The 50,049-nt window shown below is 61.2% G+C and carries 55 protein-coding genes and 1 pseudogene; 37 read left to right on the top strand and 19 right to left on the bottom strand.

Annotated features, from left to right (window positions below):
• Positions 1 to 303 precede the first annotated feature (303 nt).
• On the top strand, positions 304 to 912 hold the full coding sequence (locus I2I05_RS20495; RefSeq protein WP_196284131.1) for a hypothetical protein: 609 nt from the start codon (positions 304 to 306) through the stop codon (positions 910 to 912).
• A gap of 82 nt (positions 913 to 994) precedes the next feature.
• Here the strand turns inward: I2I05_RS20495 and I2I05_RS20490 are convergent, their stop codons facing one another.
• A complete protein-coding gene (locus I2I05_RS20490) occupies positions 995 to 1,501 on the bottom strand; it encodes a hypothetical protein (protein ID WP_196284130.1) in 507 nt (168 codons plus the stop codon).
• Positions 1,502 to 1,836: 335 nt separating this feature from the next.
• Here I2I05_RS20490 and I2I05_RS20485 point away from each other — a divergent pair, with 335 nt between their 5' ends.
• Positions 1,837 to 2,259, top strand: coding sequence for a hypothetical protein (locus tag I2I05_RS20485; protein WP_196284129.1), 423 nt, complete (start codon positions 1,837 to 1,839; stop codon positions 2,257 to 2,259).
• 286 nt (positions 2,260 to 2,545) lie between these two features.
• On the opposite strand, the gene I2I05_RS20480 is transcribed toward I2I05_RS20485, so the two are convergent.
• The 4 genes from I2I05_RS20480 to I2I05_RS20465 all read right to left on the bottom strand — a co-directional run bounded on the left by I2I05_RS20480 (position 2,546) and on the right by I2I05_RS20465 (position 5,350).
• The gene (locus tag I2I05_RS20480; RefSeq protein ID WP_196284128.1) at positions 2,546 to 3,040 is read right to left on the bottom strand and encodes a hypothetical protein; all 495 of its coding nucleotides are present in this window, start codon (positions 3,038 to 3,040) and stop codon (positions 2,546 to 2,548) included.
• Between the two features lie 497 nt (positions 3,041 to 3,537).
• Entirely contained in the window at positions 3,538 to 4,098 is a 561-nt protein-coding gene (locus tag I2I05_RS20475; protein WP_196284127.1) for a hypothetical protein, read from the bottom strand.
• A 75-nt stretch (positions 4,099 to 4,173) separates the two neighbouring features.
• Positions 4,174 to 4,554: a RelA/SpoT domain-containing protein gene (locus tag I2I05_RS20470; protein WP_317192386.1), complete on the bottom strand. Its 381-nt coding sequence runs from the start codon at positions 4,552 to 4,554 to the stop codon at positions 4,174 to 4,176.
• A 340-nt stretch (positions 4,555 to 4,894) separates the two neighbouring features.
• Positions 4,895 to 5,350 (bottom strand): outer membrane beta-barrel protein, encoded by a 456-nt coding sequence (locus I2I05_RS20465; RefSeq protein WP_317192387.1) that lies wholly within the window; start codon positions 5,348 to 5,350, stop codon positions 4,895 to 4,897.
• A 235-nt stretch (positions 5,351 to 5,585) separates the two neighbouring features.
• On the opposite strand from I2I05_RS20465, the gene I2I05_RS20460 reads away from it, so the two are divergent.
• The 3 genes from I2I05_RS20460 to I2I05_RS20450 all read left to right on the top strand — a co-directional run bounded on the left by I2I05_RS20460 (position 5,586) and on the right by I2I05_RS20450 (position 9,803).
• Positions 5,586 to 7,136 (top strand): DUF4394 domain-containing protein, encoded by a 1,551-nt coding sequence (locus I2I05_RS20460; RefSeq protein ID WP_230688449.1) that lies wholly within the window; start codon positions 5,586 to 5,588, stop codon positions 7,134 to 7,136.
• 820 nt (positions 7,137 to 7,956) lie between these two features.
• Positions 7,957 to 9,201, top strand: a complete 1,245-nt coding sequence (locus tag I2I05_RS20455; protein ID WP_196284124.1) for a site-specific integrase — start codon at positions 7,957 to 7,959, stop codon at positions 9,199 to 9,201.
• Between the two features lie 266 nt (positions 9,202 to 9,467).
• Entirely contained in the window at positions 9,468 to 9,803 is a 336-nt protein-coding gene (locus I2I05_RS20450; protein ID WP_196284123.1) for a helix-turn-helix domain-containing protein, read from the top strand.
• 85 nt (positions 9,804 to 9,888) lie between these two features.
• On the opposite strand, the gene I2I05_RS20445 is transcribed toward I2I05_RS20450, so the two are convergent.
• The 3 genes from I2I05_RS20445 to I2I05_RS20435 form a co-directional block, all read right to left on the bottom strand.
• Positions 9,889 to 12,429, bottom strand: coding sequence for a DUF4132 domain-containing protein (locus I2I05_RS20445; RefSeq protein WP_196284122.1), 2,541 nt, complete (start codon positions 12,427 to 12,429; stop codon positions 9,889 to 9,891).
• 51 nt (positions 12,430 to 12,480) lie between these two features.
• Positions 12,481 to 12,873, bottom strand: coding sequence for a hypothetical protein (locus I2I05_RS20440; RefSeq protein ID WP_196284121.1), 393 nt, complete (start codon positions 12,871 to 12,873; stop codon positions 12,481 to 12,483).
• 218 nt (positions 12,874 to 13,091) lie between these two features.
• Complete coding sequence (locus I2I05_RS20435; RefSeq protein ID WP_196284120.1) at positions 13,092 to 13,982, bottom strand: LexA family transcriptional regulator; 891 nt, start codon at positions 13,980 to 13,982, stop codon at positions 13,092 to 13,094.
• On the opposite strand from I2I05_RS20435, the gene I2I05_RS20430 reads away from it, so the two are divergent.
• Positions 13,981 to 14,304, top strand: coding sequence for a hypothetical protein (locus I2I05_RS20430; protein ID WP_196284119.1), 324 nt, complete (start codon positions 13,981 to 13,983; stop codon positions 14,302 to 14,304). The two genes, I2I05_RS20435 and I2I05_RS20430, sit on opposite strands and share 2 nt — an antisense overlap.
• A 19-nt stretch (positions 14,305 to 14,323) precedes the next feature.
• The gene (locus tag I2I05_RS20425; protein WP_196284118.1) at positions 14,324 to 15,325 is read left to right on the top strand and encodes an HNH endonuclease; all 1,002 of its coding nucleotides are present in this window, start codon (positions 14,324 to 14,326) and stop codon (positions 15,323 to 15,325) included.
• Between the two features lie 120 nt (positions 15,326 to 15,445).
• Here I2I05_RS20425 and I2I05_RS20420 read toward each other — a convergent pair whose 3' ends face one another.
• A complete protein-coding gene (locus I2I05_RS20420; protein WP_196284117.1) occupies positions 15,446 to 16,405 on the bottom strand; it encodes an HNH endonuclease in 960 nt (319 codons plus the stop codon).
• Between the two features lie 375 nt (positions 16,406 to 16,780).
• On the opposite strand from I2I05_RS20420, the gene I2I05_RS20415 reads away from it, so the two are divergent.
• Together I2I05_RS20415 and I2I05_RS20410 are read left to right on the top strand one after the other, a co-directional pair.
• A complete protein-coding gene (locus I2I05_RS20415) occupies positions 16,781 to 17,905 on the top strand; it encodes a sensor histidine kinase (RefSeq protein WP_196284116.1) in 1,125 nt (374 codons plus the stop codon).
• A gap of 203 nt (positions 17,906 to 18,108) precedes the next feature.
• Entirely contained in the window at positions 18,109 to 19,038 is a 930-nt protein-coding gene (locus I2I05_RS20410; protein ID WP_196284115.1) for a DUF389 domain-containing protein, read from the top strand.
• Between the two features lie 56 nt (positions 19,039 to 19,094).
• On the opposite strand, the gene I2I05_RS20405 is transcribed toward I2I05_RS20410, so the two are convergent.
• Together I2I05_RS20405 and I2I05_RS20400 are read right to left on the bottom strand one after the other, a co-directional pair.
• Complete coding sequence (locus I2I05_RS20405; protein ID WP_196284114.1) at positions 19,095 to 19,517, bottom strand: hypothetical protein; 423 nt, start codon at positions 19,515 to 19,517, stop codon at positions 19,095 to 19,097.
• Between the two features lie 41 nt (positions 19,518 to 19,558).
• Positions 19,559 to 19,882, bottom strand: a complete 324-nt coding sequence (locus I2I05_RS20400) for a hypothetical protein (RefSeq protein ID WP_196284113.1) — start codon at positions 19,880 to 19,882, stop codon at positions 19,559 to 19,561.
• Positions 19,883 to 20,087: 205 nt separating this feature from the next.
• Between I2I05_RS20400 and I2I05_RS20395 the strand changes: the two genes are divergently transcribed.
• The 3 genes from I2I05_RS20395 (at position 20,088) to I2I05_RS20385 (ending at position 22,558) form a co-directional block, all read left to right on the top strand.
• Entirely contained in the window at positions 20,088 to 20,564 is a 477-nt protein-coding gene (locus I2I05_RS20395) for a LexA family protein (protein ID WP_196284112.1), read from the top strand.
• 250 nt (positions 20,565 to 20,814) lie between these two features.
• Positions 20,815 to 22,137, top strand: coding sequence for a Y-family DNA polymerase (locus I2I05_RS20390; RefSeq protein WP_196284111.1), 1,323 nt, complete (start codon positions 20,815 to 20,817; stop codon positions 22,135 to 22,137).
• A gap of 133 nt (positions 22,138 to 22,270) precedes the next feature.
• Entirely contained in the window at positions 22,271 to 22,558 is a 288-nt protein-coding gene (locus I2I05_RS20385) for a hypothetical protein (RefSeq protein WP_196284110.1), read from the top strand.
• 88 nt (positions 22,559 to 22,646) lie between these two features.
• On the opposite strand, the gene I2I05_RS20380 is transcribed toward I2I05_RS20385, so the two are convergent.
• Complete coding sequence (locus tag I2I05_RS20380; RefSeq protein WP_196284109.1) at positions 22,647 to 23,135, bottom strand: hypothetical protein; 489 nt, start codon at positions 23,133 to 23,135, stop codon at positions 22,647 to 22,649.
• 170 nt (positions 23,136 to 23,305) lie between these two features.
• Between I2I05_RS20380 and I2I05_RS20375 the strand changes: the two genes are divergently transcribed.
• The 3 genes from I2I05_RS20375 to I2I05_RS20365 all read left to right on the top strand — a co-directional run bounded on the left by I2I05_RS20375 (position 23,306) and on the right by I2I05_RS20365 (position 25,931).
• A complete protein-coding gene (locus I2I05_RS20375) occupies positions 23,306 to 24,019 on the top strand; it encodes a GAF domain-containing protein (RefSeq protein ID WP_196284108.1) in 714 nt (237 codons plus the stop codon).
• A gap of 176 nt (positions 24,020 to 24,195) precedes the next feature.
• Positions 24,196 to 25,416, top strand: a complete 1,221-nt coding sequence (locus tag I2I05_RS20370) for a PAS domain-containing sensor histidine kinase (protein WP_196284107.1) — start codon at positions 24,196 to 24,198, stop codon at positions 25,414 to 25,416.
• Between the two features lie 95 nt (positions 25,417 to 25,511).
• Positions 25,512 to 25,931: a response regulator gene (locus I2I05_RS20365; RefSeq protein ID WP_196284106.1), complete on the top strand. Its 420-nt coding sequence runs from the start codon at positions 25,512 to 25,514 to the stop codon at positions 25,929 to 25,931.
• A gap of 225 nt (positions 25,932 to 26,156) precedes the next feature.
• Here I2I05_RS20365 and I2I05_RS20360 read toward each other — a convergent pair whose 3' ends face one another.
• Positions 26,157 to 26,915 (bottom strand): DUF72 domain-containing protein, encoded by a 759-nt coding sequence (locus I2I05_RS20360; protein WP_196284105.1) that lies wholly within the window; start codon positions 26,913 to 26,915, stop codon positions 26,157 to 26,159.
• Positions 26,916 to 27,107: 192 nt separating this feature from the next.
• Here I2I05_RS20360 and I2I05_RS20355 point away from each other — a divergent pair, with 192 nt between their 5' ends.
• The 10 genes and pseudogenes from I2I05_RS20355 to I2I05_RS20310 all read left to right on the top strand — a co-directional run bounded on the left by I2I05_RS20355 (position 27,108) and on the right by I2I05_RS20310 (position 36,889).
• Positions 27,108 to 27,395 (top strand): ArsR/SmtB family transcription factor, encoded by a 288-nt coding sequence (locus I2I05_RS20355; protein WP_196284104.1) that lies wholly within the window; start codon positions 27,108 to 27,110, stop codon positions 27,393 to 27,395.
• A gap of 234 nt (positions 27,396 to 27,629) precedes the next feature.
• On the top strand, positions 27,630 to 28,424 hold the full coding sequence (locus tag I2I05_RS20350) for an NADPH-dependent F420 reductase (protein WP_196284103.1): 795 nt from the start codon (positions 27,630 to 27,632) through the stop codon (positions 28,422 to 28,424).
• Positions 28,425 to 28,482: 58 nt separating this feature from the next.
• Positions 28,483 to 29,241: pseudogene (locus I2I05_RS20345) on the top strand (NADPH-dependent F420 reductase); the annotation flags it as partial.
• 46 nt (positions 29,242 to 29,287) lie between these two features.
• Positions 29,288 to 30,193: an NmrA family NAD(P)-binding protein gene (locus I2I05_RS20340; protein ID WP_196284101.1), complete on the top strand. Its 906-nt coding sequence runs from the start codon at positions 29,288 to 29,290 to the stop codon at positions 30,191 to 30,193.
• 91 nt (positions 30,194 to 30,284) lie between these two features.
• A complete protein-coding gene (locus tag I2I05_RS20335) occupies positions 30,285 to 31,409 on the top strand; it encodes an LLM class flavin-dependent oxidoreductase (RefSeq protein WP_196284100.1) in 1,125 nt (374 codons plus the stop codon).
• A 76-nt stretch (positions 31,410 to 31,485) separates the two neighbouring features.
• Positions 31,486 to 32,562 carry an LLM class flavin-dependent oxidoreductase gene (locus I2I05_RS20330; protein WP_196284099.1) on the top strand — a complete coding sequence of 359 codons (1,077 nt, stop codon included), beginning with the start codon at positions 31,486 to 31,488 and terminating at the stop codon, positions 32,560 to 32,562.
• Positions 32,563 to 32,888: 326 nt separating this feature from the next.
• Positions 32,889 to 33,974 (top strand): alpha/beta hydrolase, encoded by a 1,086-nt coding sequence (locus I2I05_RS20325; RefSeq protein ID WP_196284098.1) that lies wholly within the window; start codon positions 32,889 to 32,891, stop codon positions 33,972 to 33,974.
• 56 nt (positions 33,975 to 34,030) lie between these two features.
• Entirely contained in the window at positions 34,031 to 34,891 is an 861-nt protein-coding gene (locus tag I2I05_RS20320; protein WP_196284097.1) for an SDR family oxidoreductase, read from the top strand.
• A gap of 65 nt (positions 34,892 to 34,956) precedes the next feature.
• On the top strand, positions 34,957 to 35,853 hold the full coding sequence (locus I2I05_RS20315; RefSeq protein ID WP_196284096.1) for a helix-turn-helix domain-containing protein: 897 nt from the start codon (positions 34,957 to 34,959) through the stop codon (positions 35,851 to 35,853).
• A gap of 193 nt (positions 35,854 to 36,046) precedes the next feature.
• Positions 36,047 to 36,889, top strand: a complete 843-nt coding sequence (locus I2I05_RS20310; RefSeq protein ID WP_196284095.1) for an SDR family oxidoreductase — start codon at positions 36,047 to 36,049, stop codon at positions 36,887 to 36,889.
• A gap of 39 nt (positions 36,890 to 36,928) precedes the next feature.
• On the opposite strand, the gene I2I05_RS20305 is transcribed toward I2I05_RS20310, so the two are convergent.
• From I2I05_RS20305 to I2I05_RS20295, 3 genes are all read right to left on the bottom strand, one after another.
• Positions 36,929 to 37,393 carry a hypothetical protein gene (locus I2I05_RS20305; protein WP_196284094.1) on the bottom strand — a complete coding sequence of 155 codons (465 nt, stop codon included), beginning with the start codon at positions 37,391 to 37,393 and terminating at the stop codon, positions 36,929 to 36,931.
• A gap of 537 nt (positions 37,394 to 37,930) precedes the next feature.
• Positions 37,931 to 38,554 carry a putative quinol monooxygenase gene (locus tag I2I05_RS22520; RefSeq protein WP_230688448.1) on the bottom strand — a complete coding sequence of 208 codons (624 nt, stop codon included), beginning with the start codon at positions 38,552 to 38,554 and terminating at the stop codon, positions 37,931 to 37,933.
• Between the two features lie 74 nt (positions 38,555 to 38,628).
• Entirely contained in the window at positions 38,629 to 39,255 is a 627-nt protein-coding gene (locus I2I05_RS20295; RefSeq protein WP_196284093.1) for a TMEM175 family protein, read from the bottom strand.
• Positions 39,256 to 40,206: 951 nt separating this feature from the next.
• Here I2I05_RS20295 and I2I05_RS20290 point away from each other — a divergent pair.
• From I2I05_RS20290 to I2I05_RS20270, 5 genes are all read left to right on the top strand, one after another.
• Entirely contained in the window at positions 40,207 to 40,659 is a 453-nt protein-coding gene (locus tag I2I05_RS20290; RefSeq protein ID WP_196284092.1) for a helix-turn-helix domain-containing protein, read from the top strand.
• Positions 40,660 to 40,770: 111 nt separating this feature from the next.
• Entirely contained in the window at positions 40,771 to 41,646 is an 876-nt protein-coding gene (locus tag I2I05_RS20285; RefSeq protein ID WP_196284091.1) for an AraC family transcriptional regulator, read from the top strand.
• 103 nt (positions 41,647 to 41,749) lie between these two features.
• Positions 41,750 to 42,199: a DUF983 domain-containing protein gene (locus I2I05_RS20280; protein WP_230688447.1), complete on the top strand. Its 450-nt coding sequence runs from the start codon at positions 41,750 to 41,752 to the stop codon at positions 42,197 to 42,199.
• A 281-nt stretch (positions 42,200 to 42,480) separates the two neighbouring features.
• The gene (locus I2I05_RS20275; RefSeq protein WP_196284090.1) at positions 42,481 to 44,481 is read left to right on the top strand and encodes a sensor histidine kinase; all 2,001 of its coding nucleotides are present in this window, start codon (positions 42,481 to 42,483) and stop codon (positions 44,479 to 44,481) included.
• 45 nt (positions 44,482 to 44,526) lie between these two features.
• Positions 44,527 to 44,949, top strand: coding sequence for a response regulator (locus I2I05_RS20270; RefSeq protein ID WP_196284089.1), 423 nt, complete (start codon positions 44,527 to 44,529; stop codon positions 44,947 to 44,949).
• A gap of 265 nt (positions 44,950 to 45,214) precedes the next feature.
• Here I2I05_RS20270 and I2I05_RS22015 read toward each other — a convergent pair whose 3' ends face one another.
• Together I2I05_RS22015 and I2I05_RS20260 are read right to left on the bottom strand one after the other, a co-directional pair.
• Positions 45,215 to 45,715, bottom strand: coding sequence for a M15 family metallopeptidase (locus tag I2I05_RS22015; protein ID WP_317192385.1), 501 nt, complete (start codon positions 45,713 to 45,715; stop codon positions 45,215 to 45,217).
• Positions 45,678 to 45,959, bottom strand: coding sequence for a hypothetical protein (locus I2I05_RS20260; protein ID WP_196284088.1), 282 nt, complete (start codon positions 45,957 to 45,959; stop codon positions 45,678 to 45,680). Before I2I05_RS20260 ends, I2I05_RS22015 begins: the two co-directional genes overlap by 38 nt.
• 96 nt (positions 45,960 to 46,055) lie before the next feature.
• Here I2I05_RS20260 and I2I05_RS20255 point away from each other — a divergent pair, with 96 nt between their 5' ends.
• The 7 genes from I2I05_RS20255 to I2I05_RS20225 all read left to right on the top strand — a co-directional run bounded on the left by I2I05_RS20255 (position 46,056) and on the right by I2I05_RS20225 (position 49,460).
• A complete protein-coding gene (locus I2I05_RS20255) occupies positions 46,056 to 46,310 on the top strand; it encodes a hypothetical protein (protein WP_196284087.1) in 255 nt (84 codons plus the stop codon).
• On the top strand, positions 46,307 to 47,122 hold the full coding sequence (locus tag I2I05_RS20250) for a hypothetical protein (RefSeq protein ID WP_196284086.1): 816 nt from the start codon (positions 46,307 to 46,309) through the stop codon (positions 47,120 to 47,122). Before I2I05_RS20255 ends, I2I05_RS20250 begins: the two co-directional genes overlap by 4 nt.
• Positions 47,119 to 47,586, top strand: coding sequence for a lysozyme (locus tag I2I05_RS20245; protein WP_196284085.1), 468 nt, complete (start codon positions 47,119 to 47,121; stop codon positions 47,584 to 47,586). Before I2I05_RS20250 ends, I2I05_RS20245 begins: the two co-directional genes overlap by 4 nt.
• Positions 47,583 to 48,080 (top strand): hypothetical protein, encoded by a 498-nt coding sequence (locus I2I05_RS20240; protein ID WP_196284084.1) that lies wholly within the window; start codon positions 47,583 to 47,585, stop codon positions 48,078 to 48,080. The genes I2I05_RS20245 and I2I05_RS20240 overlap by 4 nt, the downstream gene beginning before the upstream one ends.
• Positions 48,081 to 48,292: 212 nt before the next feature.
• Positions 48,293 to 48,580, top strand: a complete 288-nt coding sequence (locus tag I2I05_RS20235) for a hypothetical protein (RefSeq protein WP_196284083.1) — start codon at positions 48,293 to 48,295, stop codon at positions 48,578 to 48,580.
• A 114-nt stretch (positions 48,581 to 48,694) separates the two neighbouring features.
• The gene (locus tag I2I05_RS22475; protein ID WP_196284082.1) at positions 48,695 to 48,958 is read left to right on the top strand and encodes an antitoxin VbhA family protein; all 264 of its coding nucleotides are present in this window, start codon (positions 48,695 to 48,697) and stop codon (positions 48,956 to 48,958) included.
• 76 nt (positions 48,959 to 49,034) lie between these two features.
• On the top strand, positions 49,035 to 49,460 hold the full coding sequence (locus I2I05_RS20225; protein WP_196284081.1) for a hypothetical protein: 426 nt from the start codon (positions 49,035 to 49,037) through the stop codon (positions 49,458 to 49,460).
• A gap of 106 nt (positions 49,461 to 49,566) precedes the next feature.
• Here I2I05_RS20225 and I2I05_RS20220 read toward each other — a convergent pair whose 3' ends face one another.
• Positions 49,567 to 49,974: a SpoIIAA family protein gene (locus tag I2I05_RS20220; RefSeq protein WP_196284080.1), complete on the bottom strand. Its 408-nt coding sequence runs from the start codon at positions 49,972 to 49,974 to the stop codon at positions 49,567 to 49,569.
• Positions 49,975 to 50,049 lie beyond the last annotated feature (75 nt).

Below are 50,049 nucleotides of genomic sequence, written 5' to 3'. Positions count from 1 at the left end.
GAGCGGCGCTCGCGAACGTTCGAAAAACCTGCCATAACAAGGCCCCGAGAACGCGCGTTTTCGGGGCCGTTGGTGGGGTAGCAGAGCTATTCGAGAAGGAGTGGTTTTTCGTACGCTCATCCAATAATGGAGCCCTTTTCGGCGTAATTCGGCAGGGCCGTTTTCGGGGCCGGGAAGACGGTTTTTGCGGGACGTTTTTGACACCCCTTATTGCACGTTCCAAGGGGGGGCTTTGTTGGCGTAGAACTGTGCGGGTTTAAGGTAGATTTGTTCAAACCCGCCAGCCCTTATCCACAAACCATCATGGACGCCTCACCAACAGAATACTCGTTGCCAGTGCTCTGCCTGGAATACATGAAAGTTCTAATCTCCCTGCCGGCGGTTGTCTTATATATTTCAGGATACTTTCTTATCCTTTTTAAGTCCGAAATTCGGGACTTGCTGAATCGAGTGAGCGATGGAGAGGCTTTCGGGGTCAAAGTGGCATTTCGTAAGGATGTTATTGAAACCGCGCAGGGGGTAGCGGCACAGGTTGCCGCCAATGTGGCTTTACAACCCGAAAGAGACGCGGCGAATCAATTGCCGGAGGAGGCCAGATTGGCCAAGTTAGCGGATATTAGAGAGCAAGAAGCGGTCTTGATTCAAAAGAGTAAAGATTCGTTGCAAGCCGAGGCATCGGAACGTTATGAGGTAGAAAACCAACTGTCTAACATCTTAAATGACCCTGATTTTCTATCGACTTTAGGAGAAATGTATTGGTATGCAAAAATGATGGTAGGCGATGAAGATGACGCTATGGTCAATTTAAGAAGGAGCTATCCCAGGAAAAGCGAAGAGGAGCTGCAAAGGGTTTATCATCTTGCAAAAAGCGAGATGATAAAAAGGCAGAAGGCCCAAAGCAAAACCGCTTAACTGGATACAATGAAACATCCCAGGCAAGCGATCGAGAGTAAAGCGTTTAAGAATAGGGTCCAAGGCTAGACGAGCGGAATGATTAGCGTTCGTACACTAAGTAAGCTATTCTTGGGTCTGACTTTTTGTACAAAACCCGTACTTGTTTCAGCTCATCAAGCTCTTTACCCGGCTGGAGTTTTTGGCTTCTTTCGAAGTTTTTGCCATCGACTGTATAGGTGAAAGACACGGGCGGATTCGTCCACGAATCCTCTAAGGAAGTCGCCGGTGTTGGCGCAAAGAGCTTACTGTCAAATACCGGTTCCCAGAACAGCACCTCTGCATTTTTGAGGTCATCGTCCAGGTACTTCAAGGCAAAGGTTTCGCCCTCATAGAGCCTCGCATAGGGCCTTCCTATCACGATTTGCTGGGCAGCTCCGTCAACTGCAAACCCGACAATCATATTATTGCCAGACCCAGACACGGTACAAACAGTGGTCTTCCCCTGCTGAAGCACCTGGTCCGTGGTATGGCTACTCCACCGCGCCATCCCGACACAGAACAGACCGCAGCCCAACACCATAGCCGCCTCTTTGATACTGATAGCCATAGAGCAAAGTGAAAGGGCCTTCAATATAGAACGTTCAGCCAAACGGTGCTCTTTGCAAACAGGCCGCGGAACCCGAAATGGAGCGTGTTTGCCACCGTTTTTGACGGCATGTGACTCCTTTTGCCGTTTCAACCGTCCGACTAGCCGGGCCCTGCCCTCCGTCGCGCGGGCGTATTCGCCCCCCGCACGCGGGAGAATACACCCGGCTTTACGGGAGAATACACCCGGCTCTACGGGAGAATACCCCCGGCTGCCCCGGGAGAATACGCCCCGGGGCCGTAGCTTTACCGGGCCCCGGCGGGCGACTCCGATGGTCGGCGTTGCCCCCTATTCCGGTGCGTTTGCCCATGCCCTACAAGAACGACCCGCGGCGCACGCTCACGCTCAACCTGCTGCCCGACGCGTACGACGCCGTGGCCGCCCAGGCCGCCGCCGCCGGCTACGCCACGCCCGGCCCCTACGCCAAGGCCCGGGTGCTGGGCACGGCCGCGGCCCCGGTCGCGGCGGACCCCGCCGAGGCGGAGGCCGCCGCCGTGCGGGCCCGCCAGCAGGCCGCCCAACTGGCGGCGAGCAACGCGCGGGCCACGAAATGGAAAGCCCGCGCCGAGCAGGCCGAGCGGGCCCTGGCCCAGGCGACGCAGGCGCTGACCGCGGCCCGTCAGGCGCAGGCGCAGGCCGAGCAGGAGCTGGCCCAGGCACCGGATGCCTTTTTCGCGAAATACCGCCCCCATTTGGAGGCCATGTTCGCCAGGCGCTAGCCCCCGGGCCGAGCCCCCCGCGGCCCCGTTCGCAAAACCTCTGCGCCACCGGCCCCGAGAACGCGCGTTTTCGGGGCCGGTGGCGGGGGGAGCGGAGCTATTTCGAGAACGAGTAGGTTTTCGGACAATTCAACTGCCCAAAGGCACCAATTGGTCGCTTTTGCAGGGGCGGCTAGCACCCAGAAGCACCTGTTCTAAAGGGTTTCAGTTGTCCTGTACTGGGCCGGGGCCTGCTCGTTGTCTGATTCCCCAGGCCTGCCGTCGTCTGTGCGGTGACGAGTGGCTGCTACCGGGCCGTAAAATGGGCGATCAGGCGAATCAGCGTCCCGTCGGATTGGGTATACTCGGAAATGGTATACGACAAGGAGGTGGCGGTGAGGGCCTGAATCTGGTGTGGAGCGGGATTGGGTTGGTCGGGATTCAGCACCAGTTGCGTGTCGTTGGCCGCCAATTCCCACGTGCCGGTCAACGTGCGCCCGATGATGTTGCAGTTCAGCGGTCCTTCGTCAACCGAAAAGGTATGGTCCGTCTTGTAGCGGGTAAGGTCGTCCAAGGAGCACGGGTCAAAGCCTGCCTCATAATTGGGGGTCGTCGTCACCACGCCTGCCGGGGTCGCTCGTATTTTCGTAATGCTGCTATAGAACCAATTCGGGGCGGTCAAGAATTTTTCCCGCTCCGTGCGCGTGGGTCCCGCCGGGTCCGTGGTTTTGCTGCAATCGGTGAGCACAAGGGTGCTGCTCGTCAGCAGGACCAGCAACAGCAAGCGTAGGGGAGTCGTCATATAAGAAGATGTAGGATTAGGAATCCTCACAACGGCAATAGCGGGTTAATTATGCGTCGATTGTCTGGTGTCGTTGCAAAAAGGGTATTTCCAAGCGGGACTGCCATTAATTAGTTTGCATTGCACCTTAAAGTGCCGATGCCAACATCGGCAGCGGCGCACACCGATGCCGGCGCGAGCCTATTGGCCATGGTGCGGGCAGTTTTGCGGCAGGTGGCTAGCAACTCTTCCTCGACCACAGTAGCGGTTGAAGCTCGACTCGGTGCGGTGGCCTGCAGCACCTGGGCCCGGGGGACGCCCTGGCTAATCTTGAGGGTGACGAAGGTTTTACTCGTGGGCTTGAAGCGGGTGAGCCCTGCTCAAGCCCTGGCCAGTCTTGTGGCTGGTTTTATGCGTCTGCTCGCCCAGATATTGGTTGTAATACTCAAGGAACGTGGACGGGGCAGCTTCGAATATCGAGTTGTAAAGCAAATAATTTCCTAATTCAAGAACTTAGGCTATTCCTTTTCAGGGTTCTGTTTAGGGGGAAGCGGACCTTTTTTTCTAGGAGGTTGCGTCACTTGGTCAAATTCGACAGCACTTTGGGCCAGCTGATCAACCTGCGCAAGGGGTTTTCCGGCTTGGCCGAGCTTGTCAATATGATTAAGTTGGTCAGCAATAGTTGTCAAACCGACAAGTCCACCGACTCCATGAAGAGTTGGGAACGACATGCCAGCGCGAACTTTATTGCCTAATCGGTCAAATTCCTTGTTTCTTATTACGTTTCCGAAGCCACTAAAGGCTCCGAGGCCAGCTATTGCCGCTGCATTAGAGCCTATCCACTGATTGAGGTTGATTGGGGTTTCTGCTTCAATGAGGGATTTTGCGACGCTTTCAAGAACATCTTTGTCTTTGGTGGTCATATCAGAGTTCTTAATAATGTCCTCCAGTTTTTGAATCTGCTCGTTTTTCTCGCGTTCGAGGCGCTCAAAATCTTGCTGAGAGTTCCGCAAGTGCTTATTTAAATCCTGCACGAAACTGCTCATTTCGTCAGCGCTTCCGGCCAAGCGATTGAGCATTAACAGTAAGTTATTTGTGAGCGGGTTGTCTGAAAAGCTAGGGTAGCGCACCTTATGGTCTACCTCACTCCAACCCTACTCGAAAATAGTGCGCACCTGAATCTCAACATAGCGCTTGGTCTTGGTTGGCGATGTCTCAACGATGTAGTGCACGGAACGGTAGCCGGCTGGGTGCTCTTTTACCTCACAGTTTTGTTTGGTAAACATGCTCAAAACCTCACCAGAGTCTCCCTTGCGATAGTAGGCCGTGGGGGCTTCAAGTAATTCCCACGTATTCGTAATGAATTTATGTATGCGCTGCCAGTCCCCTTTAAACAGATGGAGTATCCGAATGCCGGCCAAATCGGTCAGTTCTTCCTCGTAGTTGTTAACAGTAATGATTCGCTCCTTACTCTCTAGGCGCTTTCGGACTACTTTTTCCAGCAAGTGCCTGGAGTCTTTTATCCGATATCGCACGGAATGGACACCGGATGTCTTGAGCAGTATGCCCGTGATGGCTTGAGCAGCCTGTTCGTAGCTACCTATTTTCCCCTCAAAATCCTGCTGAATGGCTTTGAGTTCTTCTCAATTGGTGCCAGCTTCCTCTATTGCTTGGTCGCTTAGGTAATCAATGAGTGCCATGTGGAAAAGCAGTATAGTGTTGACGGTTTCTTGCCGCGCTTCAGCAGCTGAACGGTGTCCTTCCTGTTGGGCTTTAGAAGCGCCGGACTAGGTATGTACTCTCGACCCAGCCCAGCGGCAGCGGTTGCTCGAAGGGCAAAGCGCGATAGGCGAAGTGAGAAATAGCCATTCCAGCTTAGCTCTTCAGGCCAAACAGGTAGGCCAGCGAGAGCTGGAAGGCGTGATTGCGGTAGGTGGGCGGGGTTCGGGTGGTCAGACCGGGTTTGTCGTTGGCCCCCAGGTTGCGTAGGCCCTGGGAGTAGCTGGCCTGCACCTGGATTCCGCCGGCAAAGCCGAGGCCAAGTCCCCCTTGCACGCCAACGTCCATGCCCCGGGACACATAGGCCTCGCCGGGACGGTTGTTGTAGGTATCCCCGGCCTCCACGTCGCCCTGGTTGGAGGTAGTTGGGCCGCCGCCGCTCGCGTACCGGCCGGTTTGCGAGGAGGTAAACTCGCCGCCCAGCAGCCAGCCCACGTAGGGGCCGGCGAATACCTGCAGGCCTTGGCCCCCGGGCTGCGCGCTGTAGAGCAGGTTGACGGGCACGGCTAGGTAGTTGAAGCGGAAGCTGTACTCCCCTTTGTACGTAAAGATTATCAGGCCCTATCTACTAAAATCTACCACCGATCAACCAGCGTCCCAGCGAAGGCTCCAGATACCGTTTCCGGTAGGCCGGGCCAGTACATCGCGGCCAACCCGGCATTCGCCCACCCCTGCCCGCGGAACAATCAAAAAAATTCAACACTTTCCTGCTTCCCGCAATCCGATCGCCGGCCCAGGTCGTAGCTTTTTCAAGAATCCGGATTTAATCTCACTTAATAGCAGAAAAATGAAAAAGACCCCCTGCTTTGGCTCGCTGGTGGCCAGCGCCGTTCTTTTCTTCTCCCTGGCCGGCTGCGAACAAGCCCTCGACGACGTATCCCACGCCCAGGCGGGCAGCGCTCCGGGCGTGAGCGACGCCAAGCGGCCCGACCTGTCCTTCGCCTTTTACGCCCTGGCGGGCGGCGTGCAGCTGGACGCGTTCAACGGCGCCGACCCCGAGCGGGTGGTGAACTCGGCCCCGATCACCGGCTTGCAAGCCGGCGAAACCATCCTGGCCATCGACTTCCGCCCGGCCACGGGCCAGCTCTACGGCCTGGGCAGCACCAGCCGCCTCTACGTCCTCGACCCGCAGACCGGGGCGGCCCGCGCCATCGGCACCGGACCCTTTGCCCCGGCCCTGACGGGGGCCGTGGCCGGCTTTGACTTCAACCCCACCGTGGACCGCATCCGGGTGGTCACCGCCGAGGGCCAGAACCTGCGCCTGAACCCCGAGACCGGCACCGTGGCGGCCGTCGACGGCCCCGTCAATGGCGCCGTCGGCGCGCGCATCGCCGCCGTGGCCTACACCAACAACGTGGCCGGCGCGGCCACCACCACGCTCTACGACCTGGACGTCGCGGGCCAAAAGCTCTACCGGCAGGACCCGCCCAACAACGGGACGCTGGTGGAAGTCGGCGACCTGAAGCTGAAGGTCACCGGCGACGGCGGCTTTGACATCGCCCCGGGCTCGAACCAGGCGCTGGGCCTGTTCGAAGTCAACCAAAAGGCCACGCTTTTCGCGGTAGACTTGGCCACCGGCGACGCCCGCATCCTGGCCAAGTACGACAAGCGCCTGCTGTACACGGGCCTCGCCATTCCCACCCTCCCCGTGGCCTACGCCGTCAGCCCGGCCAACGCCCTACTAATTTTCAATCCCACCGCGCCCGCCACCGCCGTGGCCAAGCCCATCACGGGCCTGCAGCCCGGCGAGTCAGTCCTCGGCCTGGATTTCCGGCCCGTGAACGGCCAGCTCTTTGCCGTGGGCAGCACCAGCCGCCTGTACACGCTCAATGCGGCCTCGGGCGTCGCCACCCTGGTGGCCGCGCTGAGCGTGCCGCTGGCGGGCACCGCCTTTGGCGTCGACTTCAACCCGAGCGTGGACCGCCTGCGCGTGGTGAGCAACACGGGCCAGAACCTACGCATCAACCCCTTGACCGGCGCGGCCACGGTGGACGGCCCGCTCAACCCGGGGAGCCCGATGGTCACGGGCGCGGCCTACACCAACAACGTGGCCACGGCCACCACCACGCTCCTCTACGGCCTGGACGCGGCCACCGACCAGCTCGTGCTGCAGTCGCCGCCCAATAACGGGACGCTAACCGCCGTCGGCCCCCTGGGCGTTGACGTGGACGCCGCGGCCGGCTTCGACATCGGCGGCACCAGCGGCCGGGCCTATGCCCTGCTGACGTCGGCCGGGCGTACGCAACTCTACCACGTGAACACGCAAACCGGCGCCGCCCAGTCGCTGGGGGCATTCAGTGGCCCGGCCACGGGCTTTACCATCGGGCTGGGCTTTTAAGTCCCCGCCCCCAACCTCCCCCACCCGCCGCATACGAACGCCCCGGCTACCCCGTCGGGGCGTTCGTATGCCCGGCCCGGCCGAGGAAGGCCAGAAAAGAAGCGGATCCGTCTGTGGCCAAGCAGCAGAGGGGATAGGAAAGCTTCTGGCTCGCCACCGGTGCACCGGTGCGGTCTAACGCTTGTCGAACGCACGTTCAACAAACATTATGGGCGATGAGTCAACCTAATCCTGCGAACGCTAGCTCGCTCACAACAAGTGCCGTGTTATTTCGGCGGCGGCTGCATGGGGAGTCACCATCCTTACAATGGAAACGACCTAGCTGGTAACAGATAGCAAAGGAGCGAGGTTCAGCAAACTTTGATATCATGAATGGCAGTGAAACGACATGCAGAAGTAAGTCAACGCCCAACGCTTCTCATGGCGTGGAGGTGTTAAAATGATAGCTCAAAGCAAGTCATCTATGAAGTTAGCGGGTGCCAGCAGCTAGATGGTCTAATGTTGTTTGCCACCCTTTTATTTTCTCGTAACAAAAAAGGCCCCTCACAATATGTAAGGGGCCTTTTTTCTTTTTTAACAAACGGTAGCGGTCTGGACGGGGCCAAAATCATAGTATTTCCACAGCTCCCACCATATTTAAAAAGTGCCCCAATCGCATTAAAAAAGCATTATTTAGCCAAATGAAAGCTAGCGGAAATCAGCCATGGTTATTAAATTTGTCCCCTGAGCTGTCCCCTGAGCTGTCCCCTGAGCTGTCCCCTGAGCTGTCCCCTGAGCTGTCCCCTGAGCTGTCCCCTCGTACTTTCCGCACCCCGCCAAAATGCCCGAAGCCAAGTTCGTTCTCAAAGAGCCCAGCGCTTCCGGCGCCACCCTGATTTACCTCTTCTATAACTTCAACCAGCAGCGGCTGAAGGTGAGCACGAAACTCAGCATTCCCCCGGCACAGTGGCTGCCCGAGAAGCAGCGGGCCGTGGCTGGCAAGAAGTATCCCCACAACGCCGACCTCAACCTACGGCTCAATCAAATTCAGGCCGGGATAAACCAAGCCTTCCTCCGCCTGCAAACCCTCGGTGAGCCCATCACCCCGGAAACCCTGAAGGCCGAGCTCGAAATTGAGCTAGGAGCGGAGCGGCTTTCGGCCAAGCCCATTATGCTGGCTGATTTTGCCGAGCGCCTCACCGAGGAGCTAGCCGGCAGCCGGTCTGCCAGCACCCTGCAGGTGTACCGCTCCAGCATCCAGCACCTGCGCGACTTCGAGAAGTACAGCCGCCGGCGCTACGACTTCACCGCCATCAACCTGGAGTTTTACAACAAGTTCACCGACTACCTGAGCACCAATAAGGCCCATACCCCGAACACCGTCGGCAAAATCATCAAAACGCTCAAGTCGTTTCTCACCGAAGCCGTCGAACGGAAGCTCCACACCAACCTTGACTACAAAAGCAAACGCTTCAAGGTAGAGAAGAAGGAAACCGAAGCCATCTACCTGACCGTCCCCGAGCTCACCACCCTGGCCCACCTCGACCTGCCCGCCGGCTCCTCCCTGGCCAACGTGCGCGACATCTTCGTGTTCGGCGCCTTCACCGGCCTGCGCTTCTCCGACCTGGCCCAGCTCTCCAAGATTGCCGTCAGTGGCAAAGAAGGGCAAAAGGTGCTCAAGGTGCGCACTCAGAAGACCGACAAGGTGGTCGTCATCCCCCTGCACCCGTTGGCCGAGCTGATTCTCGCCCGTAACGAAGGCCACCCGCCCAAAGCCTACAGCAACCCCGCCACCAACCGCCTGCTAAAAGAGCTGGCGCAGAAAGCCGGTTTTGATGCCCCTGTGGAAGTCAGCACCGCCACCGGCAAAGGAGTGAAGCAAAAGTGGGAGCTGGTCACCACCCACACGGCTCGCCGGTCTTTCTGCACCAATGCCTACCTGGCCAACATTCCGCTGCCGGCCATCATGGCGCTGTCGGGCCACTCCAAAACCCAAACCTTCATGTCGTACATCCGCATTACCGCCGAGGAGAACGCCACGCAACTCCTGACGCACGCCTTTTTCCAAAGTGCCCCGGCCCAGTAGCCAAACACCACGGAGATAAATTAGAAAGTGGCCTGTTGCAGAACGGGCCACTTTTTTTATGAAATGCTATTAATTTTTTAGAGCCCACTAATCAATTAATAATTAGCATGGTCCGAGTGAAAAGTAAATTGGCTAAGACCTAATTAATAAGCCATTACTAACCCCGTTTAAGTGTTTACAAACAACTGAAAACAAGCATTTTGTTGATGATATGCGGCGCGCTAAGTTTGGATATAATTATTCAAAACGCCTGAAAATCCACCAAAATGAACGAGCCATATATCTTATTTCCCGTCCCCATCAGCGAATTAAAAACGCTCATCCACGAGACCCTCACCGAGTGCTTGGCCGCGGCGTCCGGCCACAAGTCCGACGATTCTCCGGACGGCTTCATCAGCCGCGAAGAAGCCGCCGACCTGCTGCACATCAGCTACCAAACCCTGGCCAAGCGCACCCAGAGCGGCGAGTTCGTCGCCTACCGCATTGGCTCCCGCGTCCTCTACAAACGCCCCGAGCTCATTGCCGCACTGGCCCCCACCAACCGCTTCACCGTGCCCGGTAACAAGCGCGGCCCGAAACCGAAGCTCCGGGCCGCTGCATAAGCTCCTGTTCGTAAAGAAATGTCTCATCGCGCCGTAAAGTCCCACTTACCTGGAGATGGCCAACAACTGGCGGACTCCCGCATGATTACCGCCTAATCTGCCGCAGAATGGTTTGGTCGGTGATTTTGTCGTCGTCCATCAGCAGCAACGCCTTGCTGAGGATGATGGAGAGCACCGCGTCGCCTTCGAAGGGCAAGAATACAGTGCTGGCGCCCATGGTTTTGGCCGAGCGGTCGGGCACAATGCACAAGTAATGGTCGTTGGGCTCCATCAGGATGTTGCCCGACCCCAGGTGGATTTTGTAGGTGTGGTAGTGGCCTTTTACCCGCAGGAAGTTGCCCTTGATTTCGCTCACCTTGCCGATTTTCAGGCGCGGCACCAGCCGTTCCAGGGCCAGCTTGCGGGACTTAGCTACTTCGCCCAGGTCGCCGAAGCTGTAGCTTTCCCAGTAGTCCCGGAACTGGGCCAGGCCGCCGTTGTCGCGCCACTGCGGGTCGTTGCCCACCGAGGCCACGCCCACGAACAGGTCCACGTCGCGCATTACCTCGCTGAAGGCCAGCGCTGGCACCTCGGGCAGCGGCACCGGCACGTCGTTGCGCGTGAAGCGCACCTGGTCGGTGCTCACGTAGTTGTAGATGCCCGTGTCGTTCCATTCGCCATCGGCGTACACCTCGCTCACCCAGTACTCGGCCGTGAGGCCATGGGCGGGCAGGGGCAGGGTGGCAATTTCCGAGTCGTAGCCCTTGTCGTACGCCCCGAGTAGGCGGTAGCGCCACCCTCGCAGCTTGGCCAGGGAATTAAACTGGTGCTGCTTGAGAATGTGCGCCGCCATGCGGTTGGAGTAGGTACTGGTGCGCTCCTCCGGGGGCGTGAGCAGGTACACTTCCCGAAACGCCTGCTTCAGCGGCTGCCGCAGCTGCTGGCGCTCCAGCAGCTCGCGCCAGGCCAGTACCTCCGGGGCCGGCGCCAGCAGCGGGTGCCAGCACTGCACGGTTTCGGCGGTGGTGGCCGGGTCGGGCAGGGGCTGGCCGCGCACGTTGCGCCAAGCTTCGTCCACCCACAGCGCGTCCTGGTGGGTGCCGTCCGGGTAGTGCAGGCGCCAGATGAGCCGCCGGGCCAGCTCGCTCGTCAGCCCGTGGTGGAAATAGTATTGCGCAAACCAAGCCCACGGCATGCGCCGCTCCTCCACAAAGCCGCGGTCCAGCCGGTCGCGCTGGGTGCTGTAGGTCTGCTGGGCCTGGGTCTGGGCCGCTTTCAACTCCTTGAGCTCGTCGGCGTGGGTGGCTTTGAGCGCCGCCGGGGCGCTTTTGAGGGGCTTGCCGGCTTTCTGCCACTGCACCTCGGCCTTGCCGTCGGCCAGGCTGAGCGTCGCGGTGTAGTCGCCGTAAGCCTCTTCCAACCGGCCGTTCTCCAGCCCGAAATCCGGCACGGCCATGTCCTCGATTTCGGCCGGGCTCACCCCCAGCTTCGCCGACTCCTGCGCGATGTAGCGGGCAATGGTTTCCTGGGTGTTGGTTTGCCGAATTTTGCTGCGCACCCGGGCCAGGGCCGCCACGCCCGGCAGGCCGTTTTGCGAAAGCGCCAGCAGGCAGGCGTTGCCCAGGCCAGCCGCCAGTGGACCCTTGCCCGGAATCTTGCGAAAGCACTTGGCGGCCAGAGCGGTCAGCAGCTCCAACAGTGCCCGGTCGGCCACCGTTTGCAGGGTCCAAACCAGCCCCTTGGCCACGATGGCGTTGGACTCCATCAAAAACTCCCAGGTGGAGTAGTTGTACACGGTGCCGTCGCCGTACGCGTGCACCTGCGGCTGCTCCACCACCGGGATATCGGCCAGCAATTGCAGCCAGGCGCGGCCCTGCTGGCGCACGGCGTTGGGACCGATGACTTTGGTGGCGGCGTCCAGCTCTTTGCGCAGCTTGGCCGTGGGCTGGCCGGTCGATGCCTTCTGCCACAGCTGAAGCAGCGCGGCCCACGCGGGCGCAGCCGACGGGTCAAGGCCGGCCAGAAACTGATTGAGCTGCTTTCCGAACGCGTCGCCCTCGACGAACGCCACGGTGGGAGCTTGTGTTTCGCCGGCCAGGTTCAGGATTTCCTGGGTTTTGAGTCGGATTTTGATTAAATCGCCCTGGCCGGTGGCACTGTAGCGCAGCAACTGGCCCAAGTACTCCCGCAGGGGTTGGCCAAGCCGGCCCTGCTTTTTCGCCAACCGACCCACCTGGGCCAGGGTGAGGGCGACCGGAAAATACGGCCAGAGATACGGCGACGGGACGGCCGCCGAAAACGTTAAGTTATAGAGCTGGAACAGCCGCAGGTAATCGTCCTCGGTCAGCCCCAGCGTTCCGCGTAGCAACGCCCCCAGCAATTCCCCCAGGGCGTAGCCGGAACGGTAGTCGGCCGGCGTACAGCGGTTCATGGCCGTGGCCAAAGCCAGCGCCACCTGGCCCTGGTAGGCGGCGTCCTGCGCCCGCACGGCCTGATAAGCGGGCAGTTCGGTGAGCTTGGTGCTGTAGCTTTTATCCAGCGCCTGGGTCACCAGCTCCGTTACCACCCCCTGCAACTCGTCGAACTCGGGGTTTTTAGCATTGGTAACGGGCAGGTCTAGCGCTTCTTTCTTGGTGGTAGCAGCCATAGTGGCGGGGCGGTTAAACAGGTCCAGGAAACGGTCGAGCAGTCCCATGCCTCAGCCGCCCACCAGCGGGGTAAGTTTCAAAAAGCTGGCCGTCGCGCCGTCGCCCAGCCAGACTTCCTCATCCAGGCTTTCCACCTGCCGCTCATTCACCAGCACGAAAAAGCCGTTCTGCTGAAACGCCTCCAGGGCGCGGTACACCTGCTGCTCGGCGTCGATGCGCTTCTGGGGGCGCAGGCGGTAGCCGTTGAGTTCCCGCTCCGACTCGGTCGGCTGAATCAGACCCTGGAACATGCCGCCCTGGCGTTCATTATAGGTCGCTACTTCGTCCTGCACACGGCGCGCAATCAACTCGCGCACGGTGAGCATTTCCTGGCTGATTTCCAGTTCCAGCCGGTTCAGGATGCTACCGCTGGAGGTTTCGTCGAGTATGGTGAGCAGGGCCATAAGCAGTGTTGAAATCGTTATTAAGCAAGAAAGGTAATATTGCCCGCACGGCGCTACAAGTCCCCTGAAATAGCAGTGTCGACTCGCGGCACTGGCACCAGCTTTCCGTGAGCACAGCGACCTATATAATCCTACGAGCCTATTTCTGGGAGTAAGCAGGGTAGAAGCATGCCTTCGTCATTATCTACAGCTTTGCTCCCCAAACAGAAAACAAGTACCTACGACACCTCCAGTATCGGCCCGCGCAGCTCCACCGAGCCCCGCGCACTGTTATTCAGGAAGCGCATCACCTCCTGGTAGTTGTGGCCCATCTCCTCAATGGCCTCCCGCAGCCGCACCAGGGCACTATCCGGCCGGCCTGGGGCATTAGTTGACACGAAGCCCCGCACCATCCACAGCTCCAGCAAGTCCGCCACCGGCATGGTGTGCACCCGGTACTGCCCGCTGTTATCCGAGTGCAGCTCTATGGTGCCTCGCCGGTCGGTAATCGGCGCCACCAGCCGCTTCAGCAGCACATTCTCGGCCGTCACCAGCACGTAGCTTTCATCCGGCCGCAGCTGGTCCCAGCGGTCCACGAAGGTGCACACCACGATGTCGTGGTGCTTGTACGTCGGATACATGCTGTCCCCAGCCACCTCAAAGGCCCGGCAGGTGCCCGAGAACCCCGGCAGGTGGTACGGCGTCAGGTCGCCCACAAACTGCTCCTGGTTGAACGAGTGCGTGTAGCCCGCCTGCGCCTGCACGGGCACAAACACCGTGTTTTCCTTGCCCGTCCGGTCCACCGTCACGGTCAGCACCTGCCCGCTGCTAATCCCCCGCGAGGGCATCGTGGGCCCTGGCGTCATCACGTTGCCCGATAGGAGCGGAGCCTCCACGCCCGGCCGCAGCATTGGCCCGCGGCCCATCAGCAGCCAGTCGCCGGAAACCTCCGGGAACGTCCCCAATAATTCCACCAGCGAATCATACCCCGGCTTGAAGTCACCTGCCAAGAACTTATAAACTTTCGAGGCATTCGTATGCCCGAGCTTCTGGCTGGCCTGGTTTGCATTGAGTTGATAGTGAGCAAGAATCTGCTTGATTCTATCACTTACGCCAGTAGGATTCTCCATGCTATTCGTAATTTATTGTCGCCTTTCGGATGTTTTATTCGTTAGTTTGCACGAAGATAATCACTTCTTACAAACAAATGTAACTTTCTGTGGCGGCGACAAGAAGGAGTTCTCCAAATGGGAGCGCAAGCTGTCTGACCAGGTGAAAATTCAGCAGCGCCAAAAAATAGCATCTCAGCTGCGGTTGGTGCTTGATGAGGATGCCTTTGACCGCCTGTATGGTTTCGAATCGCACCCAATTCCTGCTACCCCAGGCCGTCGCCTAGCCGTTCGCATCATTAGCCAGTTCGGCGAAGAATGCACACGAGTTTTAAGTATCTGACGCTACTAATTTAACGGACATGCAGTGCTATTTATGCGATTCTGAGATTACGGAACTGAACAAGACTAACGAGCATATTATCCCTCGTGGCCTTGGCAATAACATCGAAAGCGCAACGGTTCTGTGTAACCCTTGCAACAACGAGTTGGGCAGCGAGATAGACGCTGCTTTAATCTCACAACTTGGTATTCTATATCAGTTAGTAGCACTCGCTCGACCAGGTACCAGAAACGATGCTGTTACTAATGGGCTATTGGACGACGGGACCCCCGTCAGGTTCGAGGGCCTGTTAAAACCCGAAATTCCAGTTGAAATTCATTTGCCTGGTATAGCTCCTGTAAAGTTCACCGCCCAGCGCGACGAAATAGAATCTAAAGCCCGTAAAAAATTAGTTCAACTCAAAAGGCGCTTCCTCGACCTCGACATTGATAAAGCCATTGCAGGCTTAGAAATTAAGGAATACCCTGAGCGCCTTATTTACTTTTCCAATAGCTCTGACCCTAAGCAGAGCATGGTTGGGAGCCCTGCTTTCTTCAGAGGTATTAAGAAAATTGCAGTTAATTTTTATTTGCACACGGGCGGTGACCCCATGTACATCCGTGACGTCATCCATCAGGTAAGAACCGGAGAACCGGCTCCTCAAGTAATTTCTAAATTCTATTACCCAGCCATTCGTCCTGTCTATGTTCCTTCAGAGGGTGAAGTGTCTCACCTAATTAAGTTGGTGGGTGACCTCGAAATGGGAGTTCTATATTGCTACGTCGAACTGTTCAACACTAATTCGGCCATCATCCTGCTCAACGATAATTACGACGGGCCTGCAATTAACCAGCAGTACCACTACGACCTAATCAACCGCCAACACCTTACCGTTCCTATCACATTGCCGTTTAAAAACCGAAGCCATGTAACGGACCACTTTATTGTGGACCGGAATACAAACATGGAAGGAAACGCCACTTATCAGCGCACTCGTCGAAAGTTGGAAGAATTGATTAGAGCAAAAGGTCTTTTCATATAAAGCAAAGGGGCGACCAAGTGGTCCGCCCCTTTGCTTTTAAACTGGCTAATATGCTTCACCACACTTTATAAGCTGATTACTTACATCAGCTTTGCATAAAACAGGCTTCAGCTCCACTTCCTAGTAGCTGCGCTGCGCCGCCAAGTTCTCCACCTTCGGCCACCACGTCCGCACCTTTGGCAACCGCAGCTGCGCCCCATTGAAGCGCTGCACCCCGTAGTCGTGCCCGCCTAGCTCGCCAAACCCATCCGCTACGCGCACCCGGTAGTCCTCATCCACCCAGAACAGATGCCGGTCAAACGCCCGGTGCAGGTTCGGGCACAGCGACAACCCATTCCCAATCGTGTCGTCGTGGCTCACCGACCAGGGCACAATGTGGCAGGCATCCAGCAGCGGCGCCGTCCCCGTGGTGCTCAGCAGCTGCAGCCCCGACACCGCACAAGTCGACTCATACGCCCGCAGCACCTCCCGCCCAAACACCGCACTCCGCACCAACACTTCCGTTTCATCGGCCACGTCCACCACGCGGTTGTACACGGCCGCTGGCTCCTCCAGCATCTGCCGGCCCAGCGCCTCCAGCTTTTCCTGCCCGGCCTGTGGCCGGAAGTAGTGCCGCGTCAGCGGGAAGTAACGCGCCAGCAGCGCCTGCCGCAGCTCCTCCCGAGCCACCGGCTGCAGCAGCAGCTCCCACAGCGGCGCATCCAGCGAGGCATAGGCAATAACGTCGCGCAAGTGCCCAAAGCTGCGCACCGACTTCGACGCCGTCAGCACCAGCTCACACCCCGGCCGCGCCTGCAGGTGCCAGAACCCGCTGCTCTGCAAATGGAAGAAGGGCAGTTGAAACGGCCGGGCCCCATACTCCGGCCCCGGGCTCAACAGCTGGCAATACGCCTTAAACGCCACAATCAGCTCCGGCGTAATCGCAATGCGGTTATCCCGGATAACCTGCTCTTCCACGCCCTCCATCACCGCCAACAGCAGCGCCGGCTTGTACGGCGACTCCAGCTTCCGCCCCGCTATGGTTTGGGCATTGACGTTTAGCCTGGTAAGACGGGCCCGATACTCAGATAGGTAGTTCAACGTCGCGGACGCAGGGATGTGGATGCCCCACAAACATACCCGCCAGGCCGGCATTGCTCCCGGCTCAGCCAGCCCCAACACTCCCCATGCCAGCCCCGCGACCGCAACATTTACAATTAATTAGCTCAGTTGGCCCTCAAGCACCGCCTGCTGCCGCTCATCGCCGTATAGGGGGCAGCTTACAAGCTGGCAGACTTCCCGCCCAGCCCGCAAAGCATCATTTCTCCTTCGCGCGCCTACAGGGGCTAGCCATCCAGGCCAAGCCCCCCCAGCACCTGCCGGCGTTGCTCCCCCCCAATCTTCCCAAGTGTCCTCCTCCGGCTACCATTGCCGAAGACGCTCCTTCGCTTGAAGGCCCGCATATTCCCTGTTGTAATGTTTGATTTTGCCACTTTTTTTCTGGAGCAGGTTGAGGCCAGCCCCAAGGTCCAGTTTGTCTACAACTTGACCACCAACCACGTCGCCTTCGTCAATCCGGCCTACGAGCAGGTCCTCGGCGGCCACGCGGCCGAGGTCAACGCGGAGCTGGCAGGCCTGCTCGCCCGCCTGCACCCCGACGACCTAGCCTACCTGGCCGAGTACTGGCGCGCGTGGGGCAGCGGCCAGCCCACCGACGAGGTCGACATCCGCTTGCAGACGCCCGGCCAGCCCGACCAGTGGTTTACCCTGCATCCCAACTACCAGAAAGCCGCCAGCGGCAACGTCTGGCTCAGCGGCACGCTGCACGACGTCACCGTCACCAAGGAATACCAGCAAAACGCCGACCTCTTCAACTCGCGCAAAAACGCGACGCTGGACATGCTCTCGCACGACTTGAGCGGGGCCTTCATCCTGGTGGAGCAAATCTCGCAGTACCTGCACGAAGAAATCAAGCCAGCGCCCAGCGGCAAGATGCTGGAAATGCTCGACGTGCTGGCCAGCACCAGCCAGGACAGCGTGAAGATGATTCGGGACCTAATTAACCTGGAGTTTCTGACCTCGGCCAACTCGGCCCTCAAACGGGACCGGGTGAACCTCAATGAGGTGCTGCGCGAGCCCCTCGAGCAGTTTGAAAACGGCCAGCGCCTGACGCGCCATCATTTCACCTATACCTTGCCGGCCCGCCCGGTGTACGTGAACCTGGACGTCAACAAGTTCGCCCAGGTGCTCATCAACCTGGTCAACAACGCCCTCAAGTTCACGCCCGACGAGGGCACCATCTCGGTACGGGTCGAACCCGGGCCGGGCACCGTGCGCATCCAGGTACAAGACAACGGCATTGGTATTCCCCTGGACCTGCAGCCGCGGGTGTTCGACCGGTTCACCCCCGCCCGGCGGGAAGGGTTACGCGGCGAGCACACCACCGGGCTCGGGCTGGCGACGTGCAAGGCCGTCGTGGAGCTACACCACGGCACCCTAACCGTGGAAAGTACCGAGGGGCAGGGGAGCACCTTTACGGTCGAGCTGCCCCTGTCAACAGTAAGTAAGCGGCCTGACGAGAGAAAAATGGCGGTGCGTTAGCGTCCCGGCGTGTACCGCTGCTTGTGCGCCAGATAAACCCGAGCAGTTAGTTTTCTTGCTGGTCGCCCGAGGATAAGTTCGCCAAGGCCCAGTCCCTGCGCCAGCACTAGGGCCTCCGGTCCAGTGGCAACGCCAACGCAAGCCCCCCCGGCTCGTAAACCAGGATAGCGGCGCCGGATGGAGCGCGCCCTCTGCCCGACCCGATGCATAGAACCCTGGAACTAACGGTGCCCCCAGCGGCCACCGACGCCCTGAGCGAACAACTCAAAACCCTCGAAGACGTCATCGGCCTATCCGTGTCGCGCGGCGCCTCCCTCAAGCCGGCCGGCGACGTGCTCACCGTGCACGTGCTCAACCGCGGCGCCGACGAGGTGCTGCGCCGCGCCCTGGCCGCCGTCGGCGACCCGCAACAGCTCAGCGTAGTCACCAGCGAGCTGAACAGCATCATTGCCCCCGCGTCCCACCACGTCGTGGACAACGACCGCGACGAGGCCATCTGGGAAGAAATGGAAAGCGGCCTGCGCCACCAAGGGCGTATCACCACCAATTACCTCCTGCTGATGGGGCTGGGCGGCATCGTGGCCGCTATCGGCCTGGTTTCCGAGCCCGTGCCCCAGGCCGTGGCCTTCGTGGCCTCGGCCATCATCGCCCCCGGCTTCGACCCCATGACCAAGGTGCCGCTGGGTTTGGCGCTGCGGCACTGGCGGCTGGCGTGGGAAGGAGTGAAGTCGGCCTTGGCCGGCTACGCCGTGCTCGTGGCCCTGGCGGCCCTCACCATGTGGGCGCTGGTCGCCGCCGGCGAGAGCAGCGCCAGTGCCTTGGCGTCGAACGGCGAAGTGCAGCACCTGGCCCACCCCAAGCTGATGGAGCTGCTGCTGGCCGCCGCCGGGGCCCTGGCCGGCGTGGTCACCCTGGCCGCGTTCCGGCGCAGCTTCCAGGCCGGCCCGCTCATCGCCATGGCCTTCATCCCCGCGGCCGCCCTCATCGGCGCCGGGCTGGCCGTCGGCCGCTCCGACCTGGCCCTGGAGGGACTCGAGCGCTTCGGTGCCGACTGGGGCTTCATCCTGGCCCTGGGCATGCCCTTCCTGTGGCTCAAGCAGCGCTTCATCCACCGTCGCACGCCCTTGGTCTAGCCCCGGTCCATCCTTTCCTGCGCCCTTGCTGACGGCTGCCGCTTGGCTGCTCCCTGCTACAATGGCCGCAGCCACTGCATGGCTTGCCCCTCGTCCTCAAACAACCCGATGTCGAACGGCCGGGCCGGGTCCAGGGCGAAAGCTACTTCCTTTTTGTGGCCGGGGTCGCTCACGTACGCCGCCGTCAGTGCCGGGGAGCTCAGCACCGCCATGCGTAGGCGTTGGGGCGCAAGCTCCGCCACCGCTCCCGGGTAAAACGAGGTGTTCACCCACGCGCTCAGCTCCGGCGCCGCTACCTGCCGGCGGCGCACGTCCAGCAGCCAGTCGCACATGCCGTGCAGCTTCGCCGCGGCCAGCATCTGCGCATAGTCGGCTTGCACCACCTCCATCTCTGCCATGGAATGCCAGCGCACCACCATCACATTCAGGTCGGTTCGGAAAGTCAGTGTACGCGAAGCCAGTTCAATAGGAGGAATCATTGCTCAAAGGTAAGCTCGACTTACTGCCCCTCCGTCCAACCTCACGCCCGCTTCCGCTGCTGCTTCCCCTTCAGCTGCTCATAGCACCAGAACGCCGCTTCGAACGCCTCGGCCGACAGCGTCACGAACGTGTACCGCACCCGGTCCCGCAAAATGTAGTCCTTCACCGAGTCGCGCTGTCCCTGTGCCCGCAGCTCGGCCGCCTCGCCCGGCGCCAGGGCCTTGGCCACGTGCAGTTGGTAAGCCCCGTCGGGCGTCACCGCCATGCTAATTCGCCGGTTATGCAGGCGCCGCGTCACGCCGCGCTTCACCCAAACTTTTGTTTGAGGGCCCATCAAATGAGCCGGGAAAATGCGGGCAGCCATAAAGTAACGTCGGTAAAAGGGTAGGAGCCAGGCCCTGTGGAGGTTGGCTGGTCGAAAAATCACAGGCCTTACAGACTGGCGTTTACCGAGAGAGAGGAGCCAGATTGTTAGTCAATTCTTGCAAACTAATTTAATTAGTAGCAGATTTGCCAACAATATTAGCAACGTTTTCGTTGCTATAGCTCATCCTATTCCCAACTATTTTATGACCACCGTCGAAATCCTGCAGATTATCCGGGAGCCCATCTGGATAATCGAGTGCGAAACCCCCGTCCCCGCCGGCTTCCCGAGCCCTGCCGAAGACTACCGCGGCACCAAAGTCGACCTCAACGCCATCCTGCTGCCCAACCCCAACTGCACCTACATGGCCCGGGTCAAGGGCACCAGCATGGACGGCGCCCCCGCCCACATCACCGACGGTGCCCTCATCACCGTCGACTGCTCCATCAAGCCCGAGCCCGGCCACATCGTCGTGGCCGCCGTCGAAGGCGAATTCACCATCAAGCGCCTCGAAAAGCGCGGCGCCACCTACTGGCTGGTCCCCGACAACCCCAACCACCACTCCACCGACATCAGCCTGCTCGGCGACGGCTTCGAAGTCTGGGGCGTCGTCACCCACGCCGTCACCGAATTCATCAACGGCAAGCTCAAAGAACACGTCCGCACCCGCCGCCTCCAGTAGCCGCTGACCAGGCTCCTCTTTATGCCGGAGAGGGAACGGGACCGTGCCCGGCAGGAGTGAGGCCTCCTAAAAGTACGTCATGCTGAGCATGTGGCGCATCAAGCCAGTGAGCGCAGCCGCAGTCGAAGCATCTCTACCGCGCAACTAATCCAATCGGTACCACTAAGACCCAACCCATCAGGCTCCCCTCTCCACGGGCTTCGCGCATCAAGCGAACCGGGGCCGGGGGTGAGGTTAACCCCGCCGCCCCATGTTCGCTTTAGTAGATTGCAACAACTTCTACGTCAGCTGCGAGCGCGCCTTCCAGCCCAGCTTAATCGGCCAGCCCGTCGTGGTCCTCAGCAACAACGACGGCTGCATCGTGTCCCGCTCGGCCGAAGCCAAGGCTCTCGGCCTCAAAATGGGCGAACCCCTGTTCCAGGCGCGCCCCCTCATCGAGCAGCACCAGGTCAAGGTCTTCAGCAGCAACTACGCCCTCTACGGCGACATGAGCAGCCGCGTGATGAACTACCTCTCCGAGGTCGCCCCCGAAGTCGAAATCTACTCCGTCGACGAAGCCTTTCTCGGCCTCCACGGCCTGCACCCCCATTTTGGCACCCTCGAGAATTACGCCCGCAACGTCCGCGCCCAAGTCCGCCAGCGCACCCACATTCCCACCTGCGTCGGCATCGCCCCCACCAAAACCCTCGCCAAGCTCGCCAACCGCGTCGCCAAGAAAGACCCCCGCCTCGATGGCGTCCTCAGCCTCGAAACCCCCGCGGCCCGCCAGTGGGCCCTCGCCCAGGTGCCCGTTCAGGACGTGTGGGGCATCGGCCACCAGTACGCCACCAAGCTCCACGCCCAGGGCATCGCCACCGCCGCCGACCTGGCCCGCTGCTCCGACGCCTACGCCCGCAAGCACCTCGGCGGCGTGGTAGGAGCGAGGCTCGTGCGCGAGCTCCAGGGCTTCCCCTGCCACCAGCTCGCCCCGAGCGAAGACGGTACCCTCGCCCGTCAGAGCATCGCCTGTACCCGCACCTTCGGCCGCCCCCTCACCGAGCTGGCCGACATCGCCGGGGCCGTGGCCGCCTTCGCCTCCCGCGCCGCCGAGAAGCTGCGCCGCCAGGGCTCCGTGGCCCACGTCCTCACCGTCTTCCTCAGCCAGAACCGCTTCGGCCCCACGCCCCCGCCGCATTCCCGTTCCGCCCAGTACACCCTGCCCGCCGCCACCAGCAGCACCCTCGACCTCGTCCGCTACGCCCACGCCCTGCTCCAGCGCCTCTGGCAGCCCGGCCACACCTACGTCAAAGCCGGCGTCATCCTCGACGGCTTCGAAGCCGCCGGCCAGCCCCAGCTCAACCTGTTCGCGCCCACCCCCGAAATCGTTCACCCCCAGGCCAGCGCCCTCATGCAGCGCCTCGACCAGCTCAATGCCCGCTTCGGCCGAGCCGCCGTCCAGGTCGCCGCCGCCCTCCCGTCCCAGCCCAGGCCCCGCGGCGCCAAAGCCGCCCCCGTCGTGCCCTGGCAAGGCCAGCAGCAGCACCGCACCCCCGCCTGCACCACCTCTTGGGACGAGCTCTGGGAAATAGGGTAGGAGCCCCACCAGGAAATAGCAGAACTAAAAAAGAACGTCATGCTGAGCGCAGTCGAACCGAAGGTCGGCGTAGCCAAGCATCTCGCGTGCAGCAGTAATCAACTCTTCTACACCAAAACCTCTTAACAACCCCATGCAAGAACAAAGCAACGTCCGCTTCCTCCTCGGTGCCCGCATCCAGGACCCCACCGCCGACATCCTCACCTTCACCTTCCAGCGCGACGTGTTCGGCCAAGACCTGTATGCTCTCCAGGTCCCGCGCCAACTGCTCCAAAAACTCGGTGGCCAGGGTTTCATCGACTACCTCGCCGACTTCTACCTGGAGCAGCAGCCCGCCGAAACCGCCCGCATCGACCGCGGCGCCGTCGTCTTTGCCTTAACATATGGCATAGACTACAGTAGGCTAGGGGATGCCGCGTAAAGCTGGCCCTAAGTAATCAAAGCCCTCGGCCCGGTCTGAGCCACCGCCCCGGCCGTCCCCGGGAGCGCAGGCTCCCACCGGCTTTCTACTACTTCGCCCCGTCCGGGTACAGCTGCCGATACAGCAGCTGCGCCGCCGCTTCCAGCAGGGGCTGGTCGGTCACCCGCTCCTGGCAGCGCTGCAGGTCGTAGTGGAACAGCGTCCCGAAGGCCTTGCCCTGCCCGTCGCGGATGAGCGCCCCGCAGTAGGAGATGACCGACGTGTCGATGCCCGTCGCCTGCGGGTCCGTGGCCGCGTCCAGAATCTGCACCGGCGCCTCGTTACGGCCCACCAACGAGCAGTACGTGTCGGCCAGGGGCGCGTCGGCCCCCGTGCGCACGTCGGCCAGCTTCCGGTCAAACAGCACCTCGCTGCGCAGCATGTCCCCGTCAAAGCGGTACACGCCCGTGTAGCGATGCGGCGTGCAGTGGTTCAGGTAGCCCAGGGCCGCGTGCACCCCCTGCGCGTGCAGCACCGCGCCAAACGCGGCTATCTCTGCCTGCATGGGGTCGTTTTCGTACCGAGTCGTTGCGTTCATTTTAGCAAAGGTAAAAGGCTGACGCTCGCCGGTTCTTCCCGTCACGTGGCCTCCACGTGCGGCCAAGTGCCCAAACGGCACCCGCGGGTGGGCAACCGGAAACGTCCTCGTTTGTTTAGCGCGTGCCCGTGGTTGCGCTTATCTTGCCTGTGTTTTTTCGCCTCTGCCCCATGCTCCAGCCCCCCGCTTCCTCGTTGCCCCCCGCCGAAGCCGCGCGCCTGCGCAGCCTGCGGGCCCACGACGTGCTGCCCACCCTCGCCGAGCCCCTGTTCGACGAGTTCGTGGCCCTCACGGCCCAGGTCTTCGGCTTGCCCATCTCCCTTATTTCGGTGGTCGAGGAGGACGAGGTCCTGTACCCGGCCAACCACGGCATGCCCGGCAACGACCGCCAGCCCCGCGCGGAGGCCCTCTGCGCCACGGCCATTGAGCAGGCCCGCGCCGTGGTCTACCACGACCTGGCCGTGGAAACCAGCGCCTCCCTGCCCCCTGAGGCCCTCCACGCCGCCGAAGCCAACGAGCTGCGCTTCTACGCCGGGGCCCTGCTGCACCTGCCCGACCAGCGCCCCCTCGGCACGCTCTGCATCATCGACCGCCAGGCCCGCACCTTCAGCGCCGCCGAGCAGCACGTGCTCGACCACCTGGCCGCACTGGTCTCCCGGACCATCGCCGTGCGCCTTACCTGCCTGACCCCCACGTCGGCCGGTGCCCAACGGTGGGAACAGCTGCGGGTGCACCTGCAGGGCGAGCTGCGTGAGCTGACTGCCCTGGTGCGCTACCTCTTCACCCGTCACGGCGTTCAGATTCCCGTACCGGCCGCCCTGCTGGACCAAGTGGAACGCCGCCTGCAGGAAATGAGCCAGTTCCTGAGCGAGAACCAATGCTGATAACGGACGGGCGCTGCCGCCTCACGTTCCCTTACCCGCCCAGCCTAAGCCCGCGGAAATGCATTTTTAGCCACCTGCCCAACTACCTGCCTACCAACCCGAGCGGACCACCTGGCCCGCTCGTTTCTATTCTATACTTCAAAGCGGGTGGGGCCCTGTACCCCGTTCTTTGACGGATGGCTTCCGTATACCCCCACACCGTTCCCCGCCACATGCCGCACGCGCCCACACCCGCCCAGCCTTCGCCTTCTTCCGCGGCTGAAAACGCCGCGGCCCTGCGCGGGGAGCCTGCCGACCCCAGCCAGCAGCCCCTCGACCGCTACGAGCAGAGCCAGGTCCGGTTCCGCACGGTGTTTGAAAACGCCCCGCTCGGCCAGAAAATCATCACCCCGGACCTGACCATCCGGCAGGCCAACCCGGCGGTGGTGAAGATGTTGGGCTGCGCCAGCGTGGACGACCTGGTGGGGCGCAAAATCCTCGAGTTTTCCCACCCCGACCACCGCGCCGACTGGCAGGAGCTGCAAGAGCGCCTCTGGGAGCACAAAATGCCGGCCTTCACCCTCGAAACGTGCATGGTGCGCGCCGACGGCTCCTCCTTCTGGTGCCAGGTTCATTCGGTGCTCTTTCCCGACGAAAGCGGCGAACTGGGCTACACCATCCTCGAGGATATTTCCGATCGCAAAAACCTGGAAGCGAAGCTCAAGCGCGTCTACGACGCGCAGGAAACCATTCTGCAGCTGGCCACCCACGACCTGAAGGGCCCCATCGCCCACATTGAGCTGCTCACCGACCTGCTGCAGCGCGAAGTGGCCAGCCGTAGCGGCGAGGCCCCGCCGCCGGAAATGGTGCACTACCTCGGCCTCATCCAGGCGTCCTGCGCCCACGCCCACGCCCTGCTGCAGGACGTGCTCTACGTGGGCGACCTCGACGAAAACGGGCTGCAGAAACGCCCCACCGACCTGCACGCCTACCTCACCACGCAGCTGAACCTGCACCGCCTCGCGGCCCAGGAGAAAGGCATCGCGCTGGCCCTGGACCTGGCCCCCGAGCCGGCCCAGGCCCGCCTGCACCCCGAAAAGTTTGGCCGCGTGCTCGACAACCTGCTACACAATGCCCTCAAGTTTACGCCCGCCGGGGGCACGGTCACCGTCGGCCTGCGCCAGCACGAGGGCAAGGCCCGCTTCACGGTGCAGGATACCGGCGTGGGCATTCCCGGCAAGCTGCACAACAACCTGTTCGACAAGTTCAACCCCACCCGCTGCGCCGGCCTGCAGGGCGAAACCACCACCGGCTTGGGCCTGTTCATCGCCCGGCAAATCGTGGAGCTTCACGGCGGCCACATCTGGCTCGAAAGCCGTGAAAAAGAAGGCACCACCTTTTTTATCGAGTTGGCTTAACGCGTGGAACTGAATTCATTTTGTGCGGCCCGGGGTAGGGGGCACCGGCTCCTTTCGGCCCGCCATTCCCCAGGGCTCCGTGCCCAGCCCTGTCCATGAAAAAAATCTCCAGCGTGCTGCTGGTCGATGACGACCCGCTCACCAACGACCTCAACGAACGCCTGCTCCAGCAGCTCGGCGTGGCCGACCGCTACCTCGCTGCCACCGACGGGGTAGATGCCTTGGCGGCCCTGGAAGACCTCGCGGCTGAGGCCAATCCCACTAGCCCGGTCCTGGTCTTGCTCGACGTGAAGATGCCCGGTATGGACGGTATGGCTTTTATCGATGCCTACCAGATGTTGCCTGCGGCCCAGCGGCAGGCCGTGGTCATCGTCCTGCACACCGCCTCCATGAGCTCCGTCGACCTCGGCCGCATGGAATCCCTGCCCATCGCCGGCCTGGTCAGCAAGCCTCTCACCAAGGAAAAGCTCGACACCATTCTCAAGCTGCATTTTCAGCGCCAGTTTCCGACCTAGCCCCGCACCCGGCTGCTATCCCATCAAACCAACCCGAGCGGACCCTCTGGCCCGCTCGTTTCGTTTTCACCCCATCTTGCTGCTGTTACCCCTAGCCCTTCCCCTCCGAGCTGGACCGCCTTGAATTCTCTTTGCTGAGGGTAATGGTGGCCCTATTGCCTACTATACCCGGTGCCGTTGCGCACGTAACCAGCGCCCCCCGCCCCCGGACGCGCGTCGTACGGCTCACGCCCGCTCCGCTACCAGCCGGGACAGGTCTTGGGCATTTTCAAAGGCGGCGCCCATGGTGTTGTTGAAGTAGGCATACACGTCTTTTCCATCCTGGAGGTAGTCGTGTATCTGCTCGGCTTGGTCGTGCAGAAAGTCGCGCTCGTAAGACTCTCGGTAGTTTCCCTGCGGGCCGTGGAAGCGCAGATAGACAAAGTCTGCCCCCTCGTTCAGCCGGGCGTTTCGGGCGGGGCCTTTGTCGTGCAGCACCAGGCTGGCGCCGTGGTGGTCCAGCATCTCAAACGCATCGTCTTCATACCAGCTTGGGTGGCGAAACTCCACCGCTTTGCGCCACTCCTGGGCGGGGTCTGCCGCGGCAAGCGCCTGCAAGAGGGCACTGACCGCGTTTAGCTGGCGAATGCTGTTGCTGGGCGGGAACTGAATGAGCAGGCATCCCTTTTTGGGGCCCAACTCCCGGGCGGCAGCTAGAAAGCGGACAATACCGGAGAGGTCTTCTGCCAGCGCCTTGGTGTGCGTGATGTCGCGCCACAGCTTGAGGGTAAAGTCAAACCCAGGGCCGGTTTCCGCGGCCCAGGCCGCAAACGTTTTGGGCTGGGGGATGCGGTAGAAGGTGCTGTTAATCTCCACCGAGTTAAACAGGGTGGCGTAGTAGGTGAGGCGGCTCGTGGCCTGGTAGGCCTCCGGAAAGGTGGCCTTGGGGCCGGGCACGACGATGCCGCTGGTGCCAGTGCGCAGGGTGCCAAGGAGGGCCGGCATGGGAAGGCGTTAGACGGGAGTTTCGTGGGATAACGTGCCACGCGGCCTCAGCGTTTTACCCCATACCGTCTATTAACGCCTGTCGGCACGCTGCCGTTTGTCTGCAACCCGGAGGCATGACCAGAACCTTTGCGGGTTCATACCAGTTAAGCATACATAAACCATTGCGCATGTGTTAACTTTGTTCTCATAATGGATACCAAGTCCCTTGTCAAGTTAGCTAAGTCACTGAGCGACCCCACCCGGCTTCGCTTATTGCAGGAAATAGCAAAAGGGGATATCACGGTTTGTGCCGACTTGTTTCAGTACGTGCCCATCAGCCAGCCTTCCATGTCGCAGCACCTAAAGGTCCTCTCCGAGGCGGGCTTGATTGAGTCCCACAAAGAAGGCCGGAATATGCACATGTTCATCAATGCTGAAAAACTGCAGGAGTTGGAAGACTTCCTGCAACTGCTTAAACCGGCTATAGCTAAGCTATAATTACCTCCTTGGCCCGTTGGTGCTATCACCAACGGTTTTTTATTCTCCTAAAGCATCATTGCATGCTTATGTTTTTATGATTTATGCCTTTGCTGATGCCTGGCTAGAAAGATACCGGTTGCCAGCAGAGGCCTTTACCCACGCTTCTCCAGGCCCAGCGCTGCTACCTAGGCTGCCACCCGTTCATTTTAATAAAACCCGCTGCATAGCAGTGTCTTAAATCTTCAAAGCGCCATGAATATTGGAATCGTTGGAGCCGGTAACATCGGCAAGACCCTTGCTCGCAAACTACAGCAGCACGGCCACCAGGTGCGTGTTGCCAATTCGCGCGGCCCTGAATCGTTGCGGGACTTTGCCCAGCAAACCGGCGTCACGGCCGTGACCGTCGGCGAGGCGGTGCAGGGGGCGGAGCTACTCATTCTCACCATTCCGTTGGGGAAGACGCCCGACGTGCAGGCCGATTTCCGCGACGTGCCGAAGGAGGTCATCATCGTGGAAACAATGAACTACTACCCGGCGCGCGATGGGGAGATAGCCGCTATTGAGCAGGGGCTAACGAACAGCGCGTGGGTCGAGCAAGTGCTGGGCCACCCGGTCATAAAAGCCTTCAACAACATTGGGGCGTACAGCTTTCTTGCCGATGGCCGGCCCGCCGGCACCCCCGGCCGCATTGCCCTGAGCGTATCGGGCGACGACGAAGCGGCCAAGCAAACGGTCATCGAGCTGGTCAACCAGACCGGCTTCGAGGGCTACGACGCGGGCCCCATCGCCGACTCGTGGCGGCAGCAGCCCGGTACCCCGGCCTACTGCACCGACCTGTCGCTGGACGAGGCCAAAGCCGCCCGGGCGCGCGCCGTGCGGGCAGAGGCCCCGGCCAACCGGGACCAGGTCAATCAAAAGCTGGCTGACCTGGGCGAGGAGTACATGCACATCATCGTGAGCGGCAACTACCCCGCAGGGTTCGTGGACCGGGGCATCGACGTGTCGCGGGAATATTACGGCTATCCCAGCCGGCAATGGCAGGAGTAGCCCACTTGCATGACCGTGGCATACGCCAACGGCTTAGTGCCAAAACACTGTTTACCATACCCTTAACTCCATGAAAATCGGAATCATTGGCACCGGCCCGGTCGGCGGCTCCCTTGCCAAAAATCTGGCCGCCCTCGGCCACCAAGTGAAAGTGACCAACACCCGGCAGCCGGCCGAGCTGGCCCAGAAAGCGAAGGAATTAGGCGCCAGCCCCGCTACTCTGCAAGAGGTGGTGCAGGACGTGGACCTCGTCTTTATCAGCGTGCCTTTCAAGGTAATTGACGAGTTTCCCAAGGACCTGTTCCGGTCGTTGCCCCCTGAGGTGATTGTGGTGGATACCGGCAACTACTACCCCTTCCGGGACGAGAAAATCGACGCGCTGGAGCAGGGCCAGCCGGAGAGCGTGCTGGCGGCCGAGCAGCTGGGCCGCCCCTTGCTGAAAGCCTTTAACAACCTGCTGGCCGAGACGATTGCCAGCGGCGGCACCGCCCCTGGCACGCCCGGCCGCATTGCCCTTTCCATTGCGGGAGATGACGAGCGCGCCAAACAAATCCTATCTGCCCTCTGCAACGACTTCGGCTTTGACGTGGTGGACGGGGGCAGCCTGGCCGACTCGTGGCGGCAGCAACCCGGCACCCCGGCCTACTGCACCGAGCTCACGGCCCCGGAGCTGACGCAGGCCCTGGCCAACGCCGTGCCCGGCAAGGCTCCGCAGATACGCGACGAAATTATCGGGGAGCTGCTCCAACGCAAAGACTGGCCTACCCGCGAAGAAGTGGTGGCTGGCAACCGCGCCCGGCAGCTAGGTAAGGAGTAGCCAGTCCAGGCCCTATATACCGAATACAACTTCAGTACAAACTCACATGGAAAACCAGCAACACCCGACCGTCCTTGTTTTGGGCGCCAGCGGAACCATCGGCCGTCAAGTGGTAAAAGACCTGGAAGGTCAAGCTGTCAACGTACGCATCACGTCGCGCAACCAAGAGACGGTGGAACAGTTTCGCCGCGAAGGGAAAGACTGGCACTACCTGGACCTGGATGACCCGAGAACCTTTGCGCTGGCGCTGGCCGGAGTGGACCGGGTGTTTCTGCTAACCGGTTACACGGTGGCCATGCTCACGCAGAGCAAAACCCTGGTGGACGCGGCCAAGAAAGCCGGCGTCCGTCATATCGTGCACGTGGGCGTGTTCGCGCAGTGGGACACGACCGACGCGCACTTTGCTTGGCACCAGCTGATTGAAAAGTACATCGAGGCCAGCGGCATTGCCTGGACCCACCTTCATCCGAACATGTTTATGGAGGTGTTTACCGGGCTGTACATACCCAAGAATCTAACCTATACCAGTTACTGGGACGACCGGCGGGTTGGCTACATTGCCTCCAGTGATATTGCGGCGGTGGCCGCCAAGGCCCTCGTCGACGGGCCAGAGCGGCACGGCGGGCAACATTACTGGCTCAGCGTGGAAACCTTTAACGGGCAGGAAATTGCGGCGCTGCTGAGCGAGGTAACCGGCCTGGAAATCAAGCACGAAGACAAAGGCCTGGAAGGCTTTAAAGAGCTGATTGAAACGCTGCTGGCGAATGGGGCGGAGAGCTGGTACGCCAAGGCCAACATTGACTTTGTGACGCAGATGCTCGACGGCCGAATGTCCTACATGTCCATGGTGCAAAACGATATTCCCTACGTCCTGGGCAGGCCCGCTAAGACCCTTCGGGAATTTCTGCAGGAGCATAAGGCTGCAATTAGGGAATCAGCGGTAGCGGGGTAAAGGACATGCAGGTGCTGGATATCATCGGCCAGACCCTTGGCTTGCGGAGAAGGTTCTGCCGGGGCAAAAACACGCATTTATACTTCTTGTAATGACCAACCGAAAAACGTTAAAGCTGGCCGCAGTCATTGATGGGCCGGGGTGGAATTTTTCCTCCTGGCGACACCCCGATATGCCCGCCGACGCCGGCGAAAACATTGATTTCTTCGTTCAACAGGCGCAGTTGGCGGAGCAGGCCAAGTTCGAAACCCTGTTTTTGTACGACGTGAGTCACGTTGGGCCCGGCAACATTCCCTACTACCTGAGCATGTTCGAGGGAGGGACGCTCATGTCGGCCCTGGCCATGAAAACGGAGCGCATCGGCCTCTCCATGACGGCTTCCAGCTCCTACACCGACCCCTACAATCTGGCCCGGCAGGTCTTGTCGCTGGACAAACTCAGCAAGGGCCGGGCCTCGCTGAACGCCATTACCTCCAATCCGGGCGGGATGGTGAACTTCAGCCGCGGCCACCTCGGCAAAGCCGACCAGTACCCCATGCACGAGGAGTTTCTGGAAGTTCTGCTGGACCTATGGGACACCTACGAGGACGACGCCTTTCCCCGTGATAAGGAAAGCGGCGTCTTCCTGAACCCGCGCAAGATGCATCCGGTTAACTTTCAGGGCAAGTACTTCTCGGTGGATGGTCCGCTGAACCTGAGCCGCTCGGTGCAGGGTCGGCCGGTGCTGTACATGGCCGGCAGTTCGCCTACCTTTGTAGACCTGGCCACGTCCTACACGGACGGCGTCTTCATGGCCGGCAGCACCTTCGAGGAAACGGTATTGCTCGCGAATGCGCTGACCGCAAAGCTGCTGGAAAAAGGCAGGCAGCCGGACCACTTTGTGCGGGCCATTTCGCAAAACCCCATCGTGGGTCGCACCGATGCGGAGGCTCACCAGAAGTACCGGGAAATCCTCGCGCTGGGCCCGTACTCGCACACTCCCGTTCCCTTGTTTATGGGCTCGGCCGAACGAGTTGCCACGGAAATCCAGCGGTGGTATGAAGCCGGGGCCATCGACCTGTTCATGGTTCGGCAGGACCATCCCCACGGGCTACGGGACTTCATCGAGCTGGTGGTGCCCATTCTGCAGGAACGCGGCCTTTTCCATCGAGAGTACGAGGCCGAAACCCTGCGGGGAAATCTTGACCTACCAAAACCCGCGTTCCGAACCATTTAAACGGCGCTTCCCTTCTGTTTCAGCTATTCAAGCATCTGGCCGGCTGTTCCCAGCTACCCCTTAATCTAAAGACCCCATGCCTACGCCCCTTAACGAGTCCAACCGCCCGGAAAAGCATCCGGTCGCCTATTCTATCCTAGACTTGGCCATCGTGTCGCAGGGCCGCACGATACAGCAGACCCTCCACGACTCCCTGGCCTTGGCCCAGGAAGCCGAAGCACAAGGCTACACCCGCTACTGGCTGGCCGAGCACCACAACTCCGACAACATCGGCAGCAGCGCCACCTCGCTGCTCATCGGCTATGTCGCCGAAAACACGGCCACCATCCGCGTGGGCTCGGGCGGCATCATGCTGCCCAATCACTCGCCCTTGATTGTGGCCGAACAGTTCGGCACCCTGGCGCACTTGTACCCCGGCCGCATCGACTTGGGGCTGGGCCGAGCTGCGGGCACCGACTCGCAAACCGCGCAGGCCATTCGGTCCGATTTCATGCAGGCGGCCCATTCGTTCCCCCGCGAAGTCGGCAAAATCCAGGAATACTTCTCGCCGGAAAACAAGCACGCCGTCGTTCGGGCCCCGGTGGCCGAAGGCACCGACGTGCCCCTGTACATTCTGGGCTCCAGCACTGATAGCGCGCACCTGGCGGCCAAGCTGGGTTTGCCCTATGCGTTTGCCAGCCACTTTGCTTCCACCCACTTGCTCAATGCTCTACGGATTTACCGCGAGGAGTTTCAGCCGTCGGCCGTGCTGCAACAGCCTTACACCATCGTCGGCCTCAACGCCTACGTGGCCAACACCGATGAGGAGGCGCAGCAACAGTTTACGTCCTTAATCAGGATGTTTGTCGCGCTCTTGACCGGTGGGGCAAAGGAGGCCCTGCAGCCCCCCACGGACATGACCGACGAACTGGAAGGCATGTGGCATCATCCGGCCGTACAGCAAATGCTGAAGTACTCCTTCGTCGGCAGCAAGCAAACGGTCAAGCAGCAGCTACAAGCGTTTCTGGCCGAAACCCAAGCGGACGAACTCATCACGGCTTCCACCATGTACGCGCTGGAAGACCGGCTAAAATCTGCTCGCCTGTTTGGGGAAATTATGCGGGAGCTAAACGAGCCTAAAGCAGCCGGGCACCTGAGCCAACTTCTCCGCTAAGCCGACAACGACTGCGTATTTTTTGGGCGGTGGCTGGATTGCCCTGACTAATACACCCCACGTCCTAAAGTGCCACCAACCAAAACGAGCGGACCATCTGGCCCGCTCGTTTCGTTTCCACCCTACACCGCAAAACGCGGCCAGTCAGTACCCACAATTTATTCCCAGTTGCACATTGAACGCCTCCCACGTTGCTGTTTGATTTGTGCACAAAGCGGTTTGATTCGTGTTGTGACGCCTTTTTTAAGCGGGGGACCTTTGTCTTGCTTCAACTAGGTTGCCTGGCGACGAGTGGTGGAGCCCAAGAAACCTTAACGAAAAAGGATATGAGCCAGAATAAGCAAGAAGCAGACACGAACCGAAAGCGTCGCCTGGTGCAGGGCCGCCGCTTAGTAGCCACTGCGGCCCTTTTCGGGGCATCCGCCGCCTTGTCAGGGTTCACCGGCGCCCCATTGTCGCGGGCTGCCCCCGCCGTTTCGCCTGAGCCTAGCCACCAACCGGTAGCTGCCACAGTGAAAAGTGTGCAGTTCCCGAACGGCCCCCTGAAGATGGCCGGCAACCTCTATCTGCCCGCCGGCTTCGACGCGGCCAAAACCTACGCTGCCATTGTCGTCGTGCACCCCGGGGGCGGCGTGAAGGAGCAGACCGCCGGCCTGTACGCGCAGCGCCTGGCCGCGCAGGGTTTCATCGCCCTGGCGTTCGACGCGTCGCACCAGGGCGCCAGTGAGGGCCTTCCCCGCTTCCTCGACGACCCCATGAAGCGCGTGGGCGACATTTCCAGCGCCGTCGACTACCTGACCACGCTAGCCTACGTGGACGCCCAGCGCCTCGGCGCGCTCGGCATCTGCGCCGGCAGCGGGGCCACCGTGAAAGCCGCCATGACCGAGCGCCGCCTCAAGGCCCTGGCCACCGTGAGCGCCGTGGACGTGGGCGCGGCGAGCCGCAAAGGGTGGGACGGCCAGGCCACGCAGTCTGGCCAGCTGGCCACGCTGGAAGCCGTGGCCCAGCAGCGCACCGCCGAAGCTGCTGGCGCGGCGCCCGTGTACGTGCCTTATGTGCCCAACGTGGGGGACAAAACCGCGCCCCGCGATTTGCAAGAGGCCGCCGACTACTACCTCACGCCGCGCGGCCAGCACCCCAACGCCCCCAACAAGATGCTGCTGACCAGCGCCGGCTACGGGGCCGTGTTCAACGCCTTCGACCAAGCCGAAACGCTGCTCACGCAACCCCTGCTGATTGTCGCGGGCAGCGCAGCCGGCTCGCTCTGGCACAGCCGGGACCTGTACGCCAAGGCCGCGGGGCCCAAGGACTTGGTCCTCATTTCCGGGGCCACGCACATGGACCTCTACGACGGCAAGGGCGCGGGCCTGGCACTGGACAAGTTGGCGCCATTCTTCAAGCGCACCCTCTAAACGGCATAATTTCAAACGCTTCCCGTCAAACCCTAGTCATAAAACGAAACAACATCATGGCAGACAAGCAAGTATGGCTGATTACCGGCGCCGGCCGGGGAATGGGCCTGGACATCACCAAAGCCGTGTTGGCCGCCGGCCACGCCGTCGTGGCCACCGGCCGCAACCGGGAGCGCGTCGCGCAAGCCGTTGGCGCGTCCGATGACCTGCTGGTGCTCACGCTCGACATCACCCAGCCCGGCGAGGCGGAAGCCGCCGTGCAGGCCGCCCTCGACCGGTTTGGCCGCCTCGACGTGCTGGTGAATAACGCGGCCAACTTCTACGCCGGCTTCTTCGAGGAGCTGAGCCCGGAGCAGATAAACCAGCAGCTGGCCACCAGCCTCCTCGGCCCCATGAACGTGACCCGGGCCGTGCTGCCGGTGTTGCGCCGGCAGCGCGCCGGCCAGATTATCACCATCTCCTCCACGGCGGGCCTCGTCGGCTTCGAATTCGGGGCCGCCTATGCCGCCTCCAAGTTCGGCCTGGAGGGCTGGATGCAGTCGCTGCAGGCCGAAGTTGCTCCCTTTGGCATCGACACCATTGTGGTCAACCCGGGCTTCTTCCGCACCGAGCTGCTCACCGAAGAGTCCACTAACTTTGCCACTCACCCAATTGCCGACTACAACGAGCGCCGGGCCGCGCAGGAGCAGTTCTGGACGGGCCACAACGGCCAGCAGACGGGCGACCCGGCCAAGCTCGCCCAAGCACTGCTCACGATTTCCAGTCAAGAAAACCCACCCCGCCGCTTTCTGGCCGGGGCCGATGCCGTGGCCACCGCCGAGCAAGTCGCCGCCGTGCTCCAGCAGGAAACCGCCGCTTACCGGGAATTGTCGTCCTCCCTCGCCTACGACGAGCCGGCGGCCAGCGCCGGCCACTAGCCCTTTCTGACCGGATGACGCAGGCGGCAGGTCTCCTTATTTCCCTTCCCACCCGTAGACACCCCATGGCAACCCCCTTGCTTCCGTCGCCGCGCCCAGACATTTACCCGAGTGTCTCGCCCTCCGGGGGCGAAATCACCGTGCTGACCATGCAGGAGGCCGAATGCGGCCTGGGGCACTACGACCGGCGCGACGTGTTTAAGTGCGTGCTGGTGCTGCGCGGGGCCAACGAGCTGCATTACGCCACCCGCAGCTACCTGATTGACCGGCCCGCGCTGGTGTTCACCAACCGCCTGGTGCCGTTTTCGTGGGAACCGGTGGAAGGCACGGGCGAGCAGGAAGGCTACATCTGCGCCTTCACCGAACCGTTCTTGCAGTCGGCCATGCGCGGCGTCCGCCTCAAAGAGTCGGTGCTCTACCGGGTCGACGGCAACCCGGTGTATTACCTCGACGACGAGCAGCAGCGCTACTTGGGCGAGGTGTTTGGCCGGATGCGGAAGGACTTCGACACCGAATACGAGCACAAGGACGAGTTGCTGCGCAGCCAGCTCTCGCTCATTGTCCACGAGGCGACCCGACTGGAGCCAGCCAGTTCGTTTCCGGCCGTAGCCACCAATTCGGCCGAGCGCGTCACCAACCTGTTCATGACCCTGCTGGACATCCAATTTCCGGTGACCAAAGCGTACAACGAGCCCTTGCTGAAAAACGCCCAGGAGTACGCCGACCGGCTGGCCGTGCACGTCAACAGCCTGAACCGGGCCGTGAAGCAAGTGACGGGTAAGCCCACCACGGCCCATATTGCCGACCGCATCACCAGCGAAGCTAAGGTGCTCCTGCACCACACCGACTGGAGCGTGGGCGACATCGCCGACCGCCTCGGCTTTGAGTACGCCACCTACTTTCACCGCTTCTTCAAGCAGCACACCGGTACCACGCCGCTGGCTTTCCGGCAAGCAGCTTAACAAGCGACGTTATACTAATACCAAACCAAAACGAGCGGACCATCTGGCCCGCTCGTTTTAATGGTGTCACTACTCAATAACCACCCTACGCCGTTGGCCGGAGCGTGGTTATGCGCTTGTAGTCGCGCACACGTGCCCAATACTTGGCCTGACGTAGGTTGCAGTCGTAGCAATAAAATTTTTCATTACCGCCATGACCACCAACGTAACCGTTGTTATTGGAGCCGGCTCCATCGGCCAAGCCATTGCCCGGCGGGTGAGCGCGGGCAAGCACGTCTTACTGGCCGACCTGCGCCTGGAAAACGCCGAAGCCGCCGCCAAGGTCCTGAGCGAAGCGGGCTTCGACGTCAGCACCACCATCGTGGACATATCGTCCCGTACATCCGTGCAAGCCCTCGTCGAAACCGCGACGGCCCTTGGCCAGGTCACCGGCCTCATCCACGCGGCGGGCGTTTCGCCCACGCAAGCGCCGCCGGCTACCATCCTGCGGGTCGACTTGTACGGCACCGCGCTGGTGCTAGAAGCCTTCGGCAACGTCATCGCGCCCGGGGGAGCGGGCGTCGTCATTTCGTCGCAGTCGGGGCACCGTTTGCCGGCGCTCACCGCCGAGCAGGACAAGGCCCTCGCTACCACGCCGGTGGAAGAGTTGCTGGCCCTGCCCATGCTCCAGCCTGACCAGGTACCCGACCCGCTGCATGCGTACCAAGTATCCAAGCGCGCCAATTCGTTGCGAGTGAAGGCCGAAGCCGTGCGCTGGGGCCGGCGTGGTGCGCGGGTCAACGCTATTAGCCCCGGCATCATCATGACGCCCTTGGCCAAGGACGAGTTGACCGGCCCGCGAGGTGCCGGCTACCGGCGCATGATGGAAGGCTGCCCGGCGAAGCGCGTGGGCACTCCCGACGAGGTGGGCGCGGTCGGCGCGCTGCTCTTGGGCCCGGAAGGTACCTTCATCACCGGCAGCGACTTTCTGATGGACGGCGGCGTCACCGCCTCCCACTTCTACGGTGACCTTGCACCAAGGCATGTGTCCCAATAGGGTCCAAATAGAAGAGGAGGGGATTGCTATGCAGTGCTCTCACTCGACGGTACCGGTTACTTTGAAGGTATAACGGGTGAACCGTTGGCTCCGCGGGGCGTGCAGCTGGGTGGTGATGCTTGCTTGGTAGACCACCTCAAAGAAGCGCGCGTTGCGCAACTCGTCTTCGTCGTGGTTGTCGCGCGGGCTTTCCAAGGTGTTGCGAATCGAGTCGCCGGGCGCCAGCCCAACCGGACCGGCCTCGGCCGGGTTGCAGTACCGTTTCACCTTGCGATTCGGCAGCAACGGCCGGTGCTGGGCATCGTAGAGAAATAGGTACACCGAACAATGATAGGGGCGGGTGAGGAAGCAGGGACGCGGGCCCGCATTGCGCACCGTTAATTCCCCGCCCGATTGCCCCGTGGCGTGCTGGGTGGGCACCTGTACGCCGGTTGCCGCCGCTTCGGCTTGCGTGGCGAGGCGCAGTGGAGGGGTGCAGCCGGAGAGCAGAGCGAAAGCAAGCACCCATCGACCGAGCATCGGTTGGAGTGTTTGCAGGAAAACTGAAAAACCGCGTTTCATCCGTTCAAGTTAACGGTCGGAAAAGAAAAGGAGACCATTTAAAAAGCCATTTTTGGCCCGTTTAGTTGGTTAAAGTCAGAAGCTGACGGCGTTCTTCTCCCTGCGCTTGGCTCATGTTAACCGACTTGGTATTCGACCCACACAGCATGAAGTGGTAGTGGCCCTTCGGCAAATCGAATCGGTCCATCTCCATCGTCCCACTGTAAAAATCGGGTACATCACCGCAACCGTTCCGGAACGCCACGCAAACGTGCCCATTTCGTGAATATCACAAATCAGCTTGTTCCTATCCGGCTTATCCGTCAATACCTTAACGGCCACCTGAACGCCCTGATTTTGAACTTGAATAAAGCGGTGAAACTTCCATCCTGGGCGAAAAGAAAACCATCCTCCAGACAAGAAGCAATGAAATCTTCCTCCTCAGAGCCGCTGATGATATAGTGTTTATCGCCCGAAGCAGTCCGGTTGTTTTTAATGTAATCAAGAATTAAAATTCTCCGCCGTAACCTTAAGCAAATCCATATCCGGGATACTGCCAAGCAACGAAAGCGCATGTTTGGTTAATTCCTGGGGAATACGGCCCGCGAGGTGTTTTAAACGGCCACCATTGTCAGGAAAAACATCGAAAATGCCATACTCCCCATTAGGCAGGCGGATAGCAAACCACGCAATCGTCTCTTCTTCTGCCATGGCCAACGGCTGGGCATCTTTTAAAAATTGTACCACCTCCTGCTCGTGGCCCTCTTTCGCTTTAAAGGTGAGCAATAGTCCTTTTGTATTAGGTTCCGCTGGCGGTTGGGAGGGTAGTTTGCTGGCAAGTACCTCTATTTTCTGGATATGCGGGGAGGTTTCAAATAATTCATCTGCTTTCTGCAGCAAGGCGCTGGCAACCGCCCCGTTAAGATGGGCATCCCGGGATTCTTCATCAGGGAAGAAATCGACGATGCCATATTCAGACCGGCCAAAACGAACGGCAAACCAGGCTTTTGTTCCAGCCTCCTGCCGTACTAATGGAAGGGCAGAAGAAAGAAAATCTTCCACCTCGTCATCCTTGCCATGTTTCGCCTCTAAACGAACGAGTAATCCTTTTGTAGTCATCGTCATGGTTCAATGAATTAAGATGATTCTTTGAATTTTGTCTATTAAAGTGTTAGAAATTAACAGCTTCCTATGCTTGTCTATTCCAAAGTTGGGTTTTCCTGTTTCATCCTTATTTCACTCAGCCGGGGAAAGGCAAAATAGACATATAACAGCAAAACAGGGACGATGCTAAAAGGTACGCTCCACAGGCAGATGGTTAAGGCGGCCAGGTGCAGCGCAGGGGCGATGGCATATTCTATTGTCAGCCGACGAATGAGCCGCTTATCGGTGCCGTCTTTCAACAGTTCATCCCGGCTAATGGCGTACCACCAGGTACAATTATAGAACAAGGTCATCAACACCAACGTCCCGTGGTATATCAGGGCGGCCGTACGCTCGTCGGGTTTGCCGACATGACGGGCCAATAGCCCGGTGGTAAAGGATTGCAGGGTAACAAACATCAAAAACAGAATATTCAGGAGAAGCAGGTACTGGTCCGTCTGCTTGATGTAACTAAACATGTTGTGGTGGTTGGACCAGGCAATACAGATGAACAGGAAAGACGCCGCGAAGGCCGCATAATGCGGCCAGAGTTTCACAATCTCCTGTAGCAAGCCCGTTTCCGTTTCGGGCTTAGGCAGTTCGGTCGCCAGCAAGGTTGCCGCGATGGCCAACACGGCGTCGCTGAAATATTCGAGCCGGTCCGTTGGTCGATGGTTGTGCATACGAACTTTTCAACATTAACTGCCCTGAAACATAGAAGCAGCCCATAAAGCATCAACCCCAACGTGGTGCAGCCGGCGCCCACGTTGGGGTTGATGCTTAAAGGCAACCCTCTTTTCAGCTGTCAGTTATACGCCCCCTTTCCATCATGGGCCAGCGGATTACTACGGAGATTCGCCGGGATAAACCCGTAATCGTTACGGCATCGGTTTCCCCTCGTGCCTCGCTGAGGCCGCATTGCTGGCCGCCCGGTTAGCGCTTCGCTCGGGGCTACACGGACTTGTCTTGTCCTATCCGGTAAGCTGAACAACCCTGCCGCTAAGTCAAAGCCCTGCTGGCGTAAACCAGCAGGGCTTTGACTTAGCGGCAGGGTTGTTCAGAAAAACGAGCGTTCGAGTGATTTTCATCAACGAGGCGAACTCTGCCCTAGCATTGAGCTTGACTGCCGGACGATGAAGAAGCTTCTCTTCTTTTGTTTATCACTTTATGCCGTTAGCGGCATGGCGCTCTTGTATTTGTGTTTGACCGGGTGGGTTACATATGGGCATGGACTCGGGGACGTATTCGCCCTGCTCCTGCACACGATTGTGTACCTGCTGGTGTCCACCTTGGCTAGGCTTATGCGCAGGCTCACAGGCATCGGGTACGTCTTTGTTCTGCTGGTGATGCTGGTTCATCTCGGCGTACTGGGCCTGCAACTAACCGTTTTTCGGGGAGTGGAATACCCATTGAATCACCAGCTATACTATCGATACAGAGCAGTAGGTTAACTCTTATGCTTGTTCAATGAAACGGTCCAAAAGTAAACGCAGAGGTGAAGTTGCCAGATGTTATTCGAGTTAGATTCCGCTGTTTTCTCTGCCCGCAAATGTGCCGGAGATGCCCGCCTCTGTCCTATCGGCATCGGTGACCAGGTGACGAATTTTGCAGGAGAACACTAACTCCTTGCGCTCATGTCTCCAACTCATGCGTCCGTCGGGCTGCCGCCGCCCCGCCAGGAGTTGCCGCTTCCATTCCCGGTTGTGGCTCCCGTTGGCCAGACCCCCATGGGGCTACCGCTGCTCCTGAACGAGCGGCACTGGCAAGTGCGGGCATTTGCCCACTTGGTTGACCAGCAGTTCCGAACGCTGAAAACGGTGAGTGGCTACGCCGCGCAGCTTTCCTTGAGCCCCAACCACCTCAATGCCCTCTGCCGCCGGCTGCTGCACCAGACCGCCAGCGACGTGCTGCACGCCCGCATCGTGGCCGAAGCGCAAAGGCTGCTAACCCAATCGGGTTCCTCCGTGGCTGCCATCTCCGTGGCCCTGGGCTTTGCCGATGCGTCGTACTTCTGCCGCTACTTTAAAAAGTACGTGCGCCAGACGCCGTTGGCCTTCCGCCAGGCCCTGTCCCCGGCGCACGATTAGCACCGGGAACCTAGCGGCATCGTATCGCGGCCGCCGGTGGCTCGTAACGCCGGGCGAAAATTGCGTAAGTTCGGGCAGAATCGTTCCGCCGACTTTGCCCAGGGCCTGCCTATGAAAACGCCGAGCCTGCCCGTACTGGCCCTTGAGCACTTTTCCGAGCCCCACCGGCCCGGCCCGGGCTACTACATCGAGCGGCTGGAAGACCACCTGGCCCGCTTTCCGGTCGTGAGCCGGCCCCACGCCCACAGCTTCTACCTGCTGCTCTACATCACGCAGGGGCAGGGCACGCATACCATCGACCTGGTCACCTACGAGCTGCAGCCCGGCGGACTGTACTTCCTGGTGCCCGGCCAGGCCCACAGCTGGGTGTTGTCGCCCGATGCGCAGGGCTGTATCCTCTTTTTCAGTGCGGCCTTTTACCAGCGTCAGTACCCGGCCGACCGTCTGGCGGCCTACCCGTTTTTTAACCCGGCGTACGCCCCCGTGCTCTATCTGCCGCCCACAGAAAACACGCTGCACGGGCTGTTTGCCCGCATTTTCGAGGAAAATGCCACGCCCGCGGCCAATCGCAACGAAGTGGTAGGGGCCTATGTATACCTGCTGCTGGAGCTGGCCGCCCGCTTTTACGGGCAGGAGCAGGAGCGGCACGCCCCGTCGCACGGCCTGCAGCAGGTGCGCGCCTTCAGTCAGCTGCTTGACGCGCATTTCCGCACCGAGAAAACCGTGCGGTTTTACGCCGACCGGCTGGCCGTGACGGCCAACCACCTCAACGCCCTGTGCCGGCAGTTCCTCAACCAGACGGCCAGCGAGCTGATTCATGAGCGGGTCATCACCGAAGCCCAGCGGCGGCTGGCCCACTCCGCCGACCCGGTGGGGCAGGTCGCCGACTACCTGGGGTTTGACGACGCGTCGTACTTCACGCGCTACTTCAAAAAATACGTGGGCCTGACACCGGAAGCCTTTCGGCAGCAGCAGCGGGCCCGTTAAGGGGGCCATCCGTTGATTTGTCCGGTAGGTGCCCGCATATGGGCTGACACCCGCCCTGGAGGGGAGCCTAATTTTGTATCGTTCAATTAAGCTCCTGAAAATCATGGCCCCAATTGCCTCGAACACCTCCGCTCTGCTCGCCCTGCGCTGCCCCCGTTGCCACGAAGGCAAAATCTTTACGTCGCGGGCGTTCAGCTTCAGTTTTGCCGACATGCCCGCGGTCTGCCCCGTGTGCGGGCAGCCTACCGAGCCCGAGCCCGGCTTCTACTACGGGGCCATGTTTGTAAGCTACGCTTTCTCGGTGGCAATTTTTGCCGTCACGGCCGCGGCGCTGTACTTCCTCTTCGGCGACCCCGCGATTTGGGTATACGTGGTGGTAGTGGGGCTGAACGCCATGCTTTTTACGCCACTCTCGGTGCGCTACTCGCGCATGCTGATGCTCTACTTATTCGGTGGGGTGCCTTACACGCCCGACTGGGTGCGCTACGAGCCGCGGGCCCGGCGCACGGCCCCGGCTTCGATACGAACAGAGCCCGGGCTGAAGTCTTCCTAAGGGCTGTGCGCCCCATCTGGAAGCCCCGCCTCCCGGTCCAAGGGGCGCACATGGCCGGTATTGGTTTTCGCCTAATCGGCAGGTGTAAAGCGTGCCTACGGCCGTAGCCAGCGCGGCCGCGCACCCTTCCGACTCGCGGCCAACGCCAACGGCTGCCCTCCCGGTCCAAGGGCCCCAGACCGCTCGGCCTTCACCCGCCCCGTATGGAAGCACGGGCAGCCCGCTAGATGTTTACAGGGCCTGATATCGTTTGGGCCACAGCTTTCTGTTCCCGCTTCCCCATGCCCACCCCTCCGGCCAGCCTCCCATCCCTCCCCGCTGTTGAGCTCCACGCCCTGCTGGCGGTTTCCTTCAGCGCCCTGGCCTTGTGGCGCCCCCTCTACGGCCCCGACGGGGCCGCTGTCACGGACTTTGCCTGTGAGTACCTGAACCCCGCCGGGCAGCAGATGCTCGGCCAGCCCGAACGGCCCGAACAAACCTTCCTGACGCTCTTCCCCAACGCCTGCGAGAACGGCCTAATTACTTGCTGCTGCCGCGTGTTTGCCACCGGCGAGGCCGGCCACTTCGAGGCCAACCACCCGGCCGATGGCCGGGACAACTACTGGCACCTCGCCGCCCGGCGCGGGGGCGAACTGCTGGCCACCAGCTTCACTGACCCCGCTGGCGAAACCACTCTGCGCGCAAACCACCGCGCCGAAGCCCGGCAGGCCGAGCTGCTGGCGGCGGCTCAGCGCCGGGCGCAGGAGCGCGAGGAGTTCGCCCAGGTGTTTGCCCATACCCCGGCGGCCATTTGCATCCAGTGTGGCCCGGCCCACCGCTACGCGTACGTCAACGCCGCCTACCAGCAGTTCTTCCCCGACCGCCAGCTGCTCGGCCGCCCCGTGGCCGAAGCCCTGCCCGAAACCGTGGACGCCGGCGTGGTGGACCTGCTCGACGCCGTGTACCGCACGGGCGAAACCTATTACGGCCACGAGCAACCGCTGCTCGTGGCCCGGCCCGGGGGGCAGGCGCCGAAGCCGATGTACTTCACCTTCACCTACCAGGCCTACCGCGAAAACGGGGAGGTCGTGGGCATCTCCACCTTCGCCTTCGACGTGACGGAGCAGGTGCTGGCCCGCCAGGAGCGCGAACGCCAGCGCCAGCAGCTGGAGGACTTGTTCATGCAGGCCTCGGCCCCCATCGTCGTCCTCGACGGGCCCGACCACGTCTTCACGCTTGTCAACCCCGCTTACCAGCGCTTTTTTCCTGGCCGGGAGCTGCAGGGCAAACCCTTGCGCGATGCCCTGCCGGAGCTGGCCGATACGCCCGTTCCGACGCTGCTGCGCCAAGTGTACACCTCCGGCGAAACCTGCGTCGCCGAGGAAATGCCGCTGCAGATGGCCCGCTCGGCCGGCGGCCCGCTGGAGGAGATGTACTGGACGTTTTCCTTCCAGGCCCACCGCGACGCGCACGGCGACATTGACGGCATCCGGGCGTTTGCCCAGGACGTGACCGCCTCGGTGCGGGCCCGGCAGCAGCTGCAGGAAGCCAATCAGGCCCTCACCGAAAGCAACCGCCAGCTCACGCGCACCAACACCGACCTGGACAACTTCATTTACACGGCCTCGCACGACCTCAAAGCCCCCATCACCAACCTCGAAGGCCTGCTCCATCTCCTGCAACGGGTGCTGCCCCTCCCGGCTCGCCAGCAGGAGGGCGTGCAGCCCGTGCTCGACCGGATGCAGCAGTCCGTGGACCGCTTCCAACTGACCATCGCCCAGCTCACCGACCTCACCAAGCTGCAGCGGGCCGCCGCCGAGCCGGCCGAGCCCGTGGACCTTGCCCGCCTCATCGAAGACGTGTGCCTGGACCTGGCCCCGCAGTTCGCCGCCACCGAAGCTCGCTTGACTGTGGACGTCACCGGCGGCCCGCGGCTGGCCTTTGCGCCCAAAAACCTGCGCAGCCTCGTCTACAACTTGCTCAGCAACGCCGTCAAATACCACCAGCCCGGCCGCCCGCCGGTGGTTCACCTGCGCAGCCACCGCACCGAAAACGGGGCCGCCGTGCTCGAGGTGCAGGACAACGGCCTCGGGCTGAACGCGCGCCAGCAGGCCAAGCTCTTTGGCCTGTTTCGCCGCCTGCACGACCACGTCGAGGGCTCGGGCATCGGCCTCTACATGGTCAAGCGCATTGTGGAAAATGCCGGCGGCACCATTGCCGTGAGCAGCACGCCGGGCATAGGGTCCACCTTCACCATTACGCTCCCAGGGACTGCCCTTCCTGAAACAACAACCGCGGTTTAGGTTGCTATCCTCTACTCCTTATTCGCTTCCCTACTATCCTATACGATGAAGAAAATTCCCGCTATTCTACTGGTCGATGATGACGACATCACCAACTTTCTCAACAAGCAGGTCTTGAACCACCTCGGCGTTGCCGACCAGGTGCTGGTGGCCACCAACGGCGAGCAGGCCCTGAACATCCTGGCCCGGCCCGACAGCTCATTCAGCCCCGCCCACCCCGTACTGGTTCTGCTCGACCTCAATATGCCCGTCATGGACGGATTCGAATTCCTCGAAGCCTTCCAGGCCCTACCCCCCGCGCAGCAGCAGCGTGCCGTCGTGGTCGTGCTCACCACCTCCCTGAACAGCCACGACCTGGACCGAACCACCAACCTGCCCATCGCCGGCTTTCTTAACAAGCCGTTGAATGAAGAGAAAGTCGCCACCCTGCTGCGTATCCATTTCGGACCGCTGGTAACCGCCGAATGAGATTGCCGGCCACGCATTCGCTCTAATCAGTTCAGCGAAAGGGTCGTGGCTGTTGCAGAACTCTAAAGCGGGTTCAAAATCAGGTGGCAACGGTCGCAGCGACATGCAGAAATGCAATTTACAGCCGGTTTGCGGCGAGACTCATGCTGTAGCAACAGCACTGGGTGTCCGAAACCGAGTTCTGCAACAGCCACAGTCCAATATCAATTCCTATAACCCTGCTATGAAACGAGCGGACCATCTGGCCCGCTCGTTTCATTTGCCCCTACACCTCAAAGTGCGGCCGGTCCTTGAACCCCGGCCAGTCGCCGCCCCAGCGCACTCGTGCATCCGCCGCCTTCATCAGCCGCGCAAACTTGCTCAGCAGCAGCCCCGACCACGATACCGACCCATCGGCCAGCAGAAACGCCACGTCCAGCGCCCGGCTCGGCAGCGCATTGTGCTTCGATTCCCCGCCGCGCTTATAGGTCACCACCGGCCCCGGCGCACTCCGCCCGCGGGAGTACAGTTCATCCTGCACCGCCACCGACCGGTGTCCCTCCGTCACAATTGGCAACCCCAGCAGCCGCAGCCCCGGGTCACCCGACCAGCGCCGCAGCGCTACCCGGTATGCCTCCGCCAGCTCCGGCCGCACCTCCGCCAGCCGCGCCGCCTGCCGCACCATCTGCGCCACATTCAGCCGCGGCGCCGCGCGCTTGCTCACCGCATAAGTAGCCCGGTCCTCCATGTTACGTGGTACCGGCGCTACCCGCCGACTGTTCAACACTTCCATCGCCTGAAGCCACCGCGCCCGGCTCCACCGTCAGCGCCGACAGCCCCGCCGTCAACGACCCCACCAGCACCAGGTACCCGGCCACCGACACCACGGCCGCCGGCAGCGCCACCGGGGCCGTCACCAGTACCAGGCCCAATCCGCCAATGGCCTTGCCCATCGCACTCACCTTGCGCCAAAACGTCGGCGATGGCAGCGCCACCCGGTCCAATACACTTAACTTCTTAGCAGTTTCCATGCGCAAAAACAGTTGAGAGTGAAGAAAATATAACCCCATAGCCAGCCCCAAACCCTAGCTTTTCCCGGCATCGATTGGTGGCTCAGCAGGGGAGGAGTGCTGCTCGGCTTTGCCCACGGCTTTTCGCAGCACGAAAAGGGGCTGTTTTTCCTCTCGCAGCTGGCGATTGCGCCTTTTGTCATCTTCCACCTGCGCAGCCTGATTATCTCCTTTAGCAAGCTAGGACTGGTAGACGCCGGCGTGGCGGATCTGCTGCAAAAGCGCATTACCCGGGCCGTAGAGGCCGAACCTGCCCCGACTGAGCCCGCGCCGGTCCCCACCGAAAAACTCGCTTTACCCGTCACCCCATGATTCGATTTAGCCTCGACGACAAAGCTCATTTCCTGCCGGAGCGCTACGGCGAGCTCACGGCCCGCCAACTGCTGGCCGCCGCTCCGCACCTGAGCCAGGACTCGGTCGCCGCCCGGCTAGCCATCGTGCAGGCCTGGTGCCCGAAGCTGAAGGATAAGCAGCTGCGCCGGCTCACGCCCGACCAGCTTTGGGATTTGGTGAGTTTGGTGGGGTGGGTCTGGAAAGAGGAACTCGACGCCTCGGCCTTGCCCAGCTTCAAGCACCGGGGCCGGGTGTACCTGCTGCCCGAGGCCAACCTCACGGATGCCGTGCTGGTCGAATACGCGATGGCCACGCTCTTTTTTCACCACTTCGCCCGGCCCCGCCAACCGCAGCCCCGCGCCCTCGACCAGTTGGTGGCCACGCTCTGCCGGCCGGCCGCCGTGGGCGTGGACGAAAACGACCCGCGCTGGGACGGACAGCGCCGCGAGCGGTACCACGGCAAGATTGCCGAGGCCCGCGCCCTGGAACTGACCGATTTGCCGCTGGGGCACAAAGTCGTCGCGCTGCACCACTTCCTCAAGGCCCAGCGCTTCGTGCACCGCGCCTACGCTGACCTCTACAAAAAGCCCGAGCCGGCCGGCGAAGGCCCCGCCCCGAAGGTGGGGCCCGTGGGCGATGGCACGGAGGTGCTGGAAATGCTGGCCGAGTTAGCCGAGCGCGGCACCTACGGCACCTACGAGCAAGTGGCTTACACGAGCCTGCACACCGCTTTTTTCAACCTGGCCAAACAGGCCCGTCGCCGGCGCGAAGCCGAGAGAACCCAAGCATGAAAATTTCCCCAGCAGGGCTCGACCTGATTAAGCGAGAAGAGCGGTTCATGGCCCGCAAGTACTTCTGCTCGGCCGGCAAGGCCACGATTGGCTACGGCCACGTGATACTGCACGGCGAGGAAAAGTACCTCTACGCCACGCTGAGCGAAGCCGAGGCCAGCGCCTTGCTCCAGCGCGACGTGGACCGTACCTACGGCGCCCACGTGGCCAAGCGCCTCACGCGGGCGGTGACCCAAACCCAGTTCGACGCGATGGTGAGCCTGTGCTTCAACATCGGAACCGCGGGCTTTGACAAGTCGAGCGTGCTGCGCCTGGCTAACCTGGGCAGCACCGATACCGCCGCCATCACGGCCGCGTTCGGGGCCTGGAACAAGGTCACCAATCCGCGCACCCGCGTCTTGGAGCCCAACCGGGGCCTGACCCTTCGTCGCGGCCGCGAGGCAGCACTTTTCCTGCAACGATGAGAACCCCGCTACTCCTGGCCGTGTGGGCCCTGAGCCTAGCTTCGTGCGTGAGCAGCCGGCTCGCTGAGCCGCCGCCCACGCCGTCGGTCGCCCTCGTGAGCACGCCCCTGGTGCTCGACTCACTGGCCCAGCTGCCGGCGTACCTGGTACCGGCGCCGGCCGGCAGCACGCCCCGCCAGCGCCGGCAGTGGCAGAAGGCCCAAGCTGCCAACCTGGCCCGGTCCGGCCTTGCGCCGCGCACGGTTAAAATCAAGCAAAGCGCCGTGGCCACGGGCGCTGGCAGTACGGCTCTTACCAAGCCCGCCGGCTCCGTCGCAGCCGGGGCCGGTGCGGTAGCCACCACGGTTACCAAGCCCAAGGCACCCGTGGCGGCGGCCCCAGGTGCGGTGGCTACGGCAACGACCGAGCAGGGGCTGAGCTACTGGTGGCTGCTGGTGCCGGTAGCGGGCGTGCTGTACTGGCAGCGGAAACGGCTGGCGATGCTGTTGCTTTGACTCGTTAGTCTGTTTACTTGACCGATTCTGTGAACGGAGTGACGCCCACTTGGCTGCTGCGGCCCCGTCGCCCGCGGGCGCTCGAATCCGTTGCCAGCCTATATTCAAGCGTCTGAATAGTAGCATTAAACCAGGTTCCCAAATGAACCGTAGGGAGGACGGGGACAGTTGTTCGCCCCGGTCTTTGGCGAAGATTTTGCTATTCCCTCCGTATGATGAAATATTGTCCTGATACAGCCTTGGTGCGGCAGCTGCGGGCGGGCCTGCGCCAGGTGCAAGAAATGAAAATTCGAACGCCCGCGGAGGGAGCCGGCTTGCACGAGCAGGTGGGCCGCCTGACGGCGGCGTTGGCCGACCTGGACACCGAGCAGCACCCGGGCCTGCCCCTGGTGCGGGAACGGCTGCGGGCCTGGACCCACGAGCGTGGGCAGGGGTCGGAGGCCGAACGGCACGCCTGCTTGGTGAGTGTGCTGCAAACGACCCTGCGCCAACTCCGCTAGGGCGACCGCCCGTGCCCCCGCCGGCGGTTTGCGCCGGCTCAACCGTAGTAAATAAATCACATTTTATTATACTAAATCATTATCTTACAGGGCCTCCGCTTGATTCGGCCCCATATGCCCTTGTTTTTGCCGTTACTGCTCTGCCCCGGGGCTGCAGACCCGGCCCGCGCACACCGGGTGCGCGAGGTCGAGAACGCCGTCTTGAGCCAGATCTACGAGGGGTACCCGCCCTCGCCGGCGGCCTGGGCACAATTGTGCCGCTACGTGGCGGGGGAGGTGTCCCGGGAGGAAGGCTTTCGGGGGCTCTATACCCATTACACCGCCGCCCGGCGCGGGCGCGGGGGCCCGCCCAAGCCGGCGCCGGGAAGCCCCGCATAGGCCGTTGACCGCGAGGACTATGCTTCCGCATTACCCGGTCCCGCTGGCGCGGGGCGGCGACGCAGCTCGACTTCCCATGACTAAAAGCATCTCCGGCGTCTTGATTCGATTCGTGCTGCTGCTGCTTGGAAGCGCCTGGCTGGCCTACCGCACGTGGCCCGTGTATGCGTTGCATCTGCTCTACCAAGAGGCCGACGCGTCGGTGGGCCTCTTGCCGGATGGGCGGTTGCACATTCGGTTTTTCAACGCGTTTGAAAACCACGAGACCTCCGTGACCCGGCCGTTATGGACGGGCGAGCGCTTCCAATTCGTGGGGCCGGTGCTCCGGGTACGGTATGCCTGGGCCTGTCCCGACGCCGTCGTTGTGTACGGATTAGATAATATCCCCGCCTTCTGGCTGCCCGCGCTGCTCCAACTCGCGTTCCTCTTTACACTGTTCGTCAGCGGGAAACAGGCCGTAAACGTCTTGGCCCGGCGCGCCGAACCGGGTGAGGGCAAGTAGTCGCTCGTTCTAAGTGAACAAAGCGCCTATACCTGCGGACCATTTTCCTAAACTTCGTTTCCACCGACGGAAGCTTCCCCTGTTCACAAGGCAGTTCCGGGGGGCGCTAGGTGGATTGGAGCCACTGGCGGGCGTCGGATTCCTGCTCAAAGTAGCGAAACTCCAGCGGGCCGGTCAGGCGGCTACCGACCGCCCGCGCCGCCTGCCGGTGGTCTTCGCGGGAGCATTCCACAATTGCACAATGGCTGTAAGCGCAGTCGGCAATGGCTTGAGGAATCGACTGCTCCACAATCCACGTCTGCATCTCCTCTGACAGGGCCTGGCGGTCGGTTTGGTCGGTTAAGAGTTTGCAGGTCTCGTGGTAGCGCAGCGCCTGCAGGGTGTGGGCGTACAAGGACTGCAACTCGGCGGACGTGACCGGCGCGTCTGACCATTTCAAGGCCACAAAGCCGAGGGGGTCGTAGGTGATGCTACCGAGCGGATTGCGGTAGTACAAGAGGGCAACAGGGGTCAACTGAGGTGGTCTAGCTAAGCCGGACACAATTGGGACGTGGTTTGGAGTTGGGATTCGAAGTGGTTGGGCGATTGA

Origin of the sequence: Hymenobacter jeongseonensis (genome assembly GCF_015694725.1) — a bacterium.
In the GTDB taxonomy this organism is placed as follows: Bacteria; Bacteroidota; Bacteroidia; order Cytophagales; family Hymenobacteraceae; genus Hymenobacter; species Hymenobacter jeongseonensis.
The sequence above is the reverse complement of the archived record's forward strand: the minus strand, read 5'-3'. Positions and strand labels throughout refer to the sequence as shown.

What these genes read in the sequence shown, in the direction of transcription:
- I2I05_RS20435 (WP_196284120.1), bottom strand. Translation starts at nt 13,982, where the DNA reads ATGGAGAATCCTACTGGCGTAAGTGATAGAATCAAGCAGATTCTTGCT.
- I2I05_RS22520 (WP_230688448.1), bottom strand. Translation starts at nt 38,554, where the DNA reads ATGACGATGACTACAAAAGGATTACTCGTTCGTTTAGAGGCGAAACAT.
- I2I05_RS20395 (WP_196284112.1), top strand. Translation starts at nt 20,088, where the DNA reads ATGACCACCGTCGAAATCCTGCAGATTATCCGGGAGCCCATCTGGATA.
- I2I05_RS20455 (WP_196284124.1), top strand. Translation starts at nt 7,957, where the DNA reads ATGCCCGAAGCCAAGTTCGTTCTCAAAGAGCCCAGCGCTTCCGGCGCC.
- I2I05_RS20405 (WP_196284114.1), bottom strand. Translation starts at nt 19,517, where the DNA reads ATGATTCCTCCTATTGAACTGGCTTCGCGTACACTGACTTTCCGAACC.
- I2I05_RS20450 (WP_196284123.1), top strand. Translation starts at nt 9,468, where the DNA reads ATGAACGAGCCATATATCTTATTTCCCGTCCCCATCAGCGAATTAAAA.
- I2I05_RS20320 (WP_196284097.1), top strand. Translation starts at nt 34,031, where the DNA reads ATGGCAGACAAGCAAGTATGGCTGATTACCGGCGCCGGCCGGGGAATG.
- I2I05_RS20425 (WP_196284118.1), top strand. Translation starts at nt 14,324, where the DNA reads ATGCAGTGCTATTTATGCGATTCTGAGATTACGGAACTGAACAAGACT.
- I2I05_RS20310 (WP_196284095.1), top strand. Translation starts at nt 36,047, where the DNA reads ATGACCACCAACGTAACCGTTGTTATTGGAGCCGGCTCCATCGGCCAA.
- I2I05_RS20295 (WP_196284093.1), bottom strand. Translation starts at nt 39,255, where the DNA reads ATGCACAACCATCGACCAACGGACCGGCTCGAATATTTCAGCGACGCC.
- I2I05_RS20370 (WP_196284107.1), top strand. Translation starts at nt 24,196, where the DNA reads ATGGCTTCCGTATACCCCCACACCGTTCCCCGCCACATGCCGCACGCG.
- I2I05_RS20400 (WP_196284113.1), bottom strand. Translation starts at nt 19,882, where the DNA reads ATGGCTGCCCGCATTTTCCCGGCTCATTTGATGGGCCCTCAAACAAAA.
- I2I05_RS20225 (WP_196284081.1), top strand. Translation starts at nt 49,035, where the DNA reads ATGACTAAAAGCATCTCCGGCGTCTTGATTCGATTCGTGCTGCTGCTG.
- I2I05_RS20460 (WP_230688449.1), top strand. Translation starts at nt 5,586, where the DNA reads ATGAAAAAGACCCCCTGCTTTGGCTCGCTGGTGGCCAGCGCCGTTCTT.
- I2I05_RS20475 (WP_196284127.1), bottom strand. Translation starts at nt 4,098, where the DNA reads ATGCTCAATCGCTTGGCCGGAAGCGCTGACGAAATGAGCAGTTTCGTG.
- I2I05_RS20330 (WP_196284099.1), top strand. Translation starts at nt 31,486, where the DNA reads ATGCCTACGCCCCTTAACGAGTCCAACCGCCCGGAAAAGCATCCGGTC.
- I2I05_RS20270 (WP_196284089.1), top strand. Translation starts at nt 44,527, where the DNA reads ATGAAGAAAATTCCCGCTATTCTACTGGTCGATGATGACGACATCACC.
- I2I05_RS20250 (WP_196284086.1), top strand. Translation starts at nt 46,307, where the DNA reads ATGATTCGATTTAGCCTCGACGACAAAGCTCATTTCCTGCCGGAGCGC.
- I2I05_RS20245 (WP_196284085.1), top strand. Translation starts at nt 47,119, where the DNA reads ATGAAAATTTCCCCAGCAGGGCTCGACCTGATTAAGCGAGAAGAGCGG.
- I2I05_RS20335 (WP_196284100.1), top strand. Translation starts at nt 30,285, where the DNA reads ATGACCAACCGAAAAACGTTAAAGCTGGCCGCAGTCATTGATGGGCCG.
- I2I05_RS20280 (WP_230688447.1), top strand. Translation starts at nt 41,750, where the DNA reads ATGGCCCCAATTGCCTCGAACACCTCCGCTCTGCTCGCCCTGCGCTGC.
- I2I05_RS20495 (WP_196284131.1), top strand. Translation starts at nt 304, where the DNA reads ATGGACGCCTCACCAACAGAATACTCGTTGCCAGTGCTCTGCCTGGAA.
- I2I05_RS20360 (WP_196284105.1), bottom strand. Translation starts at nt 26,915, where the DNA reads ATGCCGGCCCTCCTTGGCACCCTGCGCACTGGCACCAGCGGCATCGTC.
- I2I05_RS20350 (WP_196284103.1), top strand. Translation starts at nt 27,630, where the DNA reads ATGAATATTGGAATCGTTGGAGCCGGTAACATCGGCAAGACCCTTGCT.
- I2I05_RS20385 (WP_196284110.1), top strand. Translation starts at nt 22,271, where the DNA reads ATGCAAGAACAAAGCAACGTCCGCTTCCTCCTCGGTGCCCGCATCCAG.
- I2I05_RS20365 (WP_196284106.1), top strand. Translation starts at nt 25,512, where the DNA reads ATGAAAAAAATCTCCAGCGTGCTGCTGGTCGATGACGACCCGCTCACC.
- I2I05_RS20235 (WP_196284083.1), top strand. Translation starts at nt 48,293, where the DNA reads ATGATGAAATATTGTCCTGATACAGCCTTGGTGCGGCAGCTGCGGGCG.
- I2I05_RS20415 (WP_196284116.1), top strand. Translation starts at nt 16,781, where the DNA reads ATGTTTGATTTTGCCACTTTTTTTCTGGAGCAGGTTGAGGCCAGCCCC.
- I2I05_RS20380 (WP_196284109.1), bottom strand. Translation starts at nt 23,135, where the DNA reads ATGAACGCAACGACTCGGTACGAAAACGACCCCATGCAGGCAGAGATA.
- I2I05_RS20355 (WP_196284104.1), top strand. Translation starts at nt 27,108, where the DNA reads ATGGATACCAAGTCCCTTGTCAAGTTAGCTAAGTCACTGAGCGACCCC.
- I2I05_RS22475 (WP_196284082.1), top strand. Translation starts at nt 48,695, where the DNA reads ATGCCCTTGTTTTTGCCGTTACTGCTCTGCCCCGGGGCTGCAGACCCG.
- I2I05_RS20290 (WP_196284092.1), top strand. Translation starts at nt 40,207, where the DNA reads ATGTCTCCAACTCATGCGTCCGTCGGGCTGCCGCCGCCCCGCCAGGAG.
- I2I05_RS20285 (WP_196284091.1), top strand. Translation starts at nt 40,771, where the DNA reads ATGAAAACGCCGAGCCTGCCCGTACTGGCCCTTGAGCACTTTTCCGAG.
- I2I05_RS20340 (WP_196284101.1), top strand. Translation starts at nt 29,288, where the DNA reads ATGGAAAACCAGCAACACCCGACCGTCCTTGTTTTGGGCGCCAGCGGA.
- I2I05_RS20480 (WP_196284128.1), bottom strand. Translation starts at nt 3,040, where the DNA reads ATGACGACTCCCCTACGCTTGCTGTTGCTGGTCCTGCTGACGAGCAGC.
- I2I05_RS20325 (WP_196284098.1), top strand. Translation starts at nt 32,889, where the DNA reads ATGAGCCAGAATAAGCAAGAAGCAGACACGAACCGAAAGCGTCGCCTG.
- I2I05_RS20260 (WP_196284088.1), bottom strand. Translation starts at nt 45,959, where the DNA reads ATGGAAACTGCTAAGAAGTTAAGTGTATTGGACCGGGTGGCGCTGCCA.
- I2I05_RS20390 (WP_196284111.1), top strand. Translation starts at nt 20,815, where the DNA reads ATGTTCGCTTTAGTAGATTGCAACAACTTCTACGTCAGCTGCGAGCGC.
- I2I05_RS20445 (WP_196284122.1), bottom strand. Translation starts at nt 12,429, where the DNA reads ATGGCTGCTACCACCAAGAAAGAAGCGCTAGACCTGCCCGTTACCAAT.
- I2I05_RS20440 (WP_196284121.1), bottom strand. Translation starts at nt 12,873, where the DNA reads ATGGCCCTGCTCACCATACTCGACGAAACCTCCAGCGGTAGCATCCTG.
- I2I05_RS20315 (WP_196284096.1), top strand. Translation starts at nt 34,957, where the DNA reads ATGGCAACCCCCTTGCTTCCGTCGCCGCGCCCAGACATTTACCCGAGT.
- I2I05_RS20410 (WP_196284115.1), top strand. Translation starts at nt 18,109, where the DNA reads ATGCATAGAACCCTGGAACTAACGGTGCCCCCAGCGGCCACCGACGCC.
- I2I05_RS20275 (WP_196284090.1), top strand. Translation starts at nt 42,481, where the DNA reads ATGCCCACCCCTCCGGCCAGCCTCCCATCCCTCCCCGCTGTTGAGCTC.
- I2I05_RS20240 (WP_196284084.1), top strand. Translation starts at nt 47,583, where the DNA reads ATGAGAACCCCGCTACTCCTGGCCGTGTGGGCCCTGAGCCTAGCTTCG.
- I2I05_RS20430 (WP_196284119.1), top strand. Translation starts at nt 13,981, where the DNA reads ATGCTATTCGTAATTTATTGTCGCCTTTCGGATGTTTTATTCGTTAGT.
- I2I05_RS20375 (WP_196284108.1), top strand. Translation starts at nt 23,306, where the DNA reads ATGCTCCAGCCCCCCGCTTCCTCGTTGCCCCCCGCCGAAGCCGCGCGC.
- I2I05_RS20490 (WP_196284130.1), bottom strand. Translation starts at nt 1,501, where the DNA reads ATGGCTATCAGTATCAAAGAGGCGGCTATGGTGTTGGGCTGCGGTCTG.